Below are 57,671 nucleotides of genomic sequence, written 5' to 3'. Positions count from 1 at the left end.
TGACAATCAGCCCCGTCTGCTGAAAATGGAAAAAGAGAGCTCGCTGCTGCCGTCGATGCTGTGCGCCCCGACGCGTGAAGCCGTGAGCGAGTGGCTTTATCGCCATCATCAGGTTCCGGCCACTGCCGGGGAAACGCAGGCGCTGCTGCGTCGTGCCGTGAATTTCAACCGCGAAGAAGATATCGACGTGACGCCATCAAGCGTGCAGTTCGGTCTCTCTTCGCTGGCGCAGTACATTGAAGATCCCGAAGAAGTTTACTTCGTTAAATCCCCCAAATCTTTCCTCGGTGCCAGCGGGCTGAAGCCGCAGCAGGTGGCCTTGTTTGAAGATCTGGTCTGCGCGATGATGCTGCATATTCGCAACCAGGCGCAGACTCAGGTGACTGAAACCATTACCCAGGCGGTGATCGGACGCCCGATCAACTTCCAGGGTCTAGGCGGCGATGAAGCCAACCAGCAGGCACAGGGGATCCTTGAGCGCGCGGCCCATCGCGCTGGTTTTCGCGACGTGGTGTTCCAGTATGAGCCAGTTGCCGCCGGGCTGGATTTTGAAGCCACGCTGCGCGAAGAAAAACGCGTGCTGGTGGTGGATATCGGCGGTGGTACGACGGACTGCTCCCTGCTCCTGATGGGGCCGCAGTGGCACCAGCGTCGTGACCGCGAAAACAGCCTGTTAGGGCACAGCGGCTGCCGCGTCGGCGGTAACGACCTGGATATCGCCCTGGCGTTTAAGAGTCTGATGCCGCTGCTCGGCATGGGCGGCCAGACCGAAAAAGGCACGGCTCTCCCAATTCTGCCGTGGTGGAACGCCGTGGCGATTAACGATGTTCCGGCGCAGAGCGATTTCTACAGCACCGCCAACGGACGCTTCCTTAACGACCTGGTGCGCGACGCCCAGGACGGCGACAAAGTGGCCCTGCTGCATAAAGTCTGGCGTCAGCGCCTGAGCTATCGCGTGGTACGCAGCGCCGAAGAGAGCAAGATCGCCCTCTCGAACGCGGTCGAGCACGCCATCACACTGCCGTTTATCAGCGATGAGCTGGCGACGGCGATTTCTCAGCAGGGGCTTGAAACGGCGCTGACGCAGCCGCTGCAGCGCATTCTGGAGCAGGTCCAGCTGGCGCTGGAGAACGGCAACGAGAAGCCGGACGTGATCTACCTGACCGGCGGTAGCGCGCGTTCACCGCTGATCAAAAAAGCGCTGGCGGAGCAGTTGCCGGGCATTCCAATTGCCGGTGGCGATGATTTTGGTTCCGTTACCGCAGGTTTGGCCCGTTGGGCGAAGGTGATGTTTAGTTGATCGAGGTTTTCTTGCCGTTGTAGGCCGGGTAAGGCGAAGCCGCCACCCGGCGGGCAAACGCTCCGAGCGGCCTGATGCCCTCACCCCAGCCCTCTCCCACAGGGAGAGGGAGAAAACACTAAAACAGCAACCATAGGTTGCTGTTTGCTTTTATCTCGGACAAATCCAGACAGTCTTTCATATTTCCTCCATTATTCCGCGGTGTTGCCTGACTAAACTAGTATCATTCCCCGAAGTGTTTCAGGAAGAGAACGTATAACGATGAAAGGCAGCAACAAATCCCGCTGGGCTATCGCCGTCGGTGTCATTGTGGTGGCGCTTGCCGCCGCGTGGTACTGGCATAATCAATCGGCGCAGACCACCGATCCGGCAGGTGCTAACAGCCAGGCACAGCGCCCTGCGGGCGGTGGACGCCACGGTATGCGCGGCGGCGCGCTGGCACCTGTTCAGGCCGCGACCGCCGTCAGCAAATCGGTTCCTCGTTATCTCACCGGGCTCGGCACCGTCACCGCCGCCAATACTGTCACCGTGCGCAGCCGCGTCGACGGACAGCTAATGGCGATCCACTTCCAGGAAGGCCAGCAGGTCAAAGCTGGCGATCTGCTGGCGGAAATCGACCCGAGCCAGTTCAAAGTGGCGCTCGCGCAGGCCCAGGGCCAGCTCGCCAAAGACAAAGCGACGCTTGCCAACGCTCAGCGCGATCTCGCGCGCTATCAGCAGTTGGTGAAAACCAATCTCGTCTCCCGCCAGGAGCTGGACACCCAGCAGTCGCTGGTGAGCGAGGCCCAGGGCACCATCAAGGCCGATGAAGCCGCCGTTGCCAGCGCACAGCTTCAGCTGGACTGGAGCCGCATCACCGCGCCGATTGACGGGCGCGTCGGCCTGAAACAAGTCGATATCGGCAACCAGATCTCCAGCGGTGATACCACCGGCATTGTTGTCCTCACCCAGACGCACCCGATTGATCTGGTTTTCACTCTGCCAGAAAGCGAAATCGCCACCGTGGTTCAGGCGCAAAAAAACGGCCAGAAACTGGCGGTCGAAGCCTGGGATCGCGCCAACAAATCCAAACTGAGCGACGGCCAGCTTCTGAGCCTCGATAACCAGATTGACGCCACCACCGGCACCATCAAGCTGAAAGCGCGCTTTAACAATCAGGACGACGCCCTGTTCCCCAACCAGTTTGTCAACGCGCGCATGCTGGTCGCCACCGAAGAGAACGCGGTGGTGATCCCAACGGCGGCGCTGCAGATGGGTAACGAAGGCAACTTCGTGTGGGTGCTGAACAGCGACAACAAAGTCAGCAAACATCTGGTGAAGCCGGGTATTCAGGACAGCCAGACGGTGGTCATCACCGCCGGTCTTTCCGCAGGCGATCGCGTGGTCACGGACGGGATTGACCGTCTGACCGAAGGGGCCAAAGTCGAAGTGGTCGAAGCCCACAGCGACACCGCCACCAGCGCTAAACCGACGAAACGCGAACACGCGAAACAGGGAGCGACTTCCTGATGCAGGTGTTGCCCCCATGCTCCACAGGTGGGCCATCACGCCTGTTCATCATGCGCCCCGTCGCCACCACCCTGTTGATGGTGGCGATCCTGCTGGCAGGGATTATCGGCTATCGTTTTCTGCCCGTGTCGGCGCTGCCGGAAGTGGATTATCCAACCATTCAGGTTGTCACTCTATACCCCGGCGCCAGCCCGGATGTGGTGACGTCGGCGATCACCGCCCCGCTGGAGCGTCAGTTTGGTCAGATGTCGGGCCTGAAGCAGATGTCGTCCCAAAGCTCCGGCGGCGCATCGGTGGTGACGCTACAGTTCCAGCTCACGCTGCCCCTCGATGTCGCCGAGCAGGAAGTGCAGGCCGCGATTAACGCCGCCACTAACCTGCTGCCCTCGGATCTGCCTAACCCGCCGGTGTACAGCAAAGTGAACCCGGCGGATCCGCCGATCATGACCCTCGCCGTCACCTCCTCCGCCATGCCGATGACCCAGGTCGAAGACATGGTGGAAACGCGCGTGGCGCAGAAAATTTCGCAGGTCTCCGGCGTCGGGCTGGTGACGCTTTCCGGCGGCCAGCGTCCTGCCGTGCGCGTGAAGCTCAACGCCCAGGCGATTGCCGCCCTCGGGTTAACCAGCGAGACCATTCGCACCGCCATCAGCAATGCTAACGTCAACTCGGCGAAGGGCTCGCTGGACGGTCCGGCGCGCGCGGTCACGCTCTCGGCAAACGATCAGATGCAGTCCGCCGACGAATATCGCCAGCTGATCGTGGCGTATCAGAACGGTGCGCCGATTCGCCTTGGCGATGTCGCCACGGTCGAACAAGGCGCGGAAAATAGCTGGCTTGGCGCGTGGGCCAACAAACAGCAGGCGATCGTGATGAACGTCCAGCGCCAGCCGGGCGCGAACATTATCGACACCGCCGACAGCATCCGCACCATGCTCCCGCAGCTCATCGAGACCCTGCCGAAGTCGGTTAGCGTGAAAGTGCTGTCCGATCGCACCACCAATATTCGCGCCTCCGTCAGCGATACTCAGTTCGAGCTGATGCTGGCAATTGCGCTGGTGGTGATGATTATTTACGTCTTCCTGCGCAACGTCCCGGCGACCATTATCCCTGCCGTCGCCGTTCCGCTCTCGCTGGTCGGCACCTTCGCGGTGATGGTGTTCCTCGATTTCTCGATCAATAACCTGACGCTGATGGCCCTGACCATCGCCACCGGGTTTGTGGTCGATGACGCCATCGTGGTGATCGAGAACATCTCGCGCTATATCGAAAAAGGCGAGAAGCCGCTGGCCGCCGCGCTGAAAGGCGCAGGCGAGATTGGCTTTACCATTATCTCCCTCACCTTCTCGCTGATTGCGGTGCTGATCCCACTGCTGTTTATGGGCGATATCGTGGGCCGGTTATTCCGTGAATTTGCCGTCACCCTGGCGGTGGCGATCCTGATCTCCGCCGTGGTGTCGCTAACGCTGACGCCGATGATGTGCGCCCGCATGCTGAGCGCGGAATCTTTGCGCAACCAAAACCGTTTTTCTCGCGCCTCTGAGCGCCTGTTTGAACGCGTGATTGCCGCCTATGGTCGCCTGCTGGCGAAAGTGCTGAATCATCCGTGGGCGACGCTGAGCGTGGCGCTGGGCACCCTGGCGTTGAGCGTCCTGCTGTGGGTGATGATCCCGAAAGGCTTCTTCCCGATTCAGGATAACGGCATTATCCAGGGGACGCTGCAGGCCCCGCAGTCCGTGTCCTTTGCCAGCATGGCCCAGCGCCAGCAGCAGGTGTCGGATGTGATCATGAAAGACCCGGCGGTGGAGAGCCTGACCTCGTTTGTTGGCGTGGACGGCACCAATCCGTCGCTCAACAGCGCCCGTCTGCAGATCAACCTCAAACCGCTGGATGAGCGCGACGATCGCGTGAACGCAGTCATTGAACGCCTGCAAAACGCGGTGGCGAAAGTGCCGGGGGTCGAGCTGTATCTCCAGCCGACGCAGGATCTCACCATCGACACCACCGTGAGCCGCACCCAGTATCAGTTCACCCTGCAGGCCAACAGCCTCGAGGCGCTCAGCACCTGGGTTCCACAGCTGGTCAGTAAACTCCAGGAACTGCCGCATCTGTCGGACGTGAGCAGCGACTGGCAGGATCAGGGCCTGGCGGCGTATGTGAACGTCAACCGCGACACCGCCAGCCGTCTCGGCATTACTATGGCCGATGTCGATAACGCGCTGTACAACGCCTTTGGTCAGCGCCTGATCTCGACCATTTACACCCAGGCCAACCAGTATCGCGTGGTGCTGGAGCACAACACCGAGCAGACGCCGGGCCTGGCGGCGCTGGATTCGATTCGCCTGACCAGCAAAGACGGCGGGATTGTGCCGCTCAGCGCCATTGCGACCGTCGAGCAGCGCTTCACGCCGCTCTCCATCAACCACCTCGATCAGTTCCCGTCGACGACGATTTCGTTTAACGTGCCGGACGATTATTCCCTCGGCGAGGCGGTGGAATCGATTCTGAACGCTGAGAAAACCCTCAGCTTCCCGACCGATATCCAGACCCAGTTCCAGGGCAGCACTTTGGCGTTCCAGGCCGCACTCGGGAATACCATCTGGCTTATCGTCGCCGCCGTGGTGGCGATGTATATCGTGCTCGGCGTGCTGTACGAGAGCTTTATCCATCCGGTCACCATCCTCTCGACCCTGCCGACGGCGGGCGTGGGGGCGCTGCTGGCGCTGATGCTCTCGGGCAGCGAGCTGGATGTGATTGCGATTATCGGCATCATTTTGCTGATCGGTATCGTCAAGAAAAACGCCATCATGATGATCGACTTTGCCCTGGCCGCCGAGCGCGAGCAGGGCATGGCCCCGCGCGACGCGATATTCCAGGCCTGTCTGCTGCGTTTTCGTCCGATCCTGATGACCACCATGGCCGCCCTGCTCGGCGCGCTGCCGCTAATGCTCAGTACCGGCGTCGGCGCGGAGCTGCGGCGTCCGCTGGGGATCGGCATGGTTGGCGGCCTGCTGGTGAGCCAGGTGTTAACCCTGTTTACCACGCCGGTGATTTATCTGCTGTTTGATAATCTGGCGCTGAAACTCAAGGCGCGCTTCCCGAAACGTGAAGAGGAGGCGTAAGTGAAGTTTTTCGCCCTCTTCATTTACCGCCCGGTGGCGACGATTCTGATTTCGCTCGCCATCACCCTGTGCGGCGTGCTCGGCTTCCGGCTGCTGCCGGTGGCCCCGCTGCCGCAGGTGGATTTCCCGGTGATCATGGTCAGCGCCTCGCTGCCCGGCGCGTCGCCAGAGACCATGGCGTCGTCGGTGGCGACACCGCTGGAGCGCTCCCTGGGGCGCATTGCGGGCGTCAGCGAAATGACCTCCAGCAGTTCGCTCGGCAGCACGCGCATCATTCTTGAATTCAACTTTGACCGCGATATCAACGGTGCGGCCCGCGACGTGCAGGCGGCGATCAACGCCGCGCAAAGCCTGCTGCCAAGCGGAATGCCGAGCCGTCCGACCTATCGCAAAGCTAATCCGTCCGACGCGCCAATTATGATTCTGACGCTGACCTCGGACACCTATTCCCAGGGCGAGCTGTACGACTTTGCCTCGACGCAGCTGGCGCAGACCATCGCCCAGATCGACGGCGTGGGTGACGTAGACGTCGGCGGCAGCTCCCTGCCCGCCGTGCGCGTGGGGCTGAACCCCGAAGCGCTGTTTAATCAGGGCGTGTCGCTCGACGACGTGCGCACGGCCATCAGCAATGCCAACGTGCGCAGGCCGCAGGGAGCCATCGAAGACAGCAGCCGTCGCTGGCAAATCCAGACTAACGACGAGCTCAAAACCGCCTCCGAATATCAGCCGCTGATCATTCACTACAACAACGGCGCGGCGGTGCGTTTAAGCGATGTCGCCAGCGTCACCGACTCGGTGCAGGACGTGCGTAACGCCGGGATGACCAACGCCAAACCGGCCATTTTGCTGATGATCCGTAAGCTGCCGGAAGCCAATATCATCCAGACGGTGAACAGCATCCGCGAGCGCCTGCCGGAACTGCAGGAGACGATTCCGGCGGCGATTGACCTGCAGATCGCCCAGGATCGCTCCCCGACTATTCGCGCCTCGCTGGAGGAGGTCGAGCAGACGCTGATTATCTCCGTCGGGCTGGTGATCCTCGTGGTGTTCCTGTTCCTGCGCTCCGGCCGTGCGACGCTGATCCCCGCCGTGGCGGTGCCCGTGTCGCTGATCGGCACCTTTGCCGCCATGTACCTGTGCGGGTTTAGCCTTAACAACCTGTCGCTGATGGCCCTGACCATCGCCACCGGCTTTGTGGTCGATGACGCCATCGTGGTGCTGGAAAATATTTCGCGCCATCTGGAAGCGGGAATGAAGCCGCTCCAGGCGGCGCTTCAGGGGACGCGCGAAGTCGGTTTTACGGTGCTTTCCATGAGCCTGTCGCTGGTGGCGGTGTTCCTGCCGCTGCTGCTGATGGGCGGATTGCCGGGGCGGCTATTGCGCGAGTTCGCCGTCACGCTCTCTGTCGCCATCGGCATATCGCTGGTGATCTCCCTGACGCTCACGCCGATGATGTGCGGCTGGATGCTCAAGCGCAGCAAACCTCACTCGCAGCCGCGCAAAAAAGGCTTTGGTCGCCTGCTGATAGCCCTGCAGGAGGGCTATGGCCGGTCGCTGAAATGGGTGCTGAACCACACGCGCATTGTCGGTCTGGTGCTGGTCGGCACCATTGCGCTGAACGTCTGGATGTATATCAGCATTCCGAAAACCTTTTTCCCGGAGCAGGATACGGGCGTGCTGATGGGCGGGATTCAGGCGGACCAGAGCATTTCGTTCCAGGCGATGCGCGTGAAGCTGCAGGATTTCATGAAGATCATCCGTGAAGACCCGGCGGTGGACAACGTCACCGGCTTTACCGGCGGGTCGCGCGTCAACAGCGGGATGATGTTTATCACCCTGAAAGCACGCGGCGAGCGCAACGAGACGGCGCAGCAGGTGATTGACCGCCTGCGCGTGAAGCTCGCCAAAGAGCCGGGGGCGAATCTGTTTTTGATGGCCGTTCAGGATATCCGCGTTGGCGGGCGTCAGGCCAACGCCAGCTATCAGTACACGCTGCTGTCGGACGATCTGGCGGCCCTGCGCGAGTGGGAGCCGAAAATCCGTAAAGCGCTGGCGGCACTGCCGGAGCTGGCCGACGTGAACTCGGACCAGCAGGACAACGGCGCGGAGATGAACCTGACCTACGATCGCGAAACCATGGCGCGGCTGGGGATTAACGTCGAAGCGGCCAACAGCCTGCTGAATAACGCCTTCGGACAGCGGCAGATCTCCACCATTTATCAGCCGATGAACCAGTACAAAGTGGTGATGGAGGTCGATCCGCGCTACACCCAGGACATCAGCGCGCTGGATAAGATGTACGTCATCAACAACGACGGCAAATCGATCCCCCTCTCCTACTTCGCCAGCTGGCAGCCCGCTAACGCGCCGCTGTCGGTGAACCATCAGGGGCTGTCGGCAGCATCGACGGTGTCGTTTAACCTGCCGACCGGGTCGTCACTCTCCGAGGCCAGCGACGCCATCAACCGCGCCATGACTCAGCTCGGCGTACCGTCCACCGTGCGCGGCAGCTTTGCCGGAACCGCGCAGGTGTTCCAGCAGACGATGAACTCGCAGGTAATTTTGATTCTGGCGGCGATTGCGACGGTCTATATCGTGCTGGGTATTCTGTACGAGAGCTACGTCCATCCGCTGACGATCCTCTCCACCCTGCCGTCGGCGGGCGTTGGCGCGCTGCTGGCGCTGGAGTTGTTTGGAGCGCCCTTTAGCCTAATTGCGCTCATTGGGATCATGCTATTAATAGGGATAGTGAAGAAAAACGCGATCATGATGGTCGACTTTGCGCTCGACGCGCAGCGTAACGGCAATATGTCGCCGCAGGACGCCATTTTCCAGGCCTGCCTGCTGCGCTTCCGCCCGATTATGATGACCACCCTGGCGGCGCTGTTTGGCGCGCTGCCGCTGGTGATTTCCGGCGGCGACGGCTCTGAACTCCGCCAGCCCCTGGGGATCACCATCGTCGGTGGGCTGGTGATGAGCCAGCTGTTGACGCTCTACACGACGCCGGTGGTGTATCTGTTCTTCGACCGTCTGAGGGTGCGTTTTTCACGTCAAAACAGAACGACAGTAAGCGAAACACATGACTGATCTCCCAAGTAACGTCCGCTGGCAGTTATGGATTGTCGCCTTCGGCTTCTTTATGCAGTCGCTGGATACGACCATCGTCAACACCGCCCTCCCCTCGATGGCGAAAAGTCTGGGCGAGAGCCCGCTGCATATGCACATGGTGATTGTCTCCTATGTGCTGACGGTGGCGGTGATGCTGCCCGCCAGCGGCTGGATGGCGGACAAAATTGGGGTGCGCAATATCTTCTTCACCGCTATCGTGCTGTTCACGCTCGGGTCGCTGTTTTGCGCGAAGGCCGACACGCTGAACGAGCTGGTGATGGCGCGCGTGCTGCAGGGCGTCGGCGGCGCGATGATGGTGCCCGTTGGCAGGCTGACGGTGATGAAGATTGTGCCGCGCGAGCAGTATATGGCGGCGATGACCTTCGTCACCTTGCCCGGCCAGGTGGGGCCGTTGCTCGGGCCTGCGCTGGGCGGGATTTTGGTGGAGTACGCCTCCTGGCACTGGATTTTCCTGATCAATCTCCCGGTCGGGATTATCGGTGCCATCGCCACGCTCTCCCTGATGCCGAACTACAAAATGCAGACCCGGCGCTTCGACATCTTCGGCTTTGTGCTGCTGGCGGCGGGGATGGCGACGCTGACGCTGGCCCTCGACGGGCAAAAAGGGCTGGGAATTTCGCCCCTGACGCTGGGGTTGCTCATTGCCATCGGCGTGCTGTCTATTCTCTGGTATCTGTGGCACGCCAGGGATAACGACCAGGCGCTGTTCAGCTTGTCCCTGTTTCGCAATCACACCTTCCGCCTCGGGCTGTTCGGCAGCTTCGCCGGGCGTCTCGGGAGCGGCATGCTGCCGTTTATGACGCCGGTGTTCCTGCAGATCGGGCTGGGCTTTTCGCCGTTCCACGCCGGGTTGATGATGATTCCGATGGTGCTCGGCAGCATGGGCATGAAACGCATTGTGGTGCAGGTGGTCAACCGCTTCGGCTATCGCCGCGTGCTGGTGGCCGCTACGCTCGGGCTGGCGCTGGTCAGCCTGCTGTTTATGGCCGTCGCGCTGATGGGCTGGTACTACGCCCTGCCGCTGGTGCTGTTCTTCCAGGGGGTGATTAACTCGACGCGCTTCTCGTCGATGAACACCCTGACGCTGAAAGATCTGCCCGATGAACTGGCGAGCAGCGGCAATAGTCTGCTGTCGATGATCATGCAGCTCTCCATGAGCGTGGGCGTTACCGTCGCGGGGCTGCTGCTCGGGATGTACGGCCAGCATCATTTGAGCGTCGATACCAGCGGCGCGCATCAGGTATTCCTCTACACCTATCTCAGCATGGCGGTGATTATCGCCCTGCCCGCCATTATCTTCGCCCGGGTCCCGGATGATACCAGCAAGAACGTCGTCATCAGCCGACGCAAAAGGAGTGAGTCATGAAATTCTGGCGTCCCGGCATCACAGGAAAGCTGTTTCTGGCGATTTTTGCCACCTGTATCGTGCTGCTCATCACCATGCACTGGGCGGTACGGGTCAGCTTTGAACGCGGGTTTATCGACTACATTAAGCGCGGGAACGAACAGCGATTGCAGGGCCTGAGCGATGCGCTGGCCGATCAGTATGCCCTGCACGGCAACTGGCGTTTCCTGCGCAACAACGACCGCTTTGTGTTCCAGATCCTCAAATCCCTAGAGCACGATAACGACGACGATCGTCCGGGGCCGGGCATGCCGCCGCACGGCTGGCGCACTCAGTTCTGGGTGGTCGATCAGGATAAATACGTGCTGGTCGGCCCACGCGCGCCGGTACCACCGGACGGGACACGGCGGGCCATCACGTTTAACGGTGCCACTGTCGGATGGGTCATCGCCTCGCCCGTTGAGCGCCTGACGCGCAACACGGATATCAACTTTGATCGCCAGCAGCGACAGACCAGCTGGATGATTGTCGCTCTGTCGACTCTTCTTGCCGCGCTGGCGACCTTCCCGCTGGCGCGCGGCCTGCTGGCTCCCGTCAAACGGCTGGTCGAAGGGACACACAAGCTGGCAGCAGGCGACTTTTCCACCCGCGTGGATACCCGCAGCCAGGACGAGCTGGGCAAACTGGCGCAGGACTTTAACCAGCTCGCCAGCACCCTTGAGAAAAACCAGCAGATGCGCCGGGACTTTATGGCCGATATTTCCCACGAGCTACGCACGCCGCTGGCGGTATTGCGCGGTGAGCTGGAGGCCATTCAGGACGGCGTGCGCCAGTTTACGCCGGAGTCCGTCACCTCGCTGCAGGCAGAAGTCGGGACGCTCACCAAGCTGGTGGACGATCTGCATCAGCTGTCGATGTCCGACGAAGGAGCGCTGGCATATCAAAAAGCCCCGGTCGATGTGATCAATATTCTGGAGGTGGTCAGCGGCGCATTCCGCGAACGCTTCGCCAGTCGAAATCTGAAAATTGAACTGTCCCTGCCGGACAGTGCCGTGGTCTTCGGCGATCCGGACCGTCTGATGCAGCTCTTCAACAATCTGCTGGAAAACAGCCTGCGTTATACGGACGGCGGCGGCGCGCTGCGCATTTCGGGCCGGGCGGAAGACGGGCGTTTCGCCCTGACCTTTGCCGATTCCGCACCGGGCGTGCAGGACGGCCAGCTGGAAAAACTGTTCGAGCGCTTTTACCGCACCGAAGGCTCACGCAACCGCGCCAGCGGCGGATCGGGATTAGGTTTGGCGATTTGCGTTAACATCGTCGAGGCGCACGGCGGCACCATCCGCGCCGCCCATTCGCCTTTTGGCGGGGTTAGCATTACAGTAGAGCTACCGCTGGAACGCGACTTATCGAGAGAAGTATGACTGAGTTACCCATTGACGAAAACACGCCACGCATTCTGATCGTGGAGGACGAGCCTAAGCTTGGGCAGTTATTGATCGACTATTTACGCGCGGCAAGCTATGCCCCTACGCTGATTAACCACGGCGACCAGGTGCTACCGTACGTGCGCCAGACGCCGCCGCATCTGATCCTGCTGGATCTGATGCTGCCCGGCACCGACGGTTTAACCCTGTGCCGTGAAATCCGCCGTTTTTCCGATGTGCCGATTGTGATGGTGACGGCCAAAATCGAGGAGATCGACCGCCTGCTGGGGCTGGAGATCGGTGCCGATGACTACATCTGCAAACCTTACAGCCCGCGTGAAGTGGTCGCTCGTGTGAAAACCATTCTTCGCCGCTGCCGTCCGCAGCGAGAACTCCAGGTGCTGGATGCCGAAAGCCCGCTGATTGTCGATGAAAGCCGTTTCCAGGCGAGCTGGCGCAGCAAACTGCTGGACCTGACGCCGGCGGAATTCCGTCTGCTGAAAACCCTGTCTCATGAGCCGGGAAAAGTGTTCTCCCGCGAGCAGCTGCTGAATCATCTTTACGACGATTACCGCGTGGTGACGGACCGGACCATCGACAGCCATATCAAGAATTTGCGCCGTAAGCTGGAAGCGCTGGATGCCGATCAGTCGTTTATCCGCGCGGTGTATGGCGTGGGATATCGCTGGGAAGCGGACGCCTGTCGGATTGCATAACTATTGTTTTGTAGGCCGGGTAAGCGCAGCGCCACCCGGCTGACCTTACTTTACGGCATGATACAGGCCACGCCTTCCGTCTTATCAGACGTATTCGACGTGATATGCCCCGTTGCGGTGTACATGTAGAAATAGGCATCCAGATCGGCAATCGCCTCTTCAGATGACCAGTACACCGTACCCGCGTGGGTGACATCATCCAGGCTGCTGCCCCACTCCTGCCACAGCGCCCCGCTCGGCACTTCGCGTTTGCCCTGCGCTGAAGACAAATCATCATTGACGGGCAGGCGATAACCTTGATTCTCACACCAGGCTTTAGCGTCATACCAGTTCATTTTGGACTTTTCGCTAAAGACGAAGAATTTCTGCGGATTAAAAATAATGGAGGTCTTAATCTCATTATGACGAGCCGTGATCTTGAACGGCCCTTTCGCATGGATAGTGACAAGCCCCGAATCACTCACCTCGGCAATCGCGGAATTACTGGTTGTCCATTCCAGCTGGTCCGCCTCGTTATCGGTTTCAAGCTGTATCTGCGCACCCGCAAAGGCGGTCTGCAGTTTTTTATCCGCCGTCACATAGTACGCGGCTTCATGATTTAATGGCGCAACAATATAGCTGATAATATTCATGGCATGCGGGTTAACGGGGCCGGTAGGAATATTATCTTCAACGTCGTAGTTGCTAATATCTTTTATCGAAAGGGTGTTATTAGCCCGAGGAATACCCGTAATTGTTGTGGGAGTGATATTGACGCCAATGGTGCAACCTTTATCGTCAGGAAGAATATCGTAATGATCGACTCCGCTGGCCAACACATGTTTTTTGTTATTTACATCAGTGCAAACCCATTCCACCGTAGGCAGCGTCACCTCCTGGTCGCCCTCTGCATCCATCACTTTCCATAATAATTCTATGGAATCGCTAATATCCAGTTCGTCATCATCATCCACAACAACGTTTTTACGATGAAAACTCACTTTCCCCAGTTCATTTTTGTCATTGTAGATAACAGGGGGTGTTCCATTAATAATTCCGGCGCTCGCCGTCAGATCCGTGGCACTTGCCCGACCCAAATTGAGTAATACAATGAGCATCACCACCTGGCTGTGAATAAATTTTATTTTCATCATTTTACCACGCAATGAGTCTGTCATGATTTTGTTATGTACTGAGCGCCGAAGCGCTCAGTACATGACGGTTGTCGATTATTTGCGTTTGGTCGATTTCAGAACCGCTTTGACTTTCGCCGTATAATCCACTTTCAGGCCATAGCCCTGGACACCGTCCGCTCCGGCAGATGCGAAGATAGATTTCGCGCTGGCGTTGGTTTCCGGGATCGACAGATCTTTGTTGTCCGTGCTGCTGACAGCATAACCGCCCGCGGTGCCTGTCGTCGCACTGGTACCGTCGAAGACCCACTTGTAGTTGTAGTTGCTGGATGCATCAAGCTCATCCGCATCCATGACGTTGTTATTGTTCGCGTCATACCAGATTTTGAACTGGTAGGTATGGCCGACGAGCAGCTGGCTGTTCGCTTTACCAATCAGGTTAACCGTTGGCGCTGCGGAATCCACAATCATGACGCCGATATTACCGCCGACAATTGGGCCGTCTGGAATATTATCGGTTGAATCATTCACACTAATATCATTGATGGTGATCGTCTGACCTTTGTTTGGCGTACCGGTAGAGGTTTGCTCGGTGATTTCTGCACCCAGATAACGCCCGGCATCTGTCGCTGCAATGGTATAGCTCTCCTTACCATCGTTTGCTAATGCAATCTTATTAGCACCATGTCCGTCCGTAGACGTAAACCATTTAATAGAGGTTTTACTGCTGTCGGTATCGCCCTCTTTATCCGTAAAAAGATAGCTCAGCGTAATTTTATCACCCGGCGACATCGCAGCAGTGGAGCCACTTTCGTGTCCGTTATTAAATGTGACGCTGTGATCGACAGCTCCGTTACCCGAGCCTTTTAAAACGGGTAAGGTACCTATTAATTGCCCCGCCGAGTCTGTAACTTCCGCAGAGGCCATATGTGCACAGCCCGCAAACAGCACGCTGGCAATAAGTGTTTTGTTAAAGGTTTTCATTTTCATTAAAACTCACATAATTAAGATATAATTAATTCACACTGATATAACAAGATTATTTACTTAAAGTTAGCCTGGACAAACTGCATTCCTTCCGTTGTCAGCTTGTAATCCACTCTTAATTGATATCCCTGGACGCCATTAATACCGGCGGCAGGGAAAATAGCTTTTGCTTCTGCATTGGTGACCGGAATGGAAATATCCTGGTTATCGGTATTACTGGCAGCATATCCACCCGGCATTCCGTTGGTGCTTTTGCCATCAAATAACCATCGATAGTGAGTCACCTCCGTCAGCGGTCGAAGATCGGTGCTCGACACCGTTTGTAGATCAGAGGCATCCCATTGGCCGTTTTTATTGCTGTCCCAGGCCAGGATAAAACGGTACTGATGACCCAGGGCTAATTTGTTCGATTTAATCCCAATTAAATTGGTTGTCGGATTCTGGGTATCGACAATCGCGGCGACGATATACTGCGAGCTGTCGCTAAAATCCACGAGCACGGGGTTGGTTTTCTGGCCATCTTCGTCTTGCTGCGTGGCAACGAAGGCATAGATCCCGCTCCGGGTGCTCGAAACAACGGCTTTCCCGTTACTCGATCCTGAAACAAAGAACAGGCATTTTTGCTCGTTATCACACTCTTTTTTCGATTTGTGGATAGGCACTTCATGGGCGTGATCCCGGTCCTTCACTTCATAGGCGTGGAACGTCATGTCCAGGTTTTCCGGGGCAACCGGCGTTGTTTCACCGTGCACGCCCGCCGCTTTTGCGCCGTAGCTTTTCAGGTTGACCGGCGTAATTCCGTTTGCAGGAGCCTTGACCGCTTTTTTCTCCCCGTCTTCATCATCAATGACCAGTTGATAATTTGTCGGCGCCTCTGCCACCAGGATATTCACCGCGTTTGACTGACGGGTGTGCCCCTTTTCATCCACCAGCGTCACCGCCAGGCGATACTTATTCGCGTTGCTGTCCGGGGAATCCACCCACGCCGGGAAGGTTAAGGTCCAGTGGTTATCCTTGCCGGTTGCGATATTTGTTGATGGCGATAAGGCTGGCAGCGCCAGCGCCTTTTCAGGGCTGAAGTTGCCCATCGGCACCCAGTGCGCACTTTGTATTTTAAGATGCGAAGTAATGTCCGCATTCACCGTCCAGTGGCAACCCTCGTAGGCCTGAGCGGTATCCGGCGCGTCGGTAAGAATGCAGGGAGCTGCGGTGTTGGTCGGAGCCAGGAAAATACCGACATCCAGATCGTTCTTCTCCCGATATTCAAGGACAATGTCGTTATTACGATCGACAAAATCCATCCGGCTACCGGCAAGTGTCCGCATCTGCGCTACTTCGTCACCATCAAGTTGCTTTGAGAGCGAAACGTTGATGCGGTAATCGATATCCAGATTGACCGTCACTTCGCTTTTTTCTGACTGATCCGTTTTGTAGCCAGCCTTGAGCGTAATCAAAGGCACGGGAGTGTAGTCGACACCCAGCGTGACGGCTGAGGGGTCTTCCTGCAGATCGTCAGTACCGAACAAGGCTACCTGATCGCCATAGTACTTTTCGTACACTATCGAGCCGCCAAGCTGCGGGTAAGCTGGGAGATAAGTTTGAACGCGCGCATCCCACCCGCGCGCCGGGCGCTCCTGGTAATCATCGAGGTCCGGAGAGTCTTTCCAGGAAGAGAGCGGTAAATAGTAGTTGCCGCTTAATTTGAGATAATTAGTCCACGCCTCGGTGCCAATACCCAGACGTTTATGCCCGCGGGTAATATCGTGATCATAAAAAGCATTGGTGCCCAGCATCCAGTCTTTACTGACATTATGGCGAACGCCCGTGCCTATATTAGCAATGGTACGCCCATCTTTATTATGAACTGAGAATTGACTGAATAGTAAATCACTTTCCCCGTTATACCAGGGAACTAAATAATCCAGTGAAGAACCATCGAGATTTCCTTTATCATCTATGGCTATATTTGTAGCAACATGGCCATAAGGTGATAACAAATTGTCTATTTGCGATTGAGCTGCGCCGGTAACGACACCTTTACCGTATTGATAAAACTCTGATTTCATCCCTTCAGGCGTCAGATTTTGAAACCTCTGCTGCGCTTCACTTACTGCAATATCGGATACTTTTTTTTCAATGTTTTTTTCATTGTTCCCGCTATCTCCATCTGATTTATCAGTATTATTTTTTTGCATAGCAGAATCACTCCCAAGATCAGGGAGATTTATATTCTCTGCCGCAGAAGAAATGCCAAATGACAGCATAAAGCAAAATAAAGCCAGAAGGATATATACAGGAAGCATAAATTAATGTTTCATAATATTATATAAGTAAAAGCTCAAACACGTTCATAAAGCGTACATTTATTATGCAATTCCAATCATTAATTATCAATATTAAACAAAGCCGAGAGTTATTATTTAATAATTAAGTTGTTTTAATATATCTAAATACGCGCCGGTTAATATGTAAACGATATGTTTTCAGCCACTGGCAACTCCCTGAGAATCACCCATACTTTCAACGGCATCCTCCGATGTGACTTCCTGTTTGATTAACACTTTTGATCAAGGAGTTCTTATGGCTGGTTGGTTCGAACTAAGCAAAAGCAGTGACGGGCAGTTCAGGTTTGTTCTGAAAGCGGGGAACGGTGAAATTATCCTCACCAGTGAGCTGTACACCACCAGGGCTTCAGCAGAAAACGGTATTGCCTCTGTGCGTACCAACAGCCCGCACGACGAGCGCTATGAGAAAAAAACCTCGGCTAACGGCAAATATCACTTCAACCTGAAAGCGGCAAACCATCAGGTGATTGGCTCAAGCCAGCTGTATGCGTCCGAGCAAACGCGGGAAACCGGCATCGCCTCGGTGAAAAATAACGGGTCAAGCCAGACGCTGAAAGACCTCACCTAATCCTATTACCTCCGCCGGGCTGGCCCCGCGGCCACCCGGCGCTTTACCTCCCTCCCCCGCAGCGCTACAATGCCCGCCCTTAAAGTACGGGATCTCCCCTTACCGCTGCACCTGGTGTACGCGGATCTGACCTGTCATCAGAACGAGAACAAACATGTTTAAACCAGAACTCCTTTCCCCGGCGGGAACGCTGCAGAATATGCGTTACGCTTTCGCTTATGGTGCCGATGCGGTGTATGCGGGCCAGCCGCGTTACTCGCTGCGCGTGCGTAATAATGAATTCAACCACGAGAATTTGCAGCTCGGCATCAACGAAGCGCATGCCCTGGGCAAAAAATTCTACGTGGTCGTGAACATCGCGCCGCACAACGCCAAGCTGAAAACGTTTATTCGCGATCTCAAGCCAGTGGTGGAAATGGGTCCTGATGCGCTGATCATGTCTGACCCGGGTTTGATCATGCTGGTGCGTGAGAACTTCCCGGAGATGGATATTCACCTTTCCGTGCAGGCGAACGCCGTTAACTGGGCGACGGTCAAATTCTGGAAACAGATGGGACTGACCCGCGTAATCCTGTCGCGCGAACTGTCGCTGGAAGAAATCGAAGAGATCCGCACGCAGGTGCCGGAAATGGAACTCGAAATCTTCGTTCACGGCGCTCTGTGCATGGCCTACTCTGGCCGCTGCCTGCTCTCTGGCTATATCAACAAACGCGACCCGAACCAGGGCACCTGCACCAACGCCTGCCGCTGGGAATATAACGTCCAGGAAGGCAAAGAGGATGATGTCGGTAACATCGTGCACAAGCACGAGCCGATCCCGGTGAAAACCGTGGAGCCGACGCTGGGCGTGGGCGCCCCGACCGACAGCGTGTTTATGATTGAAGAAGCGAAACGTCCGGGCGAATACATGACCGCCTTCGAAGACGAGCACGGCACTTACATCATGAACTCCAAAGACCTGCGCGCGATCGCACACGTCGAGCGTCTGACGCAGATGGGCGTGCACTCGCTGAAGATCGAAGGTCGCACCAAGTCTTACTATTACTGCGCCCGCACCGCACAGGTGTATCGCAAAGCGATTGATGACGCCGCGGCGGGTAAACCGTTCGACACCACCCTGCTGGAGACCCTTGAAGGTCTGGCGCATCGCGGTTACACCGAAGGCTTCCTGCGCCGTCACACCCATGACGATTACCAGAACTACGAGCACGGCTACTCCATCTCCGAGCGCCAGCAGTTTGTCGGTGATTTCACCGGCGCGCGCAAAGGGCCTCTGGCCGCCGTCGCCGTGAAAAACAAATTCACCAAAGGCGACAGCCTGGAGCTGATGACCCCGCAGGGCAATATCAACTTTACGCTGGAGCATCTGGAAAACGGCAAAGGCGAAGCGATCACCGTTGCCCCTGGCGACGGTCACACCGTGTGGCTGCCGGTGCCGGAAGAAGTGGAGCTGGAATACGCGCTGTTGATGCGCAATTTTGCCGGTGAAAGCACCCGCAACCCGCACAACAAGTAGTTGAGCAGGGGTATTTTTTCGTCATGGGATAATTCTTAGAAACGGATCACATACCGCTTCGTTCAATAAGGGTATTATCCCCAGCGCTGAAAAACATAACCCATAAATGCTAGCTGTACCAGGAACCACCTCCTTAGCCTGCGTAATCTCCCTTACGCAGGCTTATTTTTTGCCTTTCATCCTGTTCTTACGCGCTTTTTCCTTCCCTGAGATACACTCTTGATAGAGCTTAAAAGGGAGCAACCTTGGATGTCGACCTATCCGGATAGTTTACTGATCCTCAACGGCAAAAGTGCAGGCGATGACTTTCTGCGCCAGGCGATTGCCGATTTGCGTGAAAATGGCGCACAAATTCACGTCCGTGTGACCTGGGAAAAAGGGGATGCCGCACGGTATATCGACGAAGCCTGTCGGCTGGGCGTCGCCACTGTTATCGCCGGTGGCGGTGACGGGACCATCAATGAAGTGGCGAGCGCGCTGATTGAGCGTGACGCCGCACATCGCCCGGTGATGGGCATTTTACCCCTCGGCACCGCCAATGATTTCGCCACCAGCGCGGGCATTCCTGAGAGTCTGGACAAAGCGTTGCAGCTGGCCATCGTCGGGAAACCGACGGCGGTGGATATCGCCCAGGTCAATGAGAAAACCTGTTTTATCAATATGGCGACGGGGGGTTTTGGCACCCGTATTACCAGCGAAACGCCGGAGAAACTCAAAGCCGCGCTCGGCGGGGTGTCGTATCTGATTCACGGTCTGATGCGCATGGATATGCTCAAGCCCGACCGCTGCGAGATAAACGGCGAGAACTTCCACTGGCAGGGTGACGCCCTGGTGATTGGGATTGGTAACGGACGTCAGGCGGGCGGCGGGCAACAGCTGTGCCCCGATGCGCTGATTAATGATGGTCTGTTGCAGCTGCGGATTTTCACCAGCGACGGGATGTTACCCGCTCTGTTCACCACCCTGACCCGCCCGGAAGAGAGCCCGAACGTGCTCGACGGACAGTCCGCGTGGTTTGAAATTATCGCCCCACACGGCATGACTTTTAACCTCGACGGCGAGCCGTTGAGTGGGGAGCATTTCCGTATTTCGCTGCTGCCCGGCGCGCTGGAGTGCCGGTTGCCGCCGGATTGTGTGCTGTTGCGCTGACGTCTTTGCCCGGCGGCGCTACGCTTGCACGGGCCTACAAAACCGTAGGCCGGGTAAGGCGCAGCCGCCACCCGGCAACAAAAACCACCACTCAATACGCCGCCACCTCCCGCGCCATCTCGCGGGTGTACTGCTGGCTGGCGTTCACCAGCATTCGCGTGTAGTCGGTGCGGGCGTTTCCGGCGACCAGTTCATCCACGGTCAGGGTCTCCAGAATCTTGCCGTACTGCATCACCGCCACTTTCTGGCACAGATGGGCAATTACGCCCAGATCGTGCGTCACCATCAGATAGGTGAGATTCGACTCGCGCTGCAGCTCCGCCAGCAGATTTAAAATCTCCGCCTGCACAGACACGTCCAGCGCCGACGTCGGTTCATCCAGCAGCAGCACCTGCGGCTGCAGAATCAGCGCTCTGGCGATCGCCACGCGCTGGCGTTGGCCGCCGGAGAGCTGATGCGGATAGCGATCACGAAACGCCCGGTTCAGCCCTACTTTATCCAGCAAACTGTGGATGCGTCGATCGCGGTCGGAAATGCCGTGGATTTGCAGCGGCTCTTCCAGAATATCGCCGATGGTGTGGCGCGGATGCAGCGAGCCGTACGGGTCCTGAAACACCATCTGCACCCTTCGACAGCGTTCGGCGTTGATCTTTCGCCCAAGCCGGGTGCCGTCGATCGCCAGCTCACCGTCCCAGTGGGTAAACAGCCCGGCCAGACATTTCAGGACCGTGGTTTTGCCGGACCCCGACTCCCCCACCAGGCCGTAAATCTCGCCGGCTTCAACCCTGATGTTCACATCACTCAGCACCTGACTGCGCTTTTCACCCTCGCCAAAGGCCAGGTTGAGGTTTTTAATCTCGATCATCTCTGCTCCTTATTCATTGAGCCAGCTGGCCTGGCGCTGCAACACTGGCAGCACCGGACGGCGATGGTGAAGTTCCGGCAGGGCGCTGATTAAGCCCTGGGTATAGGGATGTTGGGCGTTATGCAGATCGCAGGCGGCGATGGACTCCACCACCCGCCCGGCGTACATCACCAGCACCCGGTCGCAGAAGCTGCGCACCAGGTTGATGTCGTGGCTGATAAAAATCAGCCCCAGCCCGCGGGATTTCACCAGGTCGTCCAGCAATCCCAGCACCTGCAAACGCACGGAAACGTCCAGCGCAGAGGTCGGTTCATCGGCAATCACCAGCTCGGGATCGGTGATCAGCATCATGGCAATCATGATGCGCTGCCCCTGCCCGCCGGAAATCTCGTGCGGATAGAGATGATAGACCCGCTCCGGCTGGCGGATGCGCACCACGTCGAGCATCTCCAGCACTTTGGCTTTCGCCTCGGCTTTGCGCCCCGGATGGTGCGTCAGCCAGGCTTCAGCGATCTGCGCCCCAACGCAGACCACCGGGTTCAGCGAGTATTTCGGGTCCTGCATGATCATCGAGATGCGCTTCCCGCGAATGCCACGCATTTGCGCCTCGCTCACCGAGCGCAGATCGACGTCGCCAAACTGCATCTGGGTGGCGCTGATCCGCGCTTTCGCCGGATGCAGGCGCAGCAACGCGCGCCCGACGGTGGATTTCCCGGAGCCGGACTCGCCGACAATCGCCAGCTTTTCGCGCCCGAGCTGGAAGGAGACGCCGCGCACGGCGTGGGTCACCGCGCCGCCGTTGATAAAATCGACGTGCAGGTCGCGCACGTCGAGCAGGGGAGCGTTATTCGCTGCGAGGATCGAGGATGTCACGTAGGCCATCTCCTAAGAAGTTGAACGCCAGGCTGTTGATCAGGATCGCCAGCCCCGGAATAGTCACGACCCACCAGCACTCCATCATGTAGGTGCGGCCGCTGGAGATCATCGCGCCCCACTCCGGCTCCGGCGGCTGTGCGCCGAGGCCGAGAAAGCCCAGACCGGCGGCGGTCAGGATGATCCCCGCCATATTCATGGTGATGCGGATAATCACCGACGGCAGGCACAGCGGCACGATATGTCGCCACAGCACGCGCACCGGGGACGCCCCCTGCAAACGCACCGCCGAGATAAAATCGGCCTGGCGCAGTGAGAGCGTTTCCGCCCGCGCCAGACGGGCAATCGGCGGCCAGGCGGTGATCGTAATGGCAATCACCACGTGCTCCAGCCCCGGACCGAGGGCGGCGACAAACGCCAGCGCCAGCACCAGGCTCGGGAACGAGATAAAGATATCCGTCACCCGCATCAGCACCGCATCCACTTTGCCGCCGAAATACCCGGCGGTAACGCCCAACAGCAGGCCGAGCGGCCCGACGGTAACCGACACCAGCAGCACGATATACAGCGTGATGCGCGAGCCATACACCAGGCGGCTGAAGATATCGCGGCCAAACTCATCGGTGCCAAACCAGTGCTGCGCGTTCGGCGCGACCAGCGCGTTGTTGAGGTCCTGCACCAGCGGGTTGTACGGCGCAATCAGCGGGGCAAAGGCGGCGACGATCAGCAGCAGCAGAACAATTCCGCCGCCGATCGCCGTCAGCGGGTTGCGCGCCATTTTGCCGACAAAACCCGCCCCACGGTTCAGGGTGCGTTTGATTCGCTGACGGCCTTCGCTGCTGCGCGCCCCCAGCGGCGTATCCAGAGAAACGGTCATGATTTCGTCCTCGGGTCAAAGAGTTGATACAGCATGTCGGAGAGCAGGTTGAGCATCACAAAGATAATCCCCACCAGCAGCACGCAGCCCATCACCGCATTCATGTCGCCGAGCAGCAGGCTGCCCGTGAGATACGAGCCAAAGCCTGGCCAGGAGAAGACGGTTTCAATCAGCACCGCCCCCTCCAGTAGCGAGCCGTAGGCCAGCGCCACTACCGTCAGGAGTTGCACCAGAATGTTGCGAAACGCGTGATTCCAGACAACCTGCCGCTCGGTTAAGCCCTTCACCCGCGCAGTGATGATGAACTCCTGCGAGAGTTGCGCCAGCATGAAGCTGCGCGTCATACGGCTGATGTAGGCCAGCGAGTGGAAGCCGAGCAACGACGCGGGCAACACCAGATGGTTAATGGCATTCCAGAACACGGCGCTGTTTCCCGCCAGCAGGGCATCGACGGTCATCAGCCCGGTCCGGCGCGGTACGATCCCGTCCAGCCCTAAATCGAGCCTTCCCGCCCCGCCCACCCAACCGAGCCAGGCGTAGAACAGCAGCAGCCCCATCATCCCGACCCAGAAGATCGGCGTGGAATACCCCGCCAGACTGATAATGCGCACCACGTAATCCGACAGGCTGTTGCGACGCGCCGCCGCCAGCACGCCCAGCGGAATGCCCAGGCCTGCGCCGACGATAATCGCCATCGTCGCCAGCTCCAGCGTCGCCGGGAAGACGCGCAGAATATCGTCCATGACCGGTTTGCCCGTCAGCAGCGCGTTACCGAGATCGCCGTGCAGGAGGTTGTTCAGGTAAATGCCGAACTGCGTCAGCAACGACTGATCGAAACCCAGCTGGTGATAGACCTGCTGATAGGTGCTGTGGTCGGCGTCCGGGCCGACAATCGCCAGCACCGGATCGACCGGCATCACGCGCCCGATGAAAAAGGTCAGCAGCAGCAGGCCAAACAGCGTCACCAGCACCTGGGTCAGCCGCTTCGAGAAACGGCGGGTGCGGGAGCCGGGAGAGAGGATCGCCACGCTCATTGTTCACCTCCAGTTTTATAGACTTCCCGCAGGAACGTGGTGGCCGACGGGTGCGACTGGAAGTTTTTGACTTCATTGCGCACCACGACGGAATCGACCATTTGCGACAGGGGAATCATCGCCGGGATCAGTTCGTCGTAGCGCACCTGGATCTGCTGATAATCCGCCACCTGCTTTTGCGGATCGCGTTCCAGCAGCGCTTTGTCGATCATCTCGTTGAGAGGCTTATCGTAGAAACTGGTGCGCCAGCCCTGGAAGTTGGTGAGCCGCGCCTCGTCGCTGTTGTCCGGGTTATAGACCAGAGCGCGCAGGCTGGAGTGCGGATGCGGCTCGACGCCGCTCCCGCCGCGGCCGACCAGCATGTCGAACTTACGCTCGCGCATCGCGCCGTAAATCTGGTTCCCGGTGCCAGTGATGATTTTGGCGTTGATCCCCGCCTGCATCAGCGTGGACTGCACGGCGATGGCGATATTAAGGAACGGCTGATCCGCCAGCACGCGCAGAGTGGTATCGAAACCTTCCGGATAACCGGCCTCTTTCAGCAGCTTTTTGGCGCGCGGAATATCCAGCCGATAGCCTGGGTCCGGCAGCGTCGACGGCATCCCGGCTTTGATCGGCCGCTGATGCAGTACACCGTAGCCCGGCATCAGCGCTTTGTTGATGCCCTGATAATCAATCAGATAGCGCACCGCTTCGCGCACCTTAGGGTTAGCGAAGTGCGCCTCTTTCATGCTCATCGCCACGTAATAAACGGTCCCCTTCTGCACGGCTTCGACCGTGAGCTGAGGGTCTTTGCGCAGGGCGTTGATGTCGGACACCGCCATGTTGCTGGCAATATCCAGGTCGCCTTTCTCAATCATCAGGCGCAGGGTTTGCGACTCCTGAAAATGGCGCAGCACGACGCGGCTCATTTTTGGCTCTTCCCGCCAGTAGTGCGGATTGCGCTGCATACGCAGCACATCTTTCGCCTGCCAGGTGTCGAGCATAAAGGGGCCAGAACCGGCTTCGTTGGTGGTCAGCCAGCGGTTGCCCCAGTCGTTGTTCACTTCATGAGATTGCACCGTTTTGCTGTCGAGCACGCCCAGATTGCCGAGCGCCCCGAGGGAGTAAATCACCAGCTGCGGATCGTTCGGTTTGGGCAGCACGATCTGCACGGTGTAGTCGTCGGACGCGCTGATTTGCTGGTCGATGTTTTTCTTCGAAAAGCCGTAGGATTTCCACACCGACGCCTGCGCCAGATTGAGATGCAGCAGGCGGCGCATCGACCAGACCACATCCTGCGCGGTGAGCGGATTACCGGAGTGGAATTTGACGTTATCGCGCAGATGGAAAGTCAGGGTTTTGCCGTCCGGCGCGATCTCCCAGGATTTCGCCAGCGCGGGCCGGACGTTGGTCAGTTCGTTCGGGTCGAGTTCCACCAGCGAATCGTAGAGATTCACCACGATGCCGACCACTTCGTTGCCGGTCATCGCCGCCGGGTCGAGGGTCAGCAGGTTGTTCATGTTCATACCGATGATGAGCTGGTCGGGCGGTGTTTTGGCGTACACCGCGCCGCTCCCCATCATCAGCGAGAGCGCGAGTAAACACGCTCTGCACAGAGGAGTTTGTTTCATGTATATATCGCCTGTAGGGTACGTTTTTATGTGTCAGTCGTGGCTGACTGTATTGGCTTCGATATACGCAAAATTGATGTCTTCGCCGAGCCCCGGGCGATTCGGCAGGCTGACCATGCCGTGTTCATCCATCGGGTCGACCAGGCTGTGGAGATACGCCGCCGGTTGGTCGTAATCGAGGAACGGGTGCAGCAGGCCGCGCTCATACCAGCGGCAGTTCTTAATCGCGCCGATCACCGCGAGGCTCGCCGCGCCGTTGCCGTGCACTTCGCAATCCATGCCGAAGGATTCCGCGAGGTTCGCCACTTTCAGCGTCGGCGAAATCCCGCCTACGCCGTTAGCCCCTGCACGCAGAATGTCGCACGCCCCGGCTTTTACCCAGTCGGCGCGGCTGTGATGTTTTCCGCCCAGACTTTCCGGGCCGATAATCGGGATCGACAGGTTTTCCGCAAGCCAGGCGTAGGAGGCCATGCTCTCCTCTTCCATTGGCTCTTCGAACCACGCGAAGTTGAGTTTTTCCAGCTCTTTGCCGATGTACAGCGCTTCGGTACGGCTGTACCAGTGATAGCCGTCGATCATCAGATCGATATCCGGCCCGACCGCTTCCCGCACGGCGGCGCAGGCTTTGACGTCCATTTTCGGGTTTGGCGCAAACGAGACGGGTGGCATCCAGGTGTGCAGTTTTATCGCTTTGTATCCGCGCGCCACCAGGGTTTCGGCAAAGCTCGCGTACTCGTCCGGCGTCGACAGGCCACCCGGCAGATCGTCCCCGCACATGGTGCTGCCGTAGGCCGGCACTTTATCGCGATAACCGCCGAGCAGTTTCCACACCGGCATATTCAGTTTTCGGCCAATCAGATCCCACAGCGCCTGCTCGATGAACCCGAGGGCGCGCTCCGTCAGCTGGTGCGCGCTGCCGCGCTGCCAGTGCGCCAGCTCCTGCCAGATTTTTTCGCGGTTGAACGCATCCTGGCCGACCAGCACTTTGCGAAAGAAGGTATTGACCACAAAGGGACGCACCACTTCCGGCGGCGCAAAGGCATACCCTTTGGTGCCGTCGTCTGCCGTGATCGAGAGCATCGCCATTTTGGCCAGGCTTTCGAGGCCAGGATGCGAATGCCCGGCGCTGTCGGAGACCCGTCGCGTCGGATACTGGAAGACGGTGACGTTTACAGATTCAATTTTCATTATCAGTCCTTAACACAACAGAGGTTCAGAGCGACTTCGTAATTTGAAAAGCTGTTTCGAAAGTAACTTTAAGCGCAAAATTCGTCCGCTGCCTTAGACAAATTCCGCTAAGCATCGGTCATTTATTGGGCATATGCACGGCGAGGAGTGACACTTTTCACAAAAGAGAGGGGAAGTGTGAAGTCGATCGGGATGGGTGTTTGAATGAAATGAAAAAGGGTTTCGGGTTTAAGTGGGAGTGCGGTCTGGGCCCCTCACCCCGGCCCTCTCCCCAAGGGAGAGGGAGAAAACCGGATAGTCCCCTCTCCCTGTGGGAGAGGGTTAGGGTGAGGGCAACAAACTACGCGATACTCACCTTCGTATCCAAATACACATCCTGCACCGCGTTAATCAGCTTAACCCCCTCGGCCATCGATTTTTTAAACGCCTTACGACCGAGGATCAGCCCCATACCGCCTGCGCGTTTGTTGATCACCGCCGTACGCACCGCGTCGGTCAGATCCGTTTCACCGCCAGCCGCGCCGCCGGAGTTAATCAGCCCCGCGCGGCCCATGTAGCAGTTGGCGAGCTGGTAGCGCACCAGGTCGATCGGGTTATCGCTGGTCAGCTTGCTGTAGACGCGGTCATCGGTGTAACCGAAGTTCACCGCCTTGTAGCCGCCGTTATTCTCAGCCATTTTCTGCTTCACGATATCCGCGCCGATGGTCGCCGCCAGATGGTTCGCCTGGCCGGTGAGATCCGCCGAAACGTGGTAATCCACGCCATCTTTCTTGAACGCGTTGTTGCGAAGATAGGCCCACAGCACCGTCACCATACCCAGCTCGTGCGCACGTTCGAACGCCGCTGAAATCTCTTCAATCTGACGACGGGACTGCTCGGAGCCGAAGTAGATCGTCGCCCCCACCGCCACCGCGCCCAGATTGAACGCCTGCTCAACGCTGGCGTACAGCGTCTGATCGTATTCGGTCGGGTAGCTCAGGGTTTCGTTGTGGTTCAGCTTGACGAGGAACGGAATGCGGTGCGCGTAGCGGCGCGACACCGAGGCCAGCACGCCGTAAGTGGACGCCACGCAGTTACAGCCGGCTTCGATCGCCAGCTCCACGATATTCTTCGGATCAAAGTAGAGCGGGTTGGCGGCAAATGACGCCCCCGCGGAGTGCTCGACGCCCTGGTCAACGGGCAGAATGGACAGATAGCCCGTTCCGGCGAGGCGTCCGGTGTTGTACAGCGTCTGCATGTTTCGCAGCACCGCAGGCGGGCGATTGTTATCCATCATCACCCGATCAACATAGTCGTGGCCCGGCAGGTAGAGCTGATCGGCTGGAATAGTCATACAACGATGCTGTAAAAGGCTGTCGGCGTCTTTGCCAAGCAGCTGCGCAATATCAGTCATAGCGATGCTCCCGTAAGTTCCGACATCATGTCGGAGCGTGATATCCATACCCACAAATTTGTGAGCAGACTAAGCCTGGACCCGACTTAGCTTAATTTCCAGCCGGCGCCAGGTTTTTCAGCACAATCTGCTGGCTCGTTTCGTGTACAACAAAACTGTTACATCGATCAAACAATCGCGACAAAGGTATTTGAAAGGTATTATTGAGTGGTATGTTAAAGGCGTACCCTCTCTGACATGCAGGATTAAACAATGAAAACGAAAGTCCAACTGTCATTCATGATGTTTGTTGAATGGTTTATCTGGGGCGCGTGGTTCGTGCCGCTGTGGCTGTGGCTGAGTAAAAGCGGCTTTACCGCCGGGGAAATTGGCTGGTCTTACGCCTGTACGGCTATCGCTGCGATCCTCTCGCCGATCCTCGTCGGCTCCCTGACAGACCGTTTCTTTGCCGCGCAAAAAGTGCTGGCGGTGCTGATGTTTGCCGGAGCGATTCTGATGTACTTCGCCGCCCAGCAGACCGAGTTCAGCGCCTTCTTCCCGCTGCTACTCCTCTACTCCCTGACCTATATGCCGACGATTGCCCTGACCAACAGCATTGCTTTTGCTAACGTCGACGACGTCGAGGCCGATTTCCCGCGCATCCGCGTGATGGGCACCATCGGCTGGATTGCCTCCGGCCTGGCCTGCGGATTCCTGCCGCAAATGCTCGGCTACAGCGATATTTCTGACACCAATATTCCTCTGCTGATGACAGCGGGCAGCTCCCTGCTGCTGGGCGTCTTCGCTCTGTTCCTGCCGAACACCCCGCCGAAGAGTACCGGCAAGCTGGATATCAAAGTGATGCTGGGGCTGGATGCGCTGATTTTGCTGCGCGATAAAAACTTCCTCGTGTTCTTCTTCTGCTCGTTCCTGTTCGCGATGCCGCTGGCGTTCTACTACATCTTTGCCAACGGTTATCTGACGGAAGTCGGGATGAAAAACGCCACCGGCTGGATGACCCTCGGCCAGTTCTCTGAAATCTTCTTTATGCTGGCGCTGCCGTTCTTCACTAAGCGCTTTGGTATTAAAAAGGTCCTGCTGCTGGGCCTGATCACCGCCGCCATCCGCTACGGCTTCTTCGTCTTCGGCGGCGCGGACCAGTACTTCACTTACGCCCTGCTGTTCCTCGGCATTTTGCTCCACGGCGTGAGCTACGACTTCTACTACGTCACTGCCTATATCTACGTGGACAAAAAAGCGCCCGCGCACATGCGTACCGCAGCGCAGGGGCTGATTACGCTGTGCTGCCAGGGCTTCGGCAGTCTGCTGGGCTACCGCCTGGGCGGCGTGATGATGGAAAAAATGTTTGCCTATAAAGAGCCTGTGAACGGGTTGACCTTCAACTGGGCCGGAATGTGGGCGTTCGGCGGCATCATGATCGCCGTCATCGCCGTGCTGTTTATGCTGTTTTTCCGCGAATCGGATAAAGAGATCACCGCCATTGAGGTGGATGATGCCGATACCGCGCTGACACGAGGGGAAGTGAAATGAAAGCAGAACGTATTCTCGGCGCCCTGTACGGGCAGACGTTGGGGGATGCGATGGGCATGCCGTCTGAGCTGTGGCCCAGAAGCCGCGTGAAAGCCCACTTTGGCTGGATCGACCGCTTTTTACCGGGTCCGGCAGAGAATAACGCCGCCTGCTATTTTGGCCGCGCGGAGTTTACGGATGATACCTCCATGGCCCTGAGCCTGGCGGATGCGATTATCGAGTGCGACGGGCAGATTGATCCCGACGCCATCGGCAGGCATATCCTGCTGTGGGCCGAAGAGTTTGATGCCTTTAACAAAAACGTGCTCGGCCCGACGTCGAAGATTGCCCTGAACGCCATTCGCGCCGGGAAACCGGTGAGCGAGCTGGAAAACAACGGCGTCACCAACGGGGCAGCAATGCGCGCCTCGCCGCTGGGCTGCCTGCTCCCGGCCACTCGCCTTGAGCATTTTGTCGAGCAGGTGGCGCTGGCCTCCAGTCCGACGCACAAATCGGATCTGGCGATTGCCGGGGCGGTGGTGATCGCCTGGGCCATCTCTCGCGCCATCGACGGTGAAAGCTGGCAGAACATCGTCGACGCCCTGCCCGGCATCGCGCGTTATGCCCAGGAGTCTAAAACCACCACCTTCAGCGCCTCGCTTGCCGCGCGTCTGGAGCTGGCCCTCAAAACCGTGCGCGAGGCCAACGGCATTGATTCCGCCAGCGAGCAGATTTACCAGCTCGTCGGCGCGGGGACCAGCACCATTGAATCCGTTCCGGCGGCGATTGCGATGGTCGAACTGGCCGGGACCGACCCGAACCGCTGCGCGATTTTATGCGCCAACCTCGGCGGGGACACGGACACCATCGGCGCGATGGCGACCGCCATTTGCGGCGCGCTGCACGGCGTGCAGGCGATCGATCCGGCCCTGAAAGCGGAACTGGACGCAGTGAATCAGCTCGATTTCAACTACTACTGCGATCACCTGCTGAACTATCGGGAACAAAGAGAGGGCGCATGAGTACAGACCTGTCTCGCAAACTTGAGACGCTGACCGCCCGGCGTCCGGTAACGGTGCTGGGCGCGGCGGTGATCGACGTGATCGCCGATGCCTACGCCCTGCCCTGGCGCGGGTGTGACATTGAATTAAAACAGCAGGGCGTGAACATCGGCGGCTGCGCGCTGAATATCGCCATCGCCCTGAAACGCCTCGGCATCGCGGCGCAAAACGCGCTGCCGGTCGGCCACGGCGTGTGGGCGGATATTATTCGCAACGCGATGGCGAAACAGGATCTGCACAGCGCGGTTGAAGCCGAAAGCGGCGATAACGGCTGGTGCCTGGCGCTGGTCGAGCCGGACGGTGAGCGCACTTTTATGTCGTTCAGCGGCGTGGAAAATCAGTGGCAGCAGAGCTGGCTGGACGGGCTGGAGATTCCGGCGCACAGCCTGGTCTCGCTCTCGGGCTACCAGCTCACCTCACCCTGCGGTGAACTGCTGACACGCTGGCTGGAAGGGCTAACGGACGTGACGGCGTTTATCGATTTCGGGCCGCGCATCGCGGATATCCCTGATGCGCTGATGGCGCGGATCATGGCCTGCAAACCCATTGTGTCGCTTAATCGTCAGGAAGCGGTGATTGCGGCGGAGCGTCTGGGCGTTAACGTGGAAGCACTCGGCAAGGCGTGGCAAGCGCATTACGCCTGCCCGCTGATTGTGCGGCACGACAAAGACGGAGCCTGGTATTACGACGGCGACAGCGCCGGGCATGTTCCGGCGTTTGCCGCCACGGTGGTGGATACCATTGGCGCGGGCGACAGCCACGCCGGTGGCACGCTGGCCGGGCTGGCAGCAGGATGGGCGCTGCCGGATGCGGTATTGCTGGGCAATGCGGTGGCGGCGTGGGTGGTCAGCCATCGCGGCGGCGACTGTGCGCCGACGCGCGAGGAATTACTCCTCGCACACAAAGACGTATAAATCACTGCGACAGTAGCTAATGCTGTACTCAATCGGCCGGTGTTGCTGGTCAAGCGCAACTTGCTTGATCACCAGCACCGGTATTTTTTCGTCCATTTTGATGTGTAACTGGAATTCGCTGTCCGGCATCCGGGCGCTGACGCGCGAGCGGGTGCGCTGCGGGAAGATATTCTGACTGCGGAAATAGTCATACAGGGAGATGCCGATAGCGTCGGGATCCTGAATCAGTCCGACCGGCACCCAGGACTCTTCAATCGACACGGCGTCGTCATCCACGTAGCGAATGCGCTTGAGCATAAACACATCGCTTTGCGGCGCGATGGCAAGCTCCGCCGCCACCTCGTCCGGGCACGGCACAATCCGCTTATTCACCCACAGGGTATTGGGCTTTTTGCCGCGTAAAACCACCTGCTGGGAAAACCCTCGCGCTTCCTTGAGCGAATATTCAAAGATGTTGTTGATTTGCGTGCCGTATCCGCGCGCGCGCGTCACCACGCCCTCTTCCTCCAGCGCCTGCATCGCCTTGCGCACGGTGATGCGTGACACCCCGGTCAACTGGCTCAGATCGCGCTCACCCGGCAAAATATTGCCATGCTCCAGTATTCCGCTGCGCACGGCGTTTTTGACCGTCTCAGCAAACCTGAGGTACAGCGGGGTGTTATCCCCCGCCGCGATCCGTTCATTCAGTTGAGCAATTAACCGGGTATGCGCTTGTTCCATCTCTGTTTTCCTGGCCGAAAATCTCTAGCCAGTATACTCGCTCAGCCCGTTACCACCATGCATGAAAATGGTGAACCGGGCCAATACCGTGACCGACCTCCAGAGTATCGGCTTTGGCGAGTGCCAGCGAGAGCCAGGCTTTGGCCTCCTGCACCGTATCGGCCCAGTTTTCGTGGCGCGGGCGCAGCGCGGCCAGCGCCGCCGAGAGCGTACAGCCGGTGCCGTGGGTGTTTTTGGTGATGACGCGCGGGGCGGTAAATCGCTGCGCGCCGTCGCGGGTAAAGAGCCAGTCCGGGCTTTCGGCGTCATCCAGATGACCGCCCTTCATCAGTACCGCTTCGCAGCCGAGCGCCAGCAATGCGCGGCCCTGCTCTTTCATCTCCTGCTCCGTGCGGGCGTGCGGCGTATCGAGCAGCGCGGCGGCTTCGGGAAGATTCGGCGTGATAAGCGAGACTTGCGGCAGCAGTTTTTTGCGCAGGGTTTCAACGGCGGACGCAGAAAGCAGCGGATCGCCGCTTTTCGCCAGCATTACCGTGTCGAGCACCACATTTTGCACCTGATAACGCGTCAGGCGTTCGGCGACGGCTTCGACAATATCCGTCTCGGCCAGCATGCCGATTTTGGTGGTATCAATGCGCACGTCGCTGAACACGGAATCCAGCTGGGCGGCGACAAAATCCGGCTCAATGCGGTACACCGATTGCACGCCTCGGGTGTTTTGCGCCACCAGCGCGGTAATGACCGAGCAGCCGTAGGCCCCGAGCGCCGAGAAGGTTTTGAGATCGGCCTGAATGCCCGCCCCGCCGCTTGGGTCGGTGCCTGCAATGGTGAGTGCGTTAATACGTTTCATGCCTGCGCCTCCAGGTTCCAGAGGGCGTCGATAAAGGCGCAGGCAAAACTGCCCGGCCCGGCGCTTTGCGACGCCGCGACGCTCCCTGCGCGCTTCATCCATCCGCAGGCGGCGGCAACATTATCCAGCCTGTCGCCCGGCAGCGAACAGCTGGCCGCCACCACCGCCGACAGCGCACAGCCGGTGCCGACTACGCGGGTCATCATCGGGTCGCCGCCAGCAATGGTTTTCGTTCGCTGACCGTCGGTGACGTAATCCACTTCGCCCGTAACGGCGACAATAGCGTTGGTCTGGCGCGCCAGCGCCTGTGCGGCGGGTAGCGCCCTGGCAGCGGTATCGGTGGTGTCCACCCCGCGACCGCCCGCGCTCATCCCGGCAAGAGCGAGAATTTCCGAGGCATTTCCGCGGATGGCGGCGGGTTTGAGCGTCAGAACTTGCTGACAAAAACGGGTGCGAAACGCGAGCGCGCCAACGCCGACAGGATCGAGCGTCCAGGGTTTTCCCGCGGCGACCGCACTTTCAATCGCCCGGCGCATCGACTGCGCGCGTGGCGAGGTGAGTGTGCCGACATTGATCAGCAGCGCATCCGCCATGGCCGCAAACTGCTCCGCCTCTTCGGCTTCAATGACCATCGCCGGGGAGGCGCCGAGGGTGAGCAAAATGTTAGCAGTAAAGGTTTGCACCACATCGTTGGTCATGCAGTGGGTGAGTGGCGAACGGGTTCGGAAGTGATGTAAAACGTGTAAATCGAGCAGGTCAGGCTGCATGGTTTCGCTCCTGCCTTGCGTCAAGAAGCGATAGCCGTGAAAGGCATCTGACTTCCCTACGCTGGCATTATCCAGATCAGGTGGTACGGGTATTTCTCAGCCTTCAACGAAGAAGGGCACCCCGAGTCAAATCATTTATAAAACAATCATTTACACATTGAAAATGTGTAGGTATTTAGTGTAACCGGGGCATAGTCGCAGGAGCAAGAATTTTCGATTTATCACAGTTGTTATCACACCGGAAATAGACAAATCACGTAATCAATCACCTCAATGTGTTCACCCGCTCGAATAGTCGATGAATGAATCAGGAGCATAGGAAAGTACGGATTTGACAAGCTAATCCTACACCCGGTATCGCTTCTTCACCACCAGGCAGGAGGTAACCAAAAGACTAACAACACCAATAAAAGAAAACCAAACACCTAAAATCAACATTAGAGGAAAAATAAAAGTAAACTATTATGCTCTTCCTTTATCGTTCCCTTATGCTTTTCTCTCTATTGTGGCCTCTAGCTTTCGACGAATCCGTTTCTTAGCTGGCGATATTTAGCAACACTAAATCTTGATGTTATTTCACTTAAATCCATTTAATTTTAGGAGCCTTCTCGGAAAAACCTTTTCCTTACTTGATCCTTTTGGTAGTACGATTAACGATCAATACCTACAAGGATCAGAGGGATATTGAATGCCAGTTGATGAAAGTATAAAACCCACATCAGGAACCCCCATTGTAGCTGGAGGAATCAGGCAACTTACGTTAGGTGAGATAGCTCTCGCTAAAACGCTTTTCGGTGGAAGCCTCATTTATAGCCGCATTTGGGTACATCGTGAAAGCTACCTCCCCTTCAACATGCAACCTGTAGATGTTGCTATGACTCCTAACGGCGAACTATGGTTTAGAGAAGGAACCTATTCACCTGATTTTTCATTAGAGCAAGACCTACAAAAGAAACATAGATTCATGCACGAAATGGTTCACGCATGGCAAGCACAAAAAGGTATGTTTGTTAGAACAAGAGGCTTATTTTCTCGCTTCGCTGATTACAGTTATACCTTAGATAAAGCTGATTTCCTCCATTATGGATTAGAACAACAAGCATCAATAGCTAGTGATTATTGGCTACTTGTCACATATGGCTTTAATAGAGATACATCTTATTTAGCAGAATACCAAGATTACAATCCTAGCTTATCTACTCATGAATTAATAAGAAGATACAAAGCCGTGTTAAAGGGTTTCCCTGGATGAAAGGATTACTAATACTACCTGTGATATTTCTTCTTTCAGGCTGCCCTGGTGGAGGTGTGCCAATTGCTGAACATCGTAGCATTTTTAGAGAAGGTGATACGATTTGTTTCACTGTAAATAAAACAGACGTGCTTGATCGTTATAGCGTTTACTATTGGCCTGACAGGAAATATACAGTTATCAAAGCTGATGATAGAGTTTCTTTATCATACCCTGACACCTGTTTTAAAGTTAAGTTACATAATGGCTATCAGTACAATATTGCATATAGCCTTAATGGTAAAAGTTATTCAGATTCATTTTTTATTGATAAAGACGGGAATTAAAATATGTCATTACCAGCTTATTTGTTTTTATATGATGAAAATGGGATGAAAATTCCAGGGGATTGTATGGCGTTAGGTCGTGAAGGTGCTATTGAGATAATGAATAGTAGCTATGGTGTACGCCAACCTGTAGATAGAGTTACAGGAAGCATGACAGGCTGTAGAATACATGACCCTATCACATTACATAAGCAACTTGATAAAGTAAGTCCTTACCTTGCTGTTGCCGTTTGTGAATCAAAACGATTGCAGAAAGCAGTGATAAAGTATTATGAAATTGTAGAAGCAGGGATAGAGGTAGAAATCTATAATATCACGCTTGAAAGTGTCGTTATCTCATCGGTAGATTTTACCCATGTGTACTATCCGGGTAGCTCTAACCCTAACATGCACGAGGTTGTAGGGCTTAAATTCCGTGGGATTGAATGGAATTATGTTAGAGGGAATATCAAATATGATGACGCATGGATGAAACCAGCACCAGAAAGTCAGAATGCTAAATAAGAAATCATGGGGCTTCAATAACAAATCCATTTGAAATTACAGATAATATAGGTACAGAAAATGTCTTTGATTCCTGTTCTAACTTCACCGATTTCTTATCAGAGATACTTGATACAGTAGCGTAACCTGTGCAGGGGTTTAAATGCCGCTCCGGTACATGAATAGGTGTCTAGGATGTTATTTTATTAATGCCGAAATATGAATTTCAATCTCTTTTTCAATGAGGAAGTGTAAAAAATGTGTGTTGCAGCTGTTATCGCTTAGATTGTTTGCTTGTTTGGATACGTAACGGCGTCGAGTGGCAGTATTGCTGGCTAGAGGATCGTCCTTAGAAGGTGGTACGGGTATTTCACAGCCTTAACGTGGAAGGGCACCCCGAGTCATTTGGTACAAAACAGCTTACTTTTTCCAGCTTAGGGGAAGCTGCTTGTTGGCGTAAGCCCCCCCCTACCGTTTATCGCTTCTTCACGCTGTACCTTGACACGAAAAAGTAGCCACCTGGTAAGCCCGGATACGGACTATAAACGGCAAGTGAGAAAATTAATCTTATAGGCAACGATTCAAGGAGCTTTACCGCCCTCCCCTCAAACTTATTAAACATTATAAAAAGCGCCACCTCACCTTCATCTGTAAGTATACATTGATATAACGAAATTAAATTGTATCTATATTGTAGTTGCCTAATCATCATTATAAAACAGGGGTGTAAACCGCCTGTTTTATCACCTTAAACAGGTTCGCATAAGAACATTCGCATGATGTAGATCAATAATTTCACCATCACATTCCGGGATATTTCACCGCTATTATCAATGTATAAAATTACGCATTGATACATTTCCTCTTCTTTATCTGTGGTGATAGCAAAATGAAATTAGTTAATTTTAGAAAATCTACAATTGCGGTAGTTGTATTTGGTGCGTTTGTTGCATCCACTTGTGCAAACGCCGTGACTCCTGCTTCTGATGTGCAACTTTCTACAGGTATGGATCTGGAAACTCACCTTAATAACGAATCAGGGCGAGTAGATGGTTTATCTAGTGACATGTGGAACACTGAGCAAGCTGTAAAAACTAACGCTGATGATATCAAAACTAACAACAATCATATTGTTGCTGTTGAGCAAGATCTTAACAGCACTAAGAACGGCGTAGTAGTTGTACAAAGGGAAGTCGTTCAAAACGCTTCAGATATCCAGGCTAACAAAGATTCTATTGCTGCTAACAAAACCGCTCAAGACACGGTAAACCACGGTCTTACCGACGTTAACATTCATCAAGATACGTTGATTAGTGGGAACACCACGCGCATTAATGCGTTAGAAAATGCGCCTAAACCTAAAGATGGGGCTAAAGGTGATAAAGGCGATAAAGGTGATCGCGGTTTAGCCGGTGCAACTACCACCGTCACTAAAGTCGATACGGCGACACAGGCGAAAGTCGCAAGCAATAGCGTAGCGATAGCTGAGACGGCGAAACAGTCTGCGAATGTTGCTAAAGATCTGCAGGACGCAAAACAGTTCCTAAACCAGCAGCAGAGCAGCAGCAATGCGCAATTTAAAAGTCTGAAAGACGAAATGGATGACAATAAAAAAGAGTCCCGCAGCGGCGCGGCGTCAGCCATTGCGATTGCGTCGATGCCACAGGTGGAAGCTGGCCAGTCGGTGATGTTCTCCGCAGGCGCGGGAACCTTTAAAGATGAACAAGCGCTGAGCGTGGGCGCCTCCTTCCATGCAGGTACATCGACGGTCATTAAAGCGGGTGTCAGCGACTCCACAAATAATGATTTTGCGATGGGCGCGGGAATCGGCATTGGTTTCTGATAAACCGGCTCATCGTAATTGAATAATTCACCTGTACCCTTTGATGATAGCCATCATGATAAAAATAATAGTTTGTTCTGCTGTTCTTTATATTTTACTGATGCTGACCGGTTTTTGGCTCGGCACCCTGTATAGCGATTATTTCTCCTGTCGTCAGCTGTCCCTGGCTTTAAATTATGTCCATTGTGATTGAGGTTAATAAATGAAGAAGTTACTGATGATTGCCCTGGCGGTTTCCGCGCTTTCTGCCTGCTCCTCCCCTGCTGAACGCATGGCGAAGTGTGAAGCGCAGGGCGTGAGCCGGGATACCTGTTATCTGGCGGAACAAAATCGCACCACGGCGATGAACGCCGTGGCTGAAAAACAGGCGCTGGAGAATGCCGCTAACGCCGTGCAGCATGCGCAAAGCGCCAAAGTGCAGGACCCGCTGCGCGAGGCGTCATTTACCGCCAACGGCATTAACGCTACGGTCAGCAACGGCTTTTTCACCGCGAAAATCAACGGTAAGAAAGCCGTGGTGAAGCGTTTTAATGCGAATAGTTATGAAATCAAAGGGGCGGGATACGTTCTCTCCATCACCCTTGATGACAACGGGATTACCGACGCGTCATGGAATAAAACCCACGGTCGCGATAACGGTTTACTGCAGTTTACGCAGAAGTAATGTTAAGGCGGCTAACGTGCCGCCTTTTTTGTCTCCTGCGCGGCGAGGGATTTGTACGACGAAGCGGCAGATTTTTGCTATCGAAAACATCGGGTTATTGACCACTTTTTACCCCCCCTCTTTTGTAACAAAACAGTAAACAAATTAACCATTGAGCCACGCGCCAAAAGGCTCTATATTGGCCGCGTTTTTTACTCGCTACATCCTTAACTAACTATTTATTCAATCGAGGCGCATAAGACTGCCCCGGTTGTAGGAGTGATATGATGACGGATAAAGTCCGTATTGACACCGCAGATGCCCACAAAAGCAACGAAACCTATCTGGCCCGTCAGGCCGAGTTTGAATCAAACGTCAGGAGTTATCCTCGCAAACTGCCTTTAGCGATCACTAAAGCAGACGGCGTGTGGATTACCGATGCAGATAATAAAGAATACCTTGACTGTCTTGCAGGCGCGGGCACCCTCGCGCTTGGCCATAACCATCCTGATGTGCTGAAAAGCATCCAAAATGTCATTACCAGCGGCTTGCCGTTACATACGCTCGATCTGACGACTCCGTTGAAAGACGAGTTCTCGGAATACCTGCTCTCCCTGCTGCCAGGCCAGGGCAAAGAATATTGCCTGCAGTTCACCGGCCCGTCCGGCGCAGATGCGGTGGAAGCCGCGCTGAAGCTGGCGAAAAAGGTCACCGGTCGCAGCAGCATCATCAGCTTCTCTGGCGGTTATCACGGGATGACCCACGGCGCGCTGTCCGTGACAGGTAACCTGTCACCGAAAGAAGCGGTCGATAACATGATGCCAGAAGTGCAGTTCATGCCTTACCCGCACCAGTACCGTTGCCCGCTGGGTATCGGCGGTGACGCGGGCGTGAAAGCGCTGACCTACTACTTTGACAACCTGATCAACGACGTCGAAAGCGGCGTGCGTAAACCTGCAGCCGTGATTCTGGAAGCGGTTCAGGGCGAAGGCGGCGTGAACCCGGCTCCGGCTGAGTGGCTGCAGCGCATCCGTAAAGTGACTCAGGAACACGGCATTCTGCTGATCCTCGACGAAGTTCAGGCGGGCTTCTGCCGTACCGGCAAGCCGTTCGCCTTCGAACACGCGGGTATCGAGCCAGACATCATCGTCATGTCCAAAGCTGTCGGTGGCGGTCTGCCGCTGGCCGTGCTCGGTATCAAAAAGCAGTTCGATGCCTGGGCACCGGGTCATCACACCGGCACCTTCCGTGGCAACCAGCTCGCGATGGCGACCGGCCTGACCACGCTGAAAATTCTGAAAGATCAGAACATCGCCGACAAAGTTGCCGCTCAGGGCGAATGGCTGAAAGGCCAGTTGGCTGAGCTGCAGCAGCGTTATCCGGTGATCGGCCACGTGCGTGGTCTGGGCCTGATGATCGGCATCGAAATCGTGAAACCGAACGAAGCGCCAGATCACATGGGCTGCTTCCCGGGCGATGGCGATCTCTCCGCGCTGATCCAGAAGAAATGCTTCGAAGCGGGCCTGATTCTGGAGCGCGGCGGTCGTAACGGCGTCGTTCTGCGTCTGCTGCCATCCCTGCTGATTAGCGATCAGGAGCTGAAAGTCTTCCTGGATAAATTCGAGCAGGCGCTGCTTGCTGCGGGCGTTCGCCCGGTCTAACGGAGTTAGAAAGATGTCTGAGTCAAACCCAATTCTGTCGTCGTCGGCGCAAAGCATCGAGGCCTATCAGCAGGCCATCGAGCAGAGCTCACAGGCGGTGATGCAGTGGCTGCAGCAGTCTGAGATGTATCAGGGGAAAACCGTCGCCGAACTGCGCGACAACATCTCCCTGAACTTCGGTCAGAAAGGCCTCGGCAACGAAGCGGCGATTGCCCGCGCGGTCGAGTACTTCCTGAAAGACAGCCTGTCGGTTCACCACCCGCAGTGCGTGGCGCACCTGCACTGCCCGAGCCTGGTCGTCAGCCAGGCGGCGGAAGTGCTGATCAACGCCACCAACCAGAGCATGGACTCCTGGGATCAGAGCCCGTCAGCGACCATCATTGAGATGAAGCTGATCGACTGGCTGCGTACCCGCGTGGGTTATCAGGCCGGTGATGCGGGCGTGTTCACCAGCGGTGGCACCCAGAGCAACCTGATGGGGCTGATGCTGGCGCGTGACGCCTTCTTCGCGCGTCAGGGCCACTCTATCCAGCAGGACGGTCTGGTCGGCGATCTGCGTAAGATCCGCGTGCTCTGTTCTGAAAATGCGCACTTCTCGGTGCAGAAGAACATGGCACTGCTCGGTCTGGGCTACCAGTCGGTCATTCAGGTGAAAACCGATGAGTGTTCGCGCATGGATCTGAACGATCTGGCGGCAAAAATTGCCCAGTGCAATGCCAGTGGCGAACAGATTCTGGCGATCGTGGCCACCGCCGGAACCACCGACGCGGGTGCTATCGATCCACTGCGCGCTATCGCTGAGATGGCGGCTGAGCAGCAGATTTGGGTACATGTGGATGCGGCCTGGGGCGGCGCGCTGCTGATGTCCGATAAGTATCGCGACTACCTGGACGGCATCGAGCTGGTGGATTCCATCACTCTGGACTTCCACAAGCAGTTCTTCCAGACCATCAGCTGCGGCGCGTTCCTGCTGAAAGAAGAGCGTCACTACGAGCTGATGCGTTACCAGGCGGCCTACCTGAACTCCGAGTTTGACGAAGAGGCGGGTGTGCCGAATCTGGTCTCCAAATCACTGCAGACCACGCGCCGTTTCGACGCGCTGAAGCTGTGGATGAGCCTGGAAGCGCTGGGTCAGGAGCAATACGCGGCGATCATCGATCACGGCGTCACTCTGGCACAGGACGTGGCGGCATACGTGCAAACTCAGGATAGCCTTGAGCTGGTGATGAAGCCTCAGCTGGCAAGCGTGCTGTTCCGCTTCCGTCCAGACTCTGCGCTGAACGACGCGGCTATCGCGCTGCTGAACCAGAAGATCGGTGATGCCCTGCTCGACTCCGGTCGCGCCAACGTCGGTGTTACCGAGCACAACGGCGTGACCTGCCTGAAGCTGACGCTGCTGAACCCAACGGTGACGCTGGGCGATGTGAAAGTCCTGCTGTCGCTGGTCGAACGTACGGCGCACGAGATTCTGGCGAAGTAAGTTCCTGTTCCCCGCACCGCCCGGTGCGGGGACTTTTGTATTAATGCGCGTTTTTCTCTGACGTGTAGCTGTAGTCGTAAGGGGTATACCCCGTACCGTAGTACAGGGCGGCGGTTCTCACCACGTCATTCAAGATGGCCCCCGTCATCATCACTCCGGCCAGATGCAGACGTTTTACACAGGACTGCACTTCTCTGACGCTGGTCATGCCATACCGGGCAATCAGCAGCGTAATTCCTGCGTATCTTCCCACCAGCAGGGCATCCGTCACCGCCAGTATCGGCGGGGTATCGACAATAATCATGTCGTAATGGGCGTCAGCCCACGTCAGCAATTGCTGGAAGCGCTCCCCGATGAGCAGCTCCGAAGGATTATCCGGCGTCTGGCCGCAGGTCAGCACGTCTACCCCTCCCGGCTCATAGTGCTGAATGACCTCTTCATGGGCGGCTTCTCCCGTCAGCACCTCCGCGAGGCCACGATTATTGGTAAGACCGAAGATTTGGTGCACATACCCTTTACGCATATCGGCATCGATCAACAGCACCTTCTGCCCGGCCTGAACCAGGATAGTCGCCAGCGACGTGCTGATCAGCGTCTTGCCGCAGTTTTGCGTCGGCCCGACAAACATCACCACGCGATTGCTGGCCTCCATCATGGTGAAATGAAGACTGGTCCGCAGACCGCGTATTGCCTCCACTAGCAGGTCGAGCGGCCTGTCGACAGGCAGAAACGGAATATTATGGGTCCTGTGGTTCCAGCTCTCGCCAAAGCTGAGCGTTCTGCGCAAACGGGTCTTCTTCCACAGCCAGACAGAGCGCGGCAGCGTCGCCAGTACGGTCATCCCCAGCGCCTCAAGCTGTTCAGGGCTTTCAAGGCCTCGTCTGAGCGCGGCTCGCCCCAGAATGATTCCCGAGGAAAGGATGAGCCCGAGCATAAAGCCCATGACGATCACCAGCGGTCGGGTGGGTTTTATCGGCTCAGGTTGCGTCACGGCAGGATCAATAATGCGCACGTTACCGATAGCGCTGGAGCGGGAGATGCTCAGCTCCTGCTGGCGCGTCAGCAGCTGCTGGTAGATCTCACGCCCGGAATCCACGTCCCGGCTCAGACGCAAAATCTCCTGCTGCGTGGAAGGCATGGCGGAGACGCGCTGATTCAGGTGCGCTTTTTCGCTCTCCAGCGTCTGACGTTTTTCCATCAGGGCGCGGTAAGTCGGGTGATCCTTTTTGAACAGCTGGGAGATCTCCGCCTCGCGGAAGGTCAGTTCGTTAAGCTGGTTATCGGCGTTGACGATCTGCTCCAGTACCGATTTGGCCTCCAGCGTCAGATCCACCGAATCGCGCTGCTTACGATAGAGGTTAAGCCGCTCTTCGGCGATATCCAGATCGCCTCGGATCTGCGGCAGCTGGCGCTGCAAAAAAGCGAGGCTTTTGGCATCCTGCTCGGCCTGCCGGTCGATGTTCTGACGCAAATAGTTTTCGGTAATGCTATTGAGTTCCCCGGCAATCCGATCCGGGTCGGTGCCGGTCAGGGACAGATTCAGGATGCCGCTCTGTTTTCCCGCTTCCGCGACGGTGAATTGCTGATTCAGGGCGTTAATCGTCTCCAGGGTTGTCCGCTCACAGAGGGTGAAACGCGTGCCGGGTTGAGCTTCCATGGATTTGACCAGAAGGACTACGCCGTCCTTTTCGAACCGCTTCCCCACCACGCCTTCCCCCTGGAACCCCTCCCCCTCCAGCTGGTAACTCCCCTGCTCCAGCGCTCTGAGCGTCAGGGTATGAGTCGCGTTTACCGTGGCGGGAATGTGCAGTCTGGCCAGCACCAGGGTCGCCGGTCGCTGACCCAAAAGACGCACTATTGCGCGCCCGATAAGGGGAAAATAGCGCGGCTTTACCTCTTCATTCAGGTGTAGCGTCTCCACCGTCTGGCCGAGGATCATCCGCGATTTCAGCAGCTGGATTTCCGGGAGTGTGTCCGGGGAGAGCTCCGGGCCGAGCTGGCTCAGATTTTTGAGCAGGCTGTTGTCCTGTTTACTCTCGATCTGCACCATCGCATCGGCTCTGTACACCGGGGTCGCGGTGAACGCGTACAGGCCAGCGCAGAGGGTAAACAGGAGGGTCATGCAAACAATAAGTACGCGATGGTCGATCAACTCGCCCAGCAGGCGCGCCAGATCCAGTTCCTGATGCCCAATCGCTGCGGCATTGTGTTCTGAAATGTGTGAAGACATACAACTCTATTCCTTTAGTGACTCAATCGTTGAGCCCATTCCCGGCTTGCTCTGCCGAGCAGGTCAAAAACGTATTCATACGCTTCGTGGCTTTTACGGTAGGGATCGGGGATGACTCGTGTGTGCAGCCACTGGCCAAACAGCAGCGAACGCCCGCGGATTTCAGGGGCGATCGCTGAAATATGGTTCAGGTGTTGCGGCTCCATCGCCAGGATCAGATCGTATTCGCGCATCAGCTGCGGGGTCAGTTTCTGCGCGACGTGCCCTTCCAGCGAAACACCGTGCAGCGCCGCCACTTCCTGAGCGCGCGTATCTGCCGCGTACCCCATCAGCCCGCAGACCCCTGCTGACGCCACAATAAAGGCGGGCAAGTGCTGGCGCAGCAGGCGTTCACCGATGGGCGAGCGGCAGAGATTTCCGGTACAGACGACCAGGATGGATTTCACCATTATTGCGGCCACGTTCGGATGTAGCGTACCGCTTCGGTCAGGTCATGAACGCCGGTAATGGTGGGCACGAGCTGAGAGATGACGCGATTCCAGCGCGAAACCGGCGCGGTCGTGACATAGACAATGTCGTAGGGCTGGAGCTGAAATTCGGTGCCGAGGACCATTGCCGAGGCATCTTTGGCGTCGAGCTGGTAGACGCTGGCGATTTTGTCCTGTTTGTCGGTTTTCGGCGCCGAACGAATCACGAAGATCCCCGTCGCGTCCGCCAGATCCTGGTTGATTCCCCCGGCATTGCCGAGCGCTTCCGCCAGGGTCATCCCGCTGCGATCCATTTTGAGAGTGCTTTGTTTAGCGACTTCGCCCATCACAAAGACCTTCAGGCCGTCGTTGCGCGGCACGAAGAGAATGTCTCCCGGCCACAGCAGTTTGTTTTGCGTCAAATCGCCGTGCTGCATCAGGGCATACAGAGAGAGATGGGTGTCTTTGCCATTGTGGGTCAGCACCACGTCGCGCCAGTCGGCATCGGCGGATAATCCCCCCGCGGCATTCACCGCATCCATGACGGTCAGCGGGATATTGGTGATCGCCTGTTGGCCGGATTTGACGACTTCTCCCGTGATGTAGGCTTTTTGCGAGCGGAACGCCGCCACGCTGACATCCACCTGCGGGCTTTCGATCACTTTATCCAGCCGGGAGGTTATCTCTTCGCGAACTTCGGAGACGGTTTTCCCGGCGACGTTGAGCTTGCCGATGTAGGGATAAAAAATCGTGCCGTCGGCGGCCACCCAGTTGCCCGTGTCGCTCGCGCTGCGGTACTGCCCGGCAGGCGTGGTGAGCTCCGGGTGATCCCAGACGGTGATGGTCAGGATGTCGCCCACGTCGATGCGGTATTCCCAGCTTTTGAGCTGCGCATCGAGAGCAGGATTCGCCTGCGATTTAAGCGTCGTTGGGCGCAGTGTCTCAATCAAAGAAGACGTGATCCGATAGACGTCCACTTTGTTATCCAGATCATCATGTTCATTTGTCGCAGCTATCTTATTTTTATTTGACACGTTGAGCGTCTGGCCAGGAATGAAGGTACAGCCCGTTAATTGATATATTATTAATATCAATGCAGAAAGGTATATTTTATTTTTCACTTGAATGATTGAATGGTTGTTTTCTTTCAAAGCCAGGAGGTTACACTTTAAAATAAACCAACACCACGACTAAAAAAAAATTTCAGTTAAATAATTATATTAAAAATTACAATTAATGCATAACTAACTGAAATAAAAGCAAGAACCTCAAAAATAAGTCTGTATTCATCAGTCATTAACCAACAAATACAAAGTCAACAACAAATAAATCACGAGAGAGGGAGTGCATTAAATAACCAGCTGGCATTCACTGACGGAGAATATTGTTTTCTCAGATTCATGGAGGGAAATAAGACGATGGGGTAATAATCTGGGCTTATAAAGACCCGCACCGCCTGGTGCGGGGCCTCTTTTTTATCCCACGTTTTTCTCTTTCTCAGCGCTATAACTGTACTCGAAAGGGGCATACCCCTCGGCGTAATAGAGCGCTGCGGATTTAATGACGTCATTGAGAATCGCACCGTCAACGGCGACACCGGCCAGCTGCAGCCGTTTCGAACAGGCCTGAACCTCTTTCACGCTGGTCATGCCAAATCGGGCCACCAGCAGCGTGGTTCCCGCTTTTCTCCCCACCAGTGACGCATCCGTCACCGCCAGAATCGGCGGCGTATCAACGATCACCATTGTGTAGTGCTCGTTCGCCCATTTCAGCAGTTGCTGGAATGGTTCGCCGATCAGCAGTTCCGAAGGATTACCCGGCGTCTGGCCGCAGGTCATCACGTCGACCTCACCCGGCACATAGCGCTGAATGGCAGCCTGATAATCGATTTTGCCGGAAAGCACGTCAGACAGACCGGTGCGGTTCGTCAGGCCAAAGATCTGATGAACGTACCCTTTGCGCATATCGGCATCGATAAACAACACTTTCTGCCCGGCCTGCGCGACGATCGCCGCCAGCGAGGTGCTGACGAGGGTCTTGCCACAATTCTGCGTCGGGCCGGTAAACATCACCACGCGGTTGGTCGTCTCCAGCATGGTGAAATGAAGGCTGGTGCGCAGGCCGCGGATGGCTTCCACAAACAGATCCACCGGCCTGTCGACGGGCAGAAACGGGATATTTCGGGTCCTGTGGGTCCAGCGATCGCCGAAGAAATACTTGCCGCGCAGGCGGGTCTTTTTCCATAGCCAGACAGAGCGCGGCAGCGTGGCGAGCACCGTAATCCCCTGGTTTTCGAGCTGATCCGGGCTTTCGATACCGCGTTTAAGCGCCGCGCGCCCCAAAACCAGAGCCGCTGAAATGATCAACCCCAGCATGAAGCCCATCACGATAACCAGCGGTTTCGTGGGTTTGATCGACTCAGGTTGCGTTACGGCAGGATCAATAATGCGCACGTTACCGATAGCGCTCGAGCGGGAGATACTCAGCTCCTGCTGGCGGGTCAGCAGCTGCTGATAGATTTCACGCCCGGAATCCACGTCGCGGCTCAGACGCAGGATTTCCTGCTGCGTGGAAGGCATGGCGGAGACGCGCTGATTCAGGCGTGCTTTTTCGCTCTCCAGCGTCTGACGTTTTTCCATCAGCGCGCGGTAAGTCGGGTGATCCTTTTTGAACAGCTGCGAAATCTCCGCCTCGCGGAAGGTCAGTTCGTTGAGCTGGTTATCGGCGTTGACGATCTGCTCCAGCACCGATTTGGCCTCCAGCGTCAGATCCACCGAATCGCGCTGCTTACGATAGACGTTGAGCCGCTCTTCGGCGACATCCAGATCGCCTCGGATCTGCGGCAGCTGGCGCTGCAAAAAGGCGAGGCTTTTGGCATCCTGCGCGGCCTGTCTGTCGATGTTCTGACGCAAATAATTCTCGGCAATGCTGTTAAGCACTTTCGCAATCAGGTCCGGGTCCGTGCCGGTCAGGGAGAGGTTCAGCACGCCGCTCTGTTTACCCGCTTCGGCCACGGTGAACTGCTGATTCAGCGCGTTGATGGTGTCGAGTTTTGTCCGCTCCGTCAGGGCGAACCGCGCGCCCGGCTGCGCCGTCATCGTTTTCACCCACAGGGAGACACCCTCTTTTTCAAACGGCATTCCCGCGACGCCTTCGCCCTCGAAATCATCCCCCGTCACGCGGAAATGCGTTGGGTCCAGCACCGTCAGGGTCAGGGTACGCGGCGTGCCGTCTGTTGAGGGAATATGCATCATGAGCAGATCCAGCGTCGCCGGTTTTTGGCCGAGCAGCCTGGCAAGCGCGCGCCCTACCAGCGGGAAGTAGCGCTGTTTAACCTCTTCGTTAAGACGCAGGCCGTCCACCGTCTGGCCGAGGATCATCCGCGATTTCAGCAGCTGAATTTCCGGCATGGTATCCGGGGAGAGCTCCGGGCTGAGCTGGCTCAAATTTTTAAGCAGGCTGTTGTCCTGTTTACTCTCGATCTGCACCATCGCATCGGCCCGGAAAACCGGCGTCGCCGTGAAAGCGTAGAGGGCCGCGCAGGCGGTAAACAGAAAAGTGATGCACAAAATAAGCAGGCGATGGTCGATCATCTCACCCAGCAGGCGCGCCAGATCCAGCTCGTGATTTTCATTCGCAGCCGCGTAGATGTCTGAAGTATATGAAGACATTGAAACTTTATTCCTTTAATGACTCAGTCGTTGAGCCCATTCCTGACTCGCCCTGCCCAGCAGATCGAACACGTATTCATACGCTTCGTGACTCTTACGATACGGGTCGGGGATTGCGCGCGTTTGCAACCACTGCCCAAACAGCAGCGACCGACCCCGGATTTCAGGGGCCATCGCCGAAATATGGTTCAGGTGTTCCGGCTCCATCGCCAGAATCAAATCGTATTCGCGCATCAGCTGCGGGGTCAGTTTTTGCGCCACATGCCCTTCAAGGGAGACGCCGTGCAGCGCCGCGACTTCCTGCGCCCGCACATCGGCTGCGTGCCCGACCAGGCCGCTGACTCCGGCGGAGGCCACGGTGAAACCGGGCATCTGCTGGCGCAACAGGCGTTCACCGATGGGCGAGCGGCAGATATTTCCGGTGCAGACCACGAGGATTGAATTCACCATTACTGCGGCCACGTGCGGATATAGCGCGCCGTTTCCGTCAGGTCATGAACGCCGCTGATGGTTGGCACGAGCTGAGAGATCACGCGATTCCAGCGCGAAATCGGCGCGGTCGTGACATAGACAATGTCGTAGGGCTGGAGCTGAAATTCGGTGCCGAGCACCATCGCCGAGGCGTCTTTGGCGTCGAGCTGGTACACGCTGGCGATTTTGCTCTGTTTATCAGCTTTCGGCGCCGAACGAATCACGAAGATCCCCGTCGCGTCCGCCAGATCCTGGTTGAGTCCCCCGGCATTGCCTAAAGCTTCCGCCAGGGTCATCCCGCTGCGATCCATTTTGAGGGTGCTTTGTTTCGCCACTTCGCCCATCACGAAGACTTTCAGGCCGTCGTTGCGCGGCACGAAGAGAATATCCCCCGGCCACAGCAGTTTGTTCTGCGTCAAATCGCCGTGCTGCATCAGGGCATACAGAGAGAGATGGGTGTCTTTGCCATTATGGGTCAGCACCACGTCGCGCCAGTCGGCATCGGAGGAGAGACCGCCCGCCGCATTCACCGCATCCATAACCGTGAGAGGAATGTTAGTGATCGCCTGCTGCCCGGATTTGACCACCTCACCGGTGACGTAGGCTTTTTGCGAGCGGAACGCCGCCACGCTCACGTCCACCTGCGGGCTTTCGATCACTTTATCCAGCCGGGAGGCGATCTCCTCGCGAACCTCGGAGACGGTTTTCCCGGCGACGTTGAGCTTGCCAATGTAGGGATAAAAAATCGTGCCGTCGGCGGCCACCCAGTTGCCCGTGTCGCTCGCGCTGCGGTACTGCCCGGCAGGCGTGGTGAGCTCCGGGTGATCCCAGACGGTGATGGTCAGAATATCGCCTACGTCGATGTGGTATTCCCAGCTTTTGAGCTGCGCATCGAGATTAGGATTCGCCTGAGATTTGAGTGTCGTTGGGCGAAGTGTCTCAATCAACGACGGCGTGATCGGGTAAACATCGACGCGCTTATCGAGCTGATAATTAGCATCTGATGCAGCAATGACATTTTTATCCGAAACACTCAGCTGCTGGCCAGGTACAAACGCACAGCCTGTCAATTGACTTATTATTAATGCTAACACCGAAAGAGATATTTTATTTTTCATTGGAATGGATAAAATCTTTGTTTTATCAGGAATAATTGGCGAGTACGTTGACACCCATGACCAGCCGAGTTAAAAAATAGCAAAATCAACAGTTTGAATTAGCACTCCATCCATGAGCCGTCAATTTAATCATTTCGAATAAATACTCTTCATTTGTTTCCCGGCGGTGGCAAATATTCATCGCGGGAAATACCACCAAAGCTATTCATATCGAATTTAATAGTAAAAGGTATGTGTTTAAATTGCATTCACCGTTGAGTCCAATTTTGCACCTTCTATTTTCACTCACCCTGAGGCTGAATAATAAAACTGGCAGCGTGTTTCTCGATTATTCATTTGTGAGATGAATGATTAAGTCATGGGCAAAGCTGTTCAGATTTGTTACATTTTTTTTCCAACAAGCGCGACCGTGATACTTAAAATGGGCTGCTTGCCGCGCTGTGCCGTCACAGCGGGCTGAAGGTTCAGCAAAAGGTTTAACTGGAGATAAAATGGCTAAGAGTAAATTGCTGCTTCTGGGTGTGTTGATGTCACTGGCGGGTGCTGTTTATGCCGCTCCGCAACCCGTGACTGCACCTTCCGGGATCCAGGCTTATGAAGAACAAGAGTTCATCGCCGATTTCACAAAATTCAAAATTGGCGACACCGCCCCGGCGCTCTATCAAACGCCTGAGTACACCATTAAGCAGTTTCAGCTGCGTAACCTCCCGGCACCAGATGCGGGTACGCACTGGACTTACATGGGTGAGAACTACGTTCTGATTAATGACGCCGACGGTAAAATCCTCAAAGCCTACAACGGGGATATCTTCTATCACCGCTGATCCCCTCATCGTCAGACCCTGGCAGGAAAGCGATCGCCCTTTCCTGCGCACCCTCTTTTTACAGGCCCGTCGCGAGGCGTGGCCGTGGCTGGATGACACCGACTGGCAGCTTGAGGATTTCGACGCGGCCACCCTTGACGAGCAGATCTGGGTGGCGGTGCAAAACGGCCATCGCGTCGGGTTTGCGTCGGTCTGGAGCAACGATAATTTTCTGCACAACCTGTTTGTGGATCCGCAGTATCAGGGCGTGGGCGCAGGCAGCCTGCTGCTGGAACATGTACAACAGCAGTTCAGCAGTACAGGTTCGCTTAAGTGTCTGGTCAGAAATGAACGTGCGGTAGGGTTTTATCAGCGGCACGGCTGGCATATCGAGGCGACGGGGGATTCTCCGGAGGGAGAGTATTACCTGATGCATTACCGATTGCGGTAATTGCGGGTTTTGTGCGGTCTGGCGCCCGGCGGCGCTTCGCTTGCGCGGGCCTACGGGGTTGCGGGGCTACGGGTTTTGTAGGCCGGGTAAGGCGAAGCCGCCACCCGGCACAACAAGGCTACAAATCACACCGCACGAAACGCGATCTCGCTCGGAATCACTTCCCCCTGCCAGTACAGCTGCGCGGCCACGCGTCCGGCGAGCTGACGGTACATCCCGGCAAACTCACTCTCCGGACTACGCACCACGGTCGGCTTACCGCTGTCGAGATCTTCACGCAGCGTAATGTGCAGCGGCATCTGCCCCAGCAGCTGGGTGTGATACTGCGCCGCCAGCCTCTCTGCGCCACCGGTGCCAAAGATCGGCTCGTGATGCCCGCAGTTGCTGCAGATATGCACGCTCATGTTCTCGACCACGCCCAGCACCGGCACTTCCACCTTCTCGAACATCACGATGCCTTTTTTGGCGTCGATCAGCGCGATATCCTGCGGCGTCGTAACCACAACAGCGCCTGTCACCGGAATGTTTTGCGCCAGCGTCAGCTGAATATCACCGGTGCCCGGCGGCATATCCAGTACCAGATAATCGAGATCCGGCCACATGGTCTCCTGCAGCATCTGCAGCAGCGCCTTGCTGGCCATCGGGCCGCGCCAGACCATGGCGTTATCGTCTGTCACCAGATAACCAATCGAGTTGGTCGCCAGGCCGTAAGCCATGATCGGCGCCATATGGGTACCGTCCGGCGAGGTTGGACGCTGATTTTCCGCACCCAGCATGTTCGGGATCGACGGGCCGTAAATATCCGCATCGAGAATACCCACTTTGGCCCCTTCGGCGGCCAGCGCCAGCGCCAGGTTCACGGCGGTGGAGGATTTCCCCACCCCGCCTTTGCCAGAGCTGATGGCGATAATGTTCTTCACGCCGTTCACGCCCGGCTGATTCTTCACGCGCTTGAGCGTAGCGATGGTATGCGTCAGCTTCCAGTCAATCGCCTTCGCCCCGGTGATGCGCAGCAGGTCAGAACTGCACTGCTCTTTCAGGGTTTCGAAGGCGCTGGCCCAGACGAACGGCATCTGCAGTTCGACGTGCAGCGTGTCATCCAGCCAGGCGACATGATGCAGCGCTTTCAGCGTGGTGAGATTGTGCTTCAGGGTTGGATGCTGAAAATTGGCCAGCGTCCCGGCAACCATTGCTCGTAAGGCTTCCGGTGATTTGGCCTGGGATTGAGAACTCATCCCGACTCCTTTGTTCTTGTGAATAAGACCTTAGTTGAACAAGTTTACCTGAAAGGCCGTGGTTTGTGCTTACTTAATAATGGCCCTTTTGTTACTATCAAAAACCCTTTTTACTGTTAAAGAAGTAATGCCCACTATGACTCAAGTCGCGAAAAAAATTCTGGTAACGTGCGCCCTGCCGTACGCAAACGGCTCAATCCACCTCGGCCACATGCTGGAGCATATCCAGGCTGATGTCTGGGTCCGTTACCAGCGAATGCGCGGCCACCAGGTAAACTTCATCTGCGCGGACGATGCTCACGGCACGCCAATCATGCTGAAAGCACAGCAGCTGGGGATCTCCCCGGAGCAGATGATTACCGAAATGAGTCAGGAGCATCAGACCGATTTTGCTGGCTTTGACATCAGCTACGACAATTACCACTCGACGCACAGCGACGAGAACCGCGAGCTGTCCGAGCTTATCTACACCCGTCTGAAAGAGAACGGTTTTATTAAAAACCGCACCATCTCTCAGCTCTACGATCCGGAAAAAGGCATGTTCCTGCCGGACCGTTTTGTGAAAGGCACCTGTCCGAAGTGTAAATCCCCGGATCAGTACGGCGATAACTGCGAAGTGTGCGGCGCAACCTACAGCCCGACCGAGCTTATCGAGCCGAAATCAGTGGTCTCCGGCGCGACGCCGGTGATGCGTGACTCTGAGCACTTCTTCTTCGACCTGCCGTCATTTAGCGAAATGCTGCAGGCGTGGACCCGCAGCGGTGCGCTGCAGGAGCAGGTGGCGAACAAAATGCAGGAGTGGTTCGAATCCGGCCTGCAGCAGTGGGATATCTCCCGCGATGCGCCGTACTTCGGCTTTGAAATTCCGAACGCACCGGGCAAATATTTCTACGTCTGGCTGGATGCGCCAATCGGCTACATGGGCTCCTTCAAGAACCTGTGCGACAAACGCGGCGACACCACGAGCTTTGAAGAGTACTGGAAGAAAGATTCCGACGCCGAGCTGTACCACTTCATCGGCAAAGACATCGTCTATTTCCACAGCCTGTTCTGGCCAGCGATGCTGGAAGGCAGCGGTTTCCGCAAGCCAACCAACCTGTTCGTGCACGGCTACGTCACAGTGAACGGCGCGAAGATGTCCAAATCTCGTGGGACCTTCATCAAGGCCAGCACCTGGCTGAACCACTTCGATGCCGACAGCCTGCGCTACTATTACACCGCGAAGCTCTCCTCCCGCATCGACGATATCGACCTGAACCTGGAAGATTTCGTGCAGCGCGTGAACGCCGACATCGTGAACAAGGTGGTGAACCTGGCGTCCCGTAACGCGGGCTTTATCGCCAAGCGTTTCGACGGCGTGATGGCGGCTGAACTGGCTGATCCAGCGTTGTACAAAACCTTCACTGACGCGGCTGCGACCATCGGCGAAGCCTGGGAAGCGCGTGAGTTCGGTAAAGCGGTACGCGAAATCATGGCCCTGGCCGACCTGGCGAACCGCTATGTCGACGAGCAGGCACCGTGGGTAGTTGCGAAGCAGGAAGGCCGCGATGCGGATCTGCAGGCGATCTGCTCCATGGGCATCAACCTGTTCCGCGTGCTGATGACCTACCTGAAGCCGGTTCTGCCGCAGCTGACAGAACGTGCTGAAGCATTCCTGAACACGGAGCTGACCTGGGATGCAATCCAGCAGCCGCTGCTCGGCCACAAAGTGAATACCTTCAAAGCGCTGTATAACCGCATTGAGATGAAACAGGTTGAAGCCCTGGTTGAGGCGTCCAAAGAAGAGGTGAAAGCCGCCGCTGCGCCAGTGACTGGCCCGCTGGCAGACGATCCGATTCAGGAAACCATCACCTTTGATGATTTCGCCAAAGTCGATCTGCGCGTCGCGCTGATTGAAAATGCGGAATTCGTGGAAGGCTCCGACAAACTGCTGCGTCTGACGCTGGATCTGGGCGGTGAGAAGCGCAACGTCTTCTCCGGCATTCGCTCGGCGTATCCGGATCCGCAGGTGCTGATCGGTCGCCAGACGGTGATGGTCGCCAACCTTGCGCCGCGCAAAATGCGCTTCGGCATCTCGGAAGGGATGGTGATGGCCGCCGGTCCTGGCGGGAAGGATATCTTCCTGTTAAGCCCTGACGAAGGTGCAAAGCCGGGTCAGCAGGTGAAATAAACGAAAAAGCCGCTCAGATGAGCGGCTTTTTTTATGCCTTTTTTGCCGGTTGCGGTGTCGGGTGGCGGCTTCGCCTTACCCGACCTACAAAACCCTCGCCTTGTCACCCGGTGAGTCAGTTTGGTAGGCCGGGTAAGGCGTAGCCGCCACCCGGCAGTTCTTACGGCTTCGCGCTATGCACCCGGTGAGTCAACCCGCGCAGGAAATAACGCATAAACTGGTCGCCGCACTCGCGGTAATTCTTATGATCCGGCGCGCGCATCATGGCGGTGATTTCCGGCATCGACACGCGGAATTTCTGCTCGGTCATGATGGCTAATACATCGTCGGATTTCAGGGAAAAGGCGATACGCAGCTTCTTCAGCACGATGTTGTTATTCACGCGACGCTCTGGTGACAGCACCGGGGCAGACTCGTCTTTGCCGCGCTTATCGTAGATCAGCCCATTCAGGAACGAAGAGAGGATGATGTCTGGGCAGCGAACGAAGCCCTCTTCATCCTCTTTGGTGATCCAGCTGGCGATATTCGCCGGAGTGGTCTCGACCTCAGCCAGCGCCAGAATACGAACCAAATCGTTGTTGTTGGATTTCAGGATGTAGCGCACGCTGCGCAGAATATCGTTACTTAACATAGAGCCTTCAGCTGTCGGTGATGCGATGGGGCGCAGTGTACCAGTTTTACAACCCAATCGCCTCTTTCAGGCTTTTCAGATAGCGTCGACTCACCGGCACCGTCTGCCCCGCGCGCAGCACCAGCTCCGCCTGGCCGTTCTCTTCCAGACGAATCTCCTTCAGATGCGCCATGTTCACCAGATACTGTCGGTGGCAGCGGATCAGCGGCGTCCGGCTCTCCAGCGTGCGCAGGGTCAGCTCGGTAAAGCCCTCTTTGCCTTCGCCACTGGTGACAAACACCCCGCTCATGCGGCTGCTGACAAAGGCCACGTCGTCCATCTGCAGGAGATAGATTCGGCTGTGGCCGGTGCAGGGGATAAATTTCAGCGCCTGCTGGTTTTCCGGCAGCAGCGACACGTCCTGCACGCTGCGCTCCTGGCGCAAACGGTTAAGGGTTTTCTCCAGCCGCTTCTCTTCGATCGGTTTGAGCAGATAATCGAACGCGTGCTCTTCAAAGGCTTTGACCGCATATTCATCAAAGGCGGTGAGAAACACGATGTACGGACGGTGCTCCGGGTCGAGCATCCCGACCATCTCCAGGCCGCTGATGCGCGGCATCTGGATATCGAGAAACAGCACATCGGGGCGTAATTTATGCACCGCGCCAATGGCTTCGATGGCGTTGGCGCACTCGCCCGCGATTTCAATGTCGCTCTGTTCCTGTAACAGAACCCGCAGGTTTTCCCGCGCTAACGGCTCATCATCGACAATCAGCACTCTTAGCATGCGTTTTCCTCCAGGGGCAATCGTAGGGTAATACGGGTAAAACTGTCCGGCTCGCAGTCGACGGTAATGCCGCAGTCATCGCCAAAATGCGCGCGCAGACGTTTGTCGACCAGGCTCATTCCCAGCCCTCCCGACTCGGCACCGGGCAGATACAGCCCGGCGTTATCTTCAATATCCAGCACCAGGTGGTGATTAAACCGGCTGGCAGAGATACGGATTTCGCCGGTGCCCAGCAGCTGCGAGGTGCCGTGCTTTATCGCATTTTCCACAATCGGCTGCAGGGTAAACGCCGGAAGATGCTGATGGGCCAGCTCAATCGGCACAAACAGCGAGACCTGCAACCGCGACTGGAAGCGCGCTTTCTCGATTTGCAGATAGGCATTCACGTGTTCAATCTCATCGGCCAGGGTCACAATCTCTGAAGGCCGCTTCAGGTTCTTGCGGAAAAAAGTCGACAGAAACTGTACCAGCTGCGTCGCCTGGTCGCTGTCATGGCGGATCACCGCCTTGAGCGTATTCAGGGCGTTAAACAGGAAATGCGGATTGACCTGGGCGTGCAGGAGCTTGATTTCCGACTGGGTCAGGAGCGCTTTTTGCCGCTCGTACTGCCCCGCCAGGATCTGCGCCGACAGCAGCTGGGCGATCCCCTCCCCCAGCGTACGGTTGATGGAGCTGAACAGCCGGTTCTTCGCTTCGTACAATTTGATGGTGCCCATCACCCGCTGATTCTCGCCGCGCAGGGGGATCACCAGCGTCGAGCCGAGCTTGCACTGCGGATGCAATGAGCAGCGGTACGGCACTTCATTCCCGTCGGCGTACACCACTTCGCCCGTTTCGATGGCGCGCAGCGTATAGGCCGATGAAATCGGTTTGCCAGGCAGATGGTGATCGTCGCCGGTGCCGGTAAAGGCCAGCAGCCTTTCGCGGTCGGTGATCGCCACCGCGCCGATGTCCAGCTCCTGATACAGCACCTGCGCCACCTTCATGCTGTTCTCTTCGTTAAAGCCCTGGCGCAAAATCCCTTCCGTCGAGGCCGCCACTTTCAACGCCGTGGCCGAGAACGCCGAGGTGTATTTCTCAAACATCGCGCGCTTATCCAAAAGGATGCGCATAAACAGCGCCGCGCCAACCGTGTTGGTCACCATCATCGGGGCGGCGATGCTGCTCACCAGATGCAGGGCATCTTCGAACGGACGGGCGATCAGCAGGATAATCAGCATCTGCGCCAGCTCCGCCACCAGCGTAATTGCCCCGGCGGTCAGCGGGCTAAAGACTTTATCCGGGCGACCGCGCTTGATCATATAGCTGTGAACCAGGCCGCCGAGCAGCCCTTCGACAATCGTCGAGATCATGCAGCTGAGCGCGGTCATGCCGCCCATCGAGTAGCGATGCAATCCGCCCGTCAGCCCGACCAGTCCGCCCACCACCGGGCCGCCGAGCAGGCCGCCCATCACCGCCCCGATGGCGCGCGTATTGGCGATCGAGTCTTCAATGTGCAGACCAAAATAGGTGCCGAGAATGCAGAAAATCGAGAAGGTGACATAGCAGAGAAGCTTGTGCGGCAGGCGAACAGTCACCTGCATCAGCGGAATGAACAGCCGCGTTTTGCTCATCAGCCAGGCGATGACCAGGAAAACGCACATCTGCTGAAGCAGCAGCAACACCAGATTAAATTCGTACATGACCGCAAACCGCACTGTCTAAAAACGCGTAACATACACTGATACACATTAACTTTCTTTGAAGCATTCCAAAAAAGCTGCAATTCGTGCCCGTCATCACATCCTTTAGCGGATCAACTTCCACCCTTCGCATTATTTGTTTAAAAAACGGTCGATTCTTCCTGGTTCGCGAATCAGCGTCTACAGTTATTCTGGGGATGCGCAAGCCAGGGGGCGAACATGGCGCTTTACACGATAGGTGAAGTGGCACTGCTTTGTGATATCAATCCTGTGACGCTGCGAGCATGGCAGCGGCGGTATGAGCTGCTAAAACCGCAGCGAACGGACGGAGGACATCGTCTGTTTAACGAGGCGGATATCGACCGGATCCGCGAGATCAAAAGCTGGATCGATAACGGTGTC

Annotated in this window: 47 protein-coding genes, 1 pseudogene and 1 riboswitch (2 of these 49 cut by a window edge); of the genes and pseudogenes, 25 read left to right on the top strand and 23 right to left on the bottom strand. The window is 56.5% G+C overall.

Annotated features, from left to right (window positions below; translation table 11 throughout):
• The 7 genes from yegD to baeR form a co-directional block, all read left to right on the top strand.
• Positions 1–1,300, top strand: the 3' portion of a protein-coding gene (gene yegD / locus QQF33_RS23930) for a molecular chaperone (RefSeq protein ID WP_285158733.1). 53 nt of this gene lie to the left of the window's left edge; 1,300 of the gene's 1,353 nt are visible here — the last part of the coding sequence; its start codon lies beyond the left edge, outside the window; it ends in the stop codon at positions 1,298–1,300.
• A gap of 261 nt (positions 1,301–1,561) precedes the next feature.
• Complete coding sequence (locus QQF33_RS23925; protein ID WP_285158731.1) at positions 1,562–2,809, top strand: MdtA/MuxA family multidrug efflux RND transporter periplasmic adaptor subunit; 1,248 nt, start codon at positions 1,562–1,564, stop codon at positions 2,807–2,809.
• A complete protein-coding gene (locus tag QQF33_RS23920; protein ID WP_285158730.1) occupies positions 2,809–5,931 on the top strand; it encodes an MdtB/MuxB family multidrug efflux RND transporter permease subunit in 3,123 nt (1,040 codons plus the stop codon). Before QQF33_RS23925 ends, QQF33_RS23920 begins: the two co-directional genes overlap by 1 nt.
• Positions 5,932–9,018 carry a multidrug efflux RND transporter permease subunit MdtC gene (gene mdtC, locus QQF33_RS23915; protein WP_285158729.1) on the top strand — a complete coding sequence of 1,029 codons (3,087 nt, stop codon included), beginning with the start codon at positions 5,932–5,934 and terminating at the stop codon, positions 9,016–9,018.
• Positions 9,011–10,426: an MFS transporter gene (gene mdtD / locus QQF33_RS23910; protein ID WP_282495031.1), complete on the top strand. Its 1,416-nt coding sequence runs from the start codon at positions 9,011–9,013 to the stop codon at positions 10,424–10,426. The genes mdtC and mdtD overlap by 8 nt, the downstream gene beginning before the upstream one ends.
• On the top strand, positions 10,423–11,826 hold the full coding sequence (gene baeS, locus QQF33_RS23905; protein WP_285158728.1) for an envelope stress sensor histidine kinase BaeS: 1,404 nt from the start codon (positions 10,423–10,425) through the stop codon (positions 11,824–11,826). Before mdtD ends, baeS begins: the two co-directional genes overlap by 4 nt.
• The gene (gene baeR / locus QQF33_RS23900; protein WP_100779592.1) at positions 11,823–12,545 is read left to right on the top strand and encodes an envelope stress response regulator BaeR; all 723 of its coding nucleotides are present in this window, start codon (positions 11,823–11,825) and stop codon (positions 12,543–12,545) included. Before baeS ends, baeR begins: the two co-directional genes overlap by 4 nt.
• 50 nt (positions 12,546–12,595) lie before the next feature.
• On the opposite strand, the gene QQF33_RS23895 is transcribed toward baeR, so the two are convergent.
• The 3 genes from QQF33_RS23895 to QQF33_RS23885 are packed head-to-tail and all read right to left on the bottom strand — an operon-like array spanning position 12,596 to position 16,947.
• Positions 12,596–13,702, bottom strand: a complete 1,107-nt coding sequence (locus tag QQF33_RS23895; RefSeq protein WP_285158727.1) for an Ig-like domain-containing protein — start codon at positions 13,700–13,702, stop codon at positions 12,596–12,598.
• Positions 13,703–13,753: 51 nt separating this feature from the next.
• Positions 13,754–14,647 carry a SinI family autotransporter-associated protein gene (locus QQF33_RS23890; RefSeq protein ID WP_285144091.1) on the bottom strand — a complete coding sequence of 298 codons (894 nt, stop codon included), beginning with the start codon at positions 14,645–14,647 and terminating at the stop codon, positions 13,754–13,756.
• Positions 14,648–14,700: 53 nt separating this feature from the next.
• Positions 14,701–16,947, bottom strand: coding sequence for an inverse autotransporter beta domain-containing protein (locus QQF33_RS23885; RefSeq protein WP_285158726.1), 2,247 nt, complete (start codon positions 16,945–16,947; stop codon positions 14,701–14,703).
• A gap of 277 nt (positions 16,948–17,224) precedes the next feature.
• Between QQF33_RS23885 and QQF33_RS23880 the strand changes: the two genes are divergently transcribed.
• The 3 genes from QQF33_RS23880 (at position 17,225) to yegS (ending at position 20,222) form a co-directional block, all read left to right on the top strand.
• A complete protein-coding gene (locus tag QQF33_RS23880; protein ID WP_282495036.1) occupies positions 17,225–17,557 on the top strand; it encodes a YegP family protein in 333 nt (110 codons plus the stop codon).
• Between the two features lie 154 nt (positions 17,558–17,711).
• Positions 17,712–19,073, top strand: a complete 1,362-nt coding sequence (trhP, locus tag QQF33_RS23875) for a prephenate-dependent tRNA uridine(34) hydroxylase TrhP (RefSeq protein ID WP_285144088.1) — start codon at positions 17,712–17,714, stop codon at positions 19,071–19,073.
• 249 nt (positions 19,074–19,322) lie between these two features.
• Entirely contained in the window at positions 19,323–20,222 is a 900-nt protein-coding gene (gene yegS / locus QQF33_RS23870) for a lipid kinase YegS (RefSeq protein ID WP_285144087.1), read from the top strand.
• 91 nt (positions 20,223–20,313) lie between these two features.
• On the opposite strand, the gene QQF33_RS23865 is transcribed toward yegS, so the two are convergent.
• The 7 genes from QQF33_RS23865 to fbaB form a co-directional block, all read right to left on the bottom strand.
• Positions 20,314–21,087, bottom strand: coding sequence for an ABC transporter ATP-binding protein (locus QQF33_RS23865; RefSeq protein WP_285158725.1), 774 nt, complete (start codon positions 21,085–21,087; stop codon positions 20,314–20,316).
• Between the two features lie 9 nt (positions 21,088–21,096).
• Positions 21,097–21,960 carry an ABC transporter ATP-binding protein gene (locus QQF33_RS23860; RefSeq protein ID WP_285144359.1) on the bottom strand — a complete coding sequence of 288 codons (864 nt, stop codon included), beginning with the start codon at positions 21,958–21,960 and terminating at the stop codon, positions 21,097–21,099.
• Positions 21,932–22,837, bottom strand: coding sequence for an ABC transporter permease (locus QQF33_RS23855; protein WP_285144085.1), 906 nt, complete (start codon positions 22,835–22,837; stop codon positions 21,932–21,934). The genes QQF33_RS23860 and QQF33_RS23855 overlap by 29 nt, the downstream gene beginning before the upstream one ends.
• Positions 22,834–23,871 (bottom strand): ABC transporter permease, encoded by a 1,038-nt coding sequence (locus tag QQF33_RS23850; RefSeq protein WP_282495041.1) that lies wholly within the window; start codon positions 23,869–23,871, stop codon positions 22,834–22,836. The genes QQF33_RS23855 and QQF33_RS23850 overlap by 4 nt, the downstream gene beginning before the upstream one ends.
• Entirely contained in the window at positions 23,868–25,484 is a 1,617-nt protein-coding gene (locus QQF33_RS23845; protein WP_285149328.1) for an ABC transporter substrate-binding protein, read from the bottom strand. The genes QQF33_RS23850 and QQF33_RS23845 overlap by 4 nt, the downstream gene beginning before the upstream one ends.
• A gap of 33 nt (positions 25,485–25,517) precedes the next feature.
• On the bottom strand, positions 25,518–26,672 hold the full coding sequence (locus QQF33_RS23840) for a mandelate racemase family protein (protein ID WP_285149327.1): 1,155 nt from the start codon (positions 26,670–26,672) through the stop codon (positions 25,518–25,520).
• 340 nt (positions 26,673–27,012) lie between these two features.
• Entirely contained in the window at positions 27,013–28,065 is a 1,053-nt protein-coding gene (fbaB, locus tag QQF33_RS23835; protein WP_285158724.1) for a class I fructose-bisphosphate aldolase, read from the bottom strand.
• Between the two features lie 252 nt (positions 28,066–28,317).
• On the opposite strand from fbaB, the gene QQF33_RS23830 reads away from it, so the two are divergent.
• The 3 genes from QQF33_RS23830 to QQF33_RS23820 are packed head-to-tail and all read left to right on the top strand — an operon-like array spanning position 28,318 to position 31,549.
• The gene (locus tag QQF33_RS23830; protein ID WP_282495045.1) at positions 28,318–29,595 is read left to right on the top strand and encodes a nucleoside permease; all 1,278 of its coding nucleotides are present in this window, start codon (positions 28,318–28,320) and stop codon (positions 29,593–29,595) included.
• Positions 29,592–30,596: an ADP-ribosylglycohydrolase family protein gene (locus QQF33_RS23825; RefSeq protein ID WP_285144080.1), complete on the top strand. Its 1,005-nt coding sequence runs from the start codon at positions 29,592–29,594 to the stop codon at positions 30,594–30,596. Before QQF33_RS23830 ends, QQF33_RS23825 begins: the two co-directional genes overlap by 4 nt.
• Positions 30,593–31,549 carry a PfkB family carbohydrate kinase gene (locus QQF33_RS23820; protein ID WP_285158723.1) on the top strand — a complete coding sequence of 319 codons (957 nt, stop codon included), beginning with the start codon at positions 30,593–30,595 and terminating at the stop codon, positions 31,547–31,549. The genes QQF33_RS23825 and QQF33_RS23820 overlap by 4 nt, the downstream gene beginning before the upstream one ends.
• On the opposite strand, the gene QQF33_RS23815 is transcribed toward QQF33_RS23820, so the two are convergent.
• Genes QQF33_RS23815 through thiM form a run of 3 tightly spaced genes read right to left on the bottom strand, consistent with a single transcriptional unit; the run spans position 31,523 to position 33,886 of the window.
• Entirely contained in the window at positions 31,523–32,269 is a 747-nt protein-coding gene (locus tag QQF33_RS23815; RefSeq protein ID WP_285144078.1) for a GntR family transcriptional regulator, read from the bottom strand. The two genes, QQF33_RS23820 and QQF33_RS23815, sit on opposite strands and share 27 nt — an antisense overlap.
• A 49-nt stretch (positions 32,270–32,318) precedes the next feature.
• Positions 32,319–33,119: a bifunctional hydroxymethylpyrimidine kinase/phosphomethylpyrimidine kinase gene (gene thiD, locus QQF33_RS23810; RefSeq protein WP_285158722.1), complete on the bottom strand. Its 801-nt coding sequence runs from the start codon at positions 33,117–33,119 to the stop codon at positions 32,319–32,321.
• Positions 33,116–33,886, bottom strand: coding sequence for a hydroxyethylthiazole kinase (gene thiM, locus QQF33_RS23805; RefSeq protein ID WP_285149322.1), 771 nt, complete (start codon positions 33,884–33,886; stop codon positions 33,116–33,118). The genes thiD and thiM overlap by 4 nt, the downstream gene beginning before the upstream one ends.
• 36 nt (positions 33,887–33,922) lie before the next feature.
• Positions 33,923–34,020: riboswitch (TPP riboswitch) on the bottom strand.
• Positions 34,021–34,574: 554 nt separating this feature from the next.
• Here thiM and QQF33_RS23800 point away from each other — a divergent pair.
• The 8 genes and pseudogenes from QQF33_RS23800 (at position 34,575) to QQF33_RS23770 (ending at position 41,574) form a co-directional block, all read left to right on the top strand.
• Complete coding sequence (locus tag QQF33_RS23800; RefSeq protein ID WP_285144075.1) at positions 34,575–35,138, top strand: type IV secretion protein Rhs; 564 nt, start codon at positions 34,575–34,577, stop codon at positions 35,136–35,138.
• Positions 35,135–35,464, top strand: a complete 330-nt coding sequence (locus QQF33_RS23795) for a putative T6SS immunity periplasmic lipoprotein (RefSeq protein ID WP_285149321.1) — start codon at positions 35,135–35,137, stop codon at positions 35,462–35,464. Before QQF33_RS23800 ends, QQF33_RS23795 begins: the two co-directional genes overlap by 4 nt.
• A gap of 3 nt (positions 35,465–35,467) precedes the next feature.
• The gene (locus QQF33_RS23790) at positions 35,468–35,968 is read left to right on the top strand and encodes an Hcp family type VI secretion system effector (protein ID WP_285149320.1); all 501 of its coding nucleotides are present in this window, start codon (positions 35,468–35,470) and stop codon (positions 35,966–35,968) included.
• Positions 35,969–35,988: 20 nt separating this feature from the next.
• Positions 35,989–36,093 (top strand): annotated as a pseudogene (locus tag QQF33_RS25975) (YrhA family protein); the annotation flags it as partial.
• Between the two features lie 743 nt (positions 36,094–36,836).
• Positions 36,837–37,790 carry a YadA C-terminal domain-containing protein gene (locus QQF33_RS23785; RefSeq protein ID WP_285149319.1) on the top strand — a complete coding sequence of 318 codons (954 nt, stop codon included), beginning with the start codon at positions 36,837–36,839 and terminating at the stop codon, positions 37,788–37,790.
• 202 nt (positions 37,791–37,992) lie between these two features.
• Positions 37,993–38,454 carry a hypothetical protein gene (locus QQF33_RS23780; RefSeq protein ID WP_285144070.1) on the top strand — a complete coding sequence of 154 codons (462 nt, stop codon included), beginning with the start codon at positions 37,993–37,995 and terminating at the stop codon, positions 38,452–38,454.
• Between the two features lie 263 nt (positions 38,455–38,717).
• Complete coding sequence (locus tag QQF33_RS23775) at positions 38,718–40,094, top strand: diaminobutyrate--2-oxoglutarate transaminase (RefSeq protein WP_282495054.1); 1,377 nt, start codon at positions 38,718–38,720, stop codon at positions 40,092–40,094.
• A 13-nt stretch (positions 40,095–40,107) separates the two neighbouring features.
• Positions 40,108–41,574 (top strand): pyridoxal phosphate-dependent decarboxylase family protein, encoded by a 1,467-nt coding sequence (locus tag QQF33_RS23770; protein WP_285158721.1) that lies wholly within the window; start codon positions 40,108–40,110, stop codon positions 41,572–41,574.
• A 40-nt stretch (positions 41,575–41,614) separates the two neighbouring features.
• Here the strand turns inward: QQF33_RS23770 and QQF33_RS23765 are convergent, their stop codons facing one another.
• The 6 genes from QQF33_RS23765 to QQF33_RS23740 all read right to left on the bottom strand — a co-directional run bounded on the left by QQF33_RS23765 (position 41,615) and on the right by QQF33_RS23740 (position 49,531).
• Positions 41,615–43,804, bottom strand: coding sequence for a polysaccharide biosynthesis tyrosine autokinase (locus QQF33_RS23765; protein WP_285158720.1), 2,190 nt, complete (start codon positions 43,802–43,804; stop codon positions 41,615–41,617).
• A 14-nt stretch (positions 43,805–43,818) separates the two neighbouring features.
• Positions 43,819–44,253: an arsenate reductase/protein-tyrosine-phosphatase family protein gene (locus QQF33_RS23760; protein ID WP_285158719.1), complete on the bottom strand. Its 435-nt coding sequence runs from the start codon at positions 44,251–44,253 to the stop codon at positions 43,819–43,821.
• Positions 44,253–45,392: a polysaccharide export protein gene (locus QQF33_RS23755; protein WP_285158718.1), complete on the bottom strand. Its 1,140-nt coding sequence runs from the start codon at positions 45,390–45,392 to the stop codon at positions 44,253–44,255. Before QQF33_RS23755 ends, QQF33_RS23760 begins: the two co-directional genes overlap by 1 nt.
• Positions 45,393–45,746: 354 nt before the next feature.
• On the bottom strand, positions 45,747–47,942 hold the full coding sequence (locus QQF33_RS23750) for a polysaccharide biosynthesis tyrosine autokinase (protein ID WP_285158717.1): 2,196 nt from the start codon (positions 47,940–47,942) through the stop codon (positions 45,747–45,749).
• A gap of 15 nt (positions 47,943–47,957) precedes the next feature.
• Entirely contained in the window at positions 47,958–48,392 is a 435-nt protein-coding gene (locus QQF33_RS23745; RefSeq protein ID WP_285158716.1) for an arsenate reductase/protein-tyrosine-phosphatase family protein, read from the bottom strand.
• Complete coding sequence (locus QQF33_RS23740; RefSeq protein ID WP_285158714.1) at positions 48,392–49,531, bottom strand: polysaccharide export protein; 1,140 nt, start codon at positions 49,529–49,531, stop codon at positions 48,392–48,394. The genes QQF33_RS23745 and QQF33_RS23740 overlap by 1 nt, the downstream gene beginning before the upstream one ends.
• Before the next feature lie 491 nt (positions 49,532–50,022).
• On the opposite strand from QQF33_RS23740, the gene QQF33_RS23735 reads away from it, so the two are divergent.
• Positions 50,023–50,355 (top strand): RcnB family protein, encoded by a 333-nt coding sequence (locus tag QQF33_RS23735; protein ID WP_285144062.1) that lies wholly within the window; start codon positions 50,023–50,025, stop codon positions 50,353–50,355.
• Positions 50,297–50,785 carry a GNAT family N-acetyltransferase gene (locus tag QQF33_RS23730; RefSeq protein ID WP_285158713.1) on the top strand — a complete coding sequence of 163 codons (489 nt, stop codon included), beginning with the start codon at positions 50,297–50,299 and terminating at the stop codon, positions 50,783–50,785. Before QQF33_RS23735 ends, QQF33_RS23730 begins: the two co-directional genes overlap by 59 nt.
• A 125-nt stretch (positions 50,786–50,910) precedes the next feature.
• Here QQF33_RS23730 and apbC read toward each other — a convergent pair whose 3' ends face one another.
• Entirely contained in the window at positions 50,911–52,020 is a 1,110-nt protein-coding gene (gene apbC, locus QQF33_RS23725; RefSeq protein WP_282495063.1) for an iron-sulfur cluster carrier protein ApbC, read from the bottom strand.
• A 136-nt stretch (positions 52,021–52,156) separates the two neighbouring features.
• On the opposite strand from apbC, the gene metG reads away from it, so the two are divergent.
• Positions 52,157–54,190 (top strand): methionine--tRNA ligase, encoded by a 2,034-nt coding sequence (metG, locus tag QQF33_RS23720; protein WP_282495064.1) that lies wholly within the window; start codon positions 52,157–52,159, stop codon positions 54,188–54,190.
• Between the two features lie 160 nt (positions 54,191–54,350).
• On the opposite strand, the gene QQF33_RS23715 is transcribed toward metG, so the two are convergent.
• Genes QQF33_RS23715 through QQF33_RS23705 form a run of 3 tightly spaced genes read right to left on the bottom strand, consistent with a single transcriptional unit; the run spans position 54,351 to position 57,269 of the window.
• A complete protein-coding gene (locus tag QQF33_RS23715; RefSeq protein WP_282495065.1) occupies positions 54,351–54,821 on the bottom strand; it encodes a YehS family protein in 471 nt (156 codons plus the stop codon).
• Positions 54,822–54,867: 46 nt separating this feature from the next.
• Positions 54,868–55,587 carry a two-component system response regulator BtsR gene (btsR, locus tag QQF33_RS23710; RefSeq protein WP_282495066.1) on the bottom strand — a complete coding sequence of 240 codons (720 nt, stop codon included), beginning with the start codon at positions 55,585–55,587 and terminating at the stop codon, positions 54,868–54,870.
• Positions 55,581–57,269, bottom strand: coding sequence for a sensor histidine kinase (locus QQF33_RS23705; RefSeq protein ID WP_282495067.1), 1,689 nt, complete (start codon positions 57,267–57,269; stop codon positions 55,581–55,583). The genes btsR and QQF33_RS23705 overlap by 7 nt, the downstream gene beginning before the upstream one ends.
• 219 nt (positions 57,270–57,488) lie before the next feature.
• Between QQF33_RS23705 and mlrA the strand changes: the two genes are divergently transcribed.
• Positions 57,489–57,671 carry the beginning of an HTH-type transcriptional regulator MlrA gene (mlrA, locus tag QQF33_RS23700; RefSeq protein WP_282495068.1) on the top strand. 546 nt of this gene lie beyond the right edge of the window, so the window shows 183 of its 729 coding nt (coding positions 1–183); the start codon lies at positions 57,489–57,491; its stop codon lies off the right edge, out of view.

Origin of the sequence: Lelliottia wanjuensis, from assembly GCF_030238365.1 — a bacterium.
Classification (GTDB): Bacteria; Pseudomonadota; Gammaproteobacteria; order Enterobacterales; family Enterobacteriaceae; genus Enterobacter; species Enterobacter wanjuensis.
The sequence above is the reverse complement of the archived record's forward strand: the minus strand, read 5'-3'. Positions and strand labels throughout refer to the sequence as shown.

Coding starts and splice junctions, on each gene's coding strand:
- btsR (WP_282495066.1), bottom strand. CDS start 55,587: ATGCTAAGAGTGCTGATTGTCGATGATGAGCCGTTAGCGCGGGAAAAC.
- QQF33_RS23790 (WP_285149320.1), top strand. CDS start 35,468: ATGTCATTACCAGCTTATTTGTTTTTATATGATGAAAATGGGATGAAA.
- baeR (WP_100779592.1), top strand. CDS start 11,823: ATGACTGAGTTACCCATTGACGAAAACACGCCACGCATTCTGATCGTG.
- QQF33_RS23920 (WP_285158730.1), top strand. CDS start 2,809: ATGCAGGTGTTGCCCCCATGCTCCACAGGTGGGCCATCACGCCTGTTC.
- QQF33_RS23705 (WP_282495067.1), bottom strand. CDS start 57,269: ATGTACGAATTTAATCTGGTGTTGCTGCTGCTTCAGCAGATGTGCGTT.
- thiM (WP_285149322.1), bottom strand. CDS start 33,886: ATGCAGCCTGACCTGCTCGATTTACACGTTTTACATCACTTCCGAACC.
- yegS (WP_285144087.1), top strand. CDS start 19,323: ATGTCGACCTATCCGGATAGTTTACTGATCCTCAACGGCAAAAGTGCA.
- QQF33_RS23845 (WP_285149328.1), bottom strand. CDS start 25,484: ATGAAACAAACTCCTCTGTGCAGAGCGTGTTTACTCGCGCTCTCGCTG.
- baeS (WP_285158728.1), top strand. CDS start 10,423: ATGAAATTCTGGCGTCCCGGCATCACAGGAAAGCTGTTTCTGGCGATT.
- QQF33_RS23775 (WP_282495054.1), top strand. CDS start 38,718: ATGATGACGGATAAAGTCCGTATTGACACCGCAGATGCCCACAAAAGC.
- QQF33_RS23840 (WP_285149327.1), bottom strand. CDS start 26,672: ATGAAAATTGAATCTGTAAACGTCACCGTCTTCCAGTATCCGACGCGA.
- QQF33_RS23795 (WP_285149321.1), top strand. CDS start 35,135: ATGAAAGGATTACTAATACTACCTGTGATATTTCTTCTTTCAGGCTGC.
- QQF33_RS23765 (WP_285158720.1), bottom strand. CDS start 43,804: ATGTCTTCACACATTTCAGAACACAATGCCGCAGCGATTGGGCATCAG.
- QQF33_RS23760 (WP_285158719.1), bottom strand. CDS start 44,253: ATGGTGAAATCCATCCTGGTCGTCTGTACCGGAAATCTCTGCCGCTCG.
- metG (WP_282495064.1), top strand. CDS start 52,157: ATGACTCAAGTCGCGAAAAAAATTCTGGTAACGTGCGCCCTGCCGTAC.
- QQF33_RS23785 (WP_285149319.1), top strand. CDS start 36,837: ATGAAATTAGTTAATTTTAGAAAATCTACAATTGCGGTAGTTGTATTT.
- QQF33_RS23850 (WP_282495041.1), bottom strand. CDS start 23,871: ATGAGCGTGGCGATCCTCTCTCCCGGCTCCCGCACCCGCCGTTTCTCG.
- QQF33_RS23730 (WP_285158713.1), top strand. CDS start 50,297: ATGACGCCGACGGTAAAATCCTCAAAGCCTACAACGGGGATATCTTCT.
- QQF33_RS23825 (WP_285144080.1), top strand. CDS start 29,592: ATGAAAGCAGAACGTATTCTCGGCGCCCTGTACGGGCAGACGTTGGGG.
- QQF33_RS23780 (WP_285144070.1), top strand. CDS start 37,993: ATGAAGAAGTTACTGATGATTGCCCTGGCGGTTTCCGCGCTTTCTGCC.
- QQF33_RS23750 (WP_285158717.1), bottom strand. CDS start 47,942: ATGTCTTCATATACTTCAGACATCTACGCGGCTGCGAATGAAAATCAC.
- QQF33_RS23745 (WP_285158716.1), bottom strand. CDS start 48,392: ATGGTGAATTCAATCCTCGTGGTCTGCACCGGAAATATCTGCCGCTCG.
- QQF33_RS23830 (WP_282495045.1), top strand. CDS start 28,318: ATGAAAACGAAAGTCCAACTGTCATTCATGATGTTTGTTGAATGGTTT.
- QQF33_RS23880 (WP_282495036.1), top strand. CDS start 17,225: ATGGCTGGTTGGTTCGAACTAAGCAAAAGCAGTGACGGGCAGTTCAGG.
- QQF33_RS23890 (WP_285144091.1), bottom strand. CDS start 14,647: ATGAAAATGAAAACCTTTAACAAAACACTTATTGCCAGCGTGCTGTTT.
- trhP (WP_285144088.1), top strand. CDS start 17,712: ATGTTTAAACCAGAACTCCTTTCCCCGGCGGGAACGCTGCAGAATATG.
- QQF33_RS23735 (WP_285144062.1), top strand. CDS start 50,023: ATGGCTAAGAGTAAATTGCTGCTTCTGGGTGTGTTGATGTCACTGGCG.
- QQF33_RS23820 (WP_285158723.1), top strand. CDS start 30,593: ATGAGTACAGACCTGTCTCGCAAACTTGAGACGCTGACCGCCCGGCGT.
- QQF33_RS23770 (WP_285158721.1), top strand. CDS start 40,108: ATGTCTGAGTCAAACCCAATTCTGTCGTCGTCGGCGCAAAGCATCGAG.
- mdtD (WP_282495031.1), top strand. CDS start 9,011: ATGACTGATCTCCCAAGTAACGTCCGCTGGCAGTTATGGATTGTCGCC.
- QQF33_RS23865 (WP_285158725.1), bottom strand. CDS start 21,087: ATGATCGAGATTAAAAACCTCAACCTGGCCTTTGGCGAGGGTGAAAAG.
- QQF33_RS23855 (WP_285144085.1), bottom strand. CDS start 22,837: ATGACCGTTTCTCTGGATACGCCGCTGGGGGCGCGCAGCAGCGAAGGC.
- QQF33_RS23740 (WP_285158714.1), bottom strand. CDS start 49,531: ATGAAAAATAAAATATCTCTTTCGGTGTTAGCATTAATAATAAGTCAA.
- apbC (WP_282495063.1), bottom strand. CDS start 52,020: ATGAGTTCTCAATCCCAGGCCAAATCACCGGAAGCCTTACGAGCAATG.
- QQF33_RS23925 (WP_285158731.1), top strand. CDS start 1,562: ATGAAAGGCAGCAACAAATCCCGCTGGGCTATCGCCGTCGGTGTCATT.
- QQF33_RS23800 (WP_285144075.1), top strand. CDS start 34,575: ATGCCAGTTGATGAAAGTATAAAACCCACATCAGGAACCCCCATTGTA.
- QQF33_RS23885 (WP_285158726.1), bottom strand. CDS start 16,947: ATGCTTCCTGTATATATCCTTCTGGCTTTATTTTGCTTTATGCTGTCA.
- thiD (WP_285158722.1), bottom strand. CDS start 33,119: ATGAAACGTATTAACGCACTCACCATTGCAGGCACCGACCCAAGCGGC.
- QQF33_RS23715 (WP_282495065.1), bottom strand. CDS start 54,821: ATGTTAAGTAACGATATTCTGCGCAGCGTGCGCTACATCCTGAAATCC.
- fbaB (WP_285158724.1), bottom strand. CDS start 28,065: ATGACTGATATTGCGCAGCTGCTTGGCAAAGACGCCGACAGCCTTTTA.
- QQF33_RS23815 (WP_285144078.1), bottom strand. CDS start 32,269: ATGGAACAAGCGCATACCCGGTTAATTGCTCAACTGAATGAACGGATC.
- QQF33_RS23895 (WP_285158727.1), bottom strand. CDS start 13,702: ATGACAGACTCATTGCGTGGTAAAATGATGAAAATAAAATTTATTCAC.